Raw genomic sequence first — 57,671 nt, forward strand, 5'->3', positions numbered from 1 at the left:
AGCGAGATTTTCAGGCCATTCCCCTCGTCGCCGTCGCGCACCACTGCGGCATGCCGGAACGGGTCATCGGCGCCGTACGCATCTATCAGGCACAACCACGGCAGTGGTATGGCGGGCGCCTGTGCGTGGAGCAGGCCTACCGGCGCCAGGGCATGATCGGCAAGGCATTGGTCAACGAGGCCGTGGCGCGAGCCGTGGACCTGGGCTGCGAAACCTTCCTGGCCACGGTGCAACAGGCCAACGAAGCCTACTTTCACAACCTGCGCTGGCATACCCTGGAGCACATCGAGCTGCTCGGTCAGCCCCACTGCCTGATGCAGGCTCAACTGTCGCACTACCCCTTCATGCCCCGGCAGGTGGCCTTGCCGCCGCGCAAGGCGGTGGCTCATGGCTGATTCCTTGCAGGCCTTGCTGGTCGAACTGCAGAACACCCCTGCCATGCAGGCCAAACGGACCATCCAGGGCCCGGCACGAACCTTCGCCAGCCCGACGCCGGACCGCGATGCCCTGTATGCGCTACCCGGCGATGACACAGCGGCCCTGCGCTGCGGCGATCAGTACCAGCTACTGGCTATCGAAGGCATGCTGCCGGCGTTCGTCGAACAGGCCCCGTGGTTCGCCGGCTGGTCGGCGGTGATGGCCAACGTCAGTGACATCACCGCCATGGGCGGTCGGGCCACTGCTGTGGTGAACGCCTATTGGCACCATGACAGCGACGCGGCCGAGCAGGTCTTGCTGGGCATGCGCGCAGCGTGCGAGGCGTATGGTCTGCTGATGGTCGGCGGGCATACCAGCCAGGCTGCGGGAAATCCGGCGGCATTGGCGGTTGCCATAAGCGGCTGGGCGCGCAGCCTGCTGTCCACCCTGCATGTCGCGCCGGGCCAGACGCTGGCCATGGCTGTCAACCTGGACGGCCAATGGCACGCTGATGCGCCCTATTGGAAAGCGTTCGAAGGCGTCCCCGGCGAGCGCCTGCGCAGCCAACTGGAAGTCATTCCCAGGCTGGCCGAAGCTGGCCTGCTGCGCGCCGCCAAGGACATCAGCAATGCCGGCCTGCTGGGTACCCTGCTGATGCTGCTGGAGCCCACCGGCTGTGGTGCCGACGTGGATCTGGACGCGCTGCCGCGCCCGGCGGACGGCGATCTGTCGCGCTGGCTGCAAGCGTTCCCCAGCTACGGCTTCCTGCTGACCCTGGCAGACGCCGACATGGCCACCGTGCAAGCGGCCTTTGCCATCGAGGGTCTGCACTGCGCCTGCATCGGGCGTATCGACCACAGCGCTCGCGTGCAGGTTCGGCAGGCAGGGCGACACGCGCCCTTCTGGGACCTCGAACAAAACCCCTTCACCGGTTTCACCTACCCCCTCCAGGAGCACTGACATGCCCGCCGTGAACATTCGCCTGCGCTGGCCTGACGGCCAGGAAAGTACCGCGTACTCGCCCTCCACCTCCATTCAGGAGTATTTCGAAGCAGGCCACAGGTACGCCCTGGACGACTTCCTCGAGCGCGCCGAACGCGGCTTGAATGCAGCGTCCGAACGGGTCAAGCAGGTCAAGGGTTTCTATTGCAGCTCCGCCATGGACACCCTCGGCGGCTTGCGCATGCAGGCCCGCGCTTTCGCCCATCGAGACGCCCGGGTCGTGGTGATGGAGATGACGACCCAAGGCAGCGGCCATGTGAACTACGCCCGCTTCGGCGATCTTTGAACCTTCACCACGGGAGACCAGCGCATGACCCATTACAGCGCAATCGTGATCGGTGGCGGCCAGGCCGGACTTTCGGCCAGCTACTACCTGCAGCAGCACGACATCGATCATCTGGTACTGGAAAAACACAGCCTGACGCATACGTGGCGCAACCAACGCTGGGACAGCTTCTGCCTGGTCACCCCCAACTGGCAGTGCGCCCTTCCCGGCTACCCCTACACTGGCGACGACCCAAACGGTTTCATGAAGAAAGAGCAGATCGTTGCCTACCTTGATGGCTTCATCGCCAGCGTCAACGCCCCGGTACGCGAAGGCGTGGCGGTACAGAGACTGAGCCGGCGCAGCGAGGGGGGCTATACCCTGCAAACCAATGTCGGGCCGTTCACCGCCGACCAGGTCATTGTCGCCAGTGGCGGTTATCACACGCCGATCATTCCGCGCCTGGCCGAGCGCCTGCCCGCCCAGATCCATCAGTTGCACTCCGAACAGTACCGCAATGCTCAGAGCCTGCCCGACGGCGCCGTGCTGGTGGTCGGTTCCGGCCAGTCCGGCGCACAGATCGCCGAAGACCTGCATCTGGCCGGGCGCAAGGTGTATCTGGCGGTGGGCGAAGCGCCGCGCTGCGCGCGCTTCTATCGGGGCAAGGACGTGGTCGACTGGCTGGCCGAAATGGGCTACTACGACATCGGTGTGGACAGCCATCCGCTGCGCGAAGGCGTGCGCGACAACACCAATCACTACGTGACCGGCCGTGATGGCGGCCGGGATATCGACCTGCGCCGCTTCGCCCTCGAAGGTATGGAGCTGTTTGGTCGCCTGAACGAGTTGCAGGGCTCTCGGCTGATATTCTCCGCCAACCTGGCGACCAATCTCGATGCCGCCGACGCCGTCTACAACCGCATCAACGCCAGCATCGACAAATACATTGCCGAACAGGCCATCGACGCGCCAGCGGCCGAACCTTATGTACCGCTATGGCAGCCTGCGGCTGAACGCGAGACCCTGGACCTGGCCGGTAGCGAAATCACCAGCGTGGTGTGGTGCATCGGCTTCACCCCGGACTTCAGCTGGGTGGATGTGCCGGTATTCAACGGCCGCAGCTACCCCGGACACGTCCGCGGCGTCACCGCCCAGCCTGGCTTGTATTTTCTCGGCCTGCCCTGGTTGCATACGTGGGGATCGGGGCGGTTTTCCGGGGTTGCCCGTGATGCTCAGCACGTTGTGGCCGAAGTGGCGGCTATGAGCGCGTCACTTATGAGGTGACAGGCTGGGTTGGGGGATGGCTGGGTTGGGGGATGGCTGGTTTGGGGGATGGCTGGTTGGGGGATGGCTGGACGCGGCTTACGCTGCTGCTACCGATCGATGGGGGTGATGTTGGGTATCGAAAAAGGGAATTTCCTGTGGCTGTCGAGGATCAGCACTATAGCGACAGCCTATAACCACTGACAGGACGCCCTTATGAACATCAACCTGACCTTGTGCTGCATGATCGTGGTTTCGTTCGGCATCGCACTGAGCCATGTCTGAATACCGCTGACGCGCCTTCAGAGCTGCTCACCGAGCTGCTCGCGCAGGAACTCGATCAGCACCTGCACCGGCCTTGAGCTCTGCCGATGCTGCGGGTAGACCGCCGACAGCTCCAGAGGCTCGGTCGCGTACTCATCGAGCACGGTGTGCAGATGCCCGGCCGCCACGGCGGCACCGACGATGAACGAGGGCAGATACGTGATCCCCATGCCCGCAATGGCGGCTTCACGGAGCAGCTCGCCGTTGTTGGCTCGGATGCGCCCGGTGACACCAACGCTGATGGGCTTGCCCTTGGCCTGAAAACGCCACTGCACCTGGCGGGCGTGGCCATACGGTAGACAGTCGTGTTCGCCCAGCTGATCGGGATGGGTCGGTACGCCTCGAGCACTGAGGTAGGCCGGACTGGCACAGTACACACGGGGAATGCTGGCGATACGGCGCGCAATCAACGAAGAATCTTCCAGCACGCCGATACGCAGCACGACATCGAAGCCCTCACCCAACAGATCCACCGACCTGTCACTAAGATCGACCTCTACCGTGACCTCGGGATAGCGCTGCAGAAACAGCGGAATCAGGCTCCCCAGGTGCGCTACCGCGAAGGACAACGGCGCACTCAAACGCAGGGTACCCTTGGGCTGCGCGCCCTGACCGGCAATGCCTTGCTCGACTTGCTCGACCTCGGCCAGCAACCGCACCGCAGACTCATAGTAGCTCTGGCCCAACGCGGTGACGTCCAACCGCCGCGTCGACCGGTTGAGAAGCCGGGCACCCAGGCGGCTTTCCAGCTGCATCAAGCGCCGACTGATGTACTGCTTGGAGAGACCCAACTGCTCGGCCGCCGCCGTGAAGCTGCGCGACTCCATCACCTGCACGAACAGGCGCATGTCCTCGAAAGCGTTCATTGTCATTCCCTGGGAGACAGTCGGAGGTTTATAGCGGGTTGTTGCCGCGAAAGCATCCCTCAGGCGCTTCGATTCTCGACATAAGCTAAGAAACAAAGGGTATTTATATAGCCGTTTTTAGATCATTTAGGATGGAGAACCTCGGCATCATGGCCGCCTCTCTGCTGCGAAGGACCTTCCTGAATGACTCTACTCAAGCGTTTTTCTCAACCGCTGCTGGCGGCCGCCGTATTGCTCGCAGCGCTCGCCGGTTCTGCCCAAGCCGCCGACCAGCCAGGCGAAGTACGCCTCGATTACGCCTATTACTCCCCCACCAGCCTGGTTGTGCGGCACTTCGGCTGGCTGGAAAAAGCCTTGCCCGGCACCAAGGTCGATTGGGTATTGAGCCAAGGCAGCAACCGCTCGCTGGAGTACCTCAATGGGGGCAGCATCGACTTCGCCTCGACCGCCGGACTGGCCGCCGTGTTGAGCCGTGCCAATGGCAGTCCGATCAAGACCGTGTACATCGCCAGCCGCCCGGAGTGGACTGCCTTGGCGGTGCGCAAGGATTCTCCCATCAAGACCGTGGCCGATCTCAAGGGCAAGAAGATTGCCGCCACCAAGGGTACCGATCCGTTTCTGTTTACCCTGCGCAGCCTGCAACAGGCTGGTCTGACCAAGGATGATGTCGAGCTGGTGCACCTGCAGCATGCCGACGGCCGTATCGCGCTGGAGAAAGGCGACGTCGACGCCTGGGCCGGACTGGACCCACTGCTGGCCGCCAGCCAACTGCAGGCCGGATCGCAATTGCTGTATCGCAACATCGACTTCAACAGCTATGGCGTGATCAGCGTCACCGAGAAATTCGCCAAGGAGCACGCCGACACCGTGGAGCAGGTCATCAGGGTCTACGAGCAGGCACGCTCCTGGGCGCAGCAACACCCGGATGACCTGGCAGCCCTGCTGGCCAAGGAATCCGGCTTGCCACTGGACGTCGCCAAGCTGCAACTGTCACGCACCGATTTCTCTGACTCACAGCCAGGCCCCAAGCAGATCCAGGCACTGAAAGCCGCCGCGCCGATCCTCACCGCTGAGGGGCTGGTACGCAAAGGTGTCGACGTCAATGCGGTGGTCGACGCGCTCATCGAACCGCGCTTTGGCGCTCAGGTCATCGGGAAGAACTGAGAGCATGTCCGTTCCGGGTAAAACCTTGCCCCGCGCCCAGGCCGCCGTCACTCGGCACCGCTCGGGTGTGTGGCGATCGCGCGCAAAGGGCCTGGTGCTGCCTGCGTTGATCATCCTGCTGCTGGAATTCGTGGTGCGCATCGGCTGGATTCCCGCCTACCAGATGCCGGCGCCCAGCGAGGTTGCCGCCACCCTGTGGGACCTCGGCCGGGGCGCGCTCGGCAAACATGTGTTCGCCAGCCTGCTGCGGGTGCTGACCGGCTTCGTCATTGGCGCGTCACTGGCGCTGCTGTTCGCTGCCTGGGTAGGCCTGAGCCGCGAGGCCGAAGCTTATCTGGAACCCACCTTCGCCGGCCTGCGAGCCATTCCGAGCCTGGCCTGGGTGCCGCTGTTGCTGCTGTGGCTGGGCATCGATGAAACGTCCAAGGTGGTGTTGATCGCCATCGGCGCCTTTTTTCCGGTGTATGTGAACGGCGTGGCAGCGATACGCAACATCGACCGCAAATTGGTGGAAGTGGGCCAGATGTATCGCTTCAACTCACGGCGCTTGACCCTGCGCATCTTGCTGCCCGCTGCCCTGCCCGGCTTGTTCACCGGCCTGCGCAGTGGCCTGAGCATGGCGTGGATGTTTCTGGTGGCCGCCGAGCTGATCGCCGCCACCAAAGGACTGGGGTATCTGCTCAGCGACGGCCGCGAAACCTCGCGGCCCGACATCGTGCTCGCCGCCATTCTGGCCCTGGCGGTGCTGGGCAAAGTCACCGACGGATTGCTGGCCAAAGTGGAAAAACGCTGCGTCAGCTGGCGCGACGCCTACACCGGCCAGAGCTCGGGAGGTCAACCATGAGCAACACGCTGCTGGACATCCACGTCCGCCGCAAGATCTTTGCCGAGACGTTGGTGCTCAAGGACGTGCACCTGCAACTGCACGCCGGCGAAGTGGTCAGCCTGCTTGGCCCCAGCGGCTGCGGCAAAAGCACGCTGTTGCGCATCGCCGCCGGACTGGATCGCGACTACATTGGCGAAGTGAACACCTGCGGCGAGCAGCTGGCGTTCGTATTTCAAGAGCCGCGGTTGATGCCGTGGCTGAGCGTGGAGCGCAACATCGGCTTTCACGACGACAACCGCTATGACAAACCCTGGGCCACCCAACTGATCGAGGAAGTAGGCCTGGATGGCTTCGCCCAGGCCCTGCCCAAAGCGCTATCCGGCGGCATGGCGCAACGCGTGGCAATCGCCCGCGGCCTGTACTCGCGTCCGAGAGTGCTGCTGCTGGACGAGCCGTTCAGCGCGGTGGATGCATTCACGCGAATGAAGCTCCAGGACCTGCTGCTCGACCTCGCCCGGCGTCACCACATCGCCCTGCTGCTGGTCACTCACGACGTCGACGAAGCGCTGTACCTCAGCGACCGGGTACTGGTGATGGGCAACCGCCCCAGCAGCATCACCGAGGATATCGCCATCACCCTCCCCCACCCCCGCGACCGCCGCGATCCCGCCCTGGCGAGCTTCAAGGCCCAAGCGTTGACACAGTTGCAGCTGGCCCATGTGATCTGAACCCTCCCCCCTGTGGGAGCGGGTTCTACCCGCGATAGGCCCAGCAAAAGCACCCATCCCACAGCACACTTCAACATCGTGAAATCCCCCTGTGGGAGCGGGTTCTACCCGCGATGGGGCACCGACAGCAACATCACCCTACCCTGCATTACTGACGCCGGCGTGCTGCTGACCGCCCCACTATTTATATAGGCACTAAGGACGCTGAAGGATCGACATGATGGTGCCCTCATCACTATGGAGCACCATCATGCACGATCTATTGTTCTGCAAATTCCCGGCGACGCCGGACTTTGAAGCGTCCCGCCAAGCGGCGTTGTGCGAGAACCCCGCCAACGCCTTATCCTCACCGACCTCCGGGCGGCAGAAACGCGCATTGGGGCAATTCTCCAAATTCTGGAAACCAGGCCGCACACTGCGCATCGCCTTCATGAACGAACCGTCTGCCGATCATAAAAAGGCGGTCGAGACGATTGCCCGTCAGTGGCTGCGCTATGCCTACCTCAAGTTCGATTTCGTCGACGGCAAACAAGGTGAAATCCGTATTTTTACCGACATCGATTCCAATCATAGCCATGTCGGCACCGACGCACTGCTGGTCGATTCGCACGACGGGACCATGGCACTGGGCGCAAAGCCCGACGATCCGATGTTCGCCCGAACCGTCTTGCATGAGTTTGGCCACGTACTGGGGTTGCTGCATGAGCACCAGCACCCACAAGCAAACATCCCTTGGGACAAGCCCAAGGTCTACGCATACTTCGCAGCAAAAGGCGTCGATCAACAAACAGTGGATCTGAACCTGTTCGAAAAGACGGACAAAGCCATCGCCAAAGGCAATGCCTATGACCCGACATCGATCATGCACTACGCCGTGCTACAGGAGCAGACGATTGGCGACTGGGAAGTCGGATTCAATCAAAAACTGAGCAAGAAAGATCGTGCCTTTGCGCGCCGTATCTATCCTCGGCCCTCCCCGGCGGAGATGTAGGCAAGATTGCCTGGTTTCTCAGTCTTGAAGGACTAGCCCCGCTCAGGTGTAGCGCGTCGCCCACTCGGCCGCCCAGCACTTGGCTGGGCTGGCTCCCTGAGTTACAACGTTGCGTGGTCGCCAAACGCCAAAGTGATTTTTCGGAATCTGGCAGCATGAAAAAACCACGATGGATCAAGTCCATCTTCGAGCTTCATTCTGAAATCCCCAATAAGTTAAAGTGCAACAGTGGCAATCAAGCCTATGGCGCCAAGCACAAACCCAATAACCGCCCCCCGTTGTGGAAGCTCTCGCAGCATGGCGTAGATCACAATCGGCTCCAATATCAGTAGCAGCGTCAGTGATGCGACTGTCACAACCCAAATATTGCCTGTAGCTTGATACCCGAGCCAATAAGCCAAAACCAGGCTTATACCTGCCACACAAATCCAAGCCATCGGTTTGATAAACATCCCTGGGTTTTCCGAAACCTTGGCTGGCAGCTTGGCTGCGTACACTTCGCTATAAATGGTTAAGATCTCACCGAATACCATCAGGAGCAGCGCGAGCAGCATATAGTACTCTTTCTTCACACTGACCCCTTATGCAATATCTGCAGTATATCCTGAACAATCACTTGGCCCACCTCCTCACCTGAAAGCGAGAAATGAGGGCCGTCATGATCAAAGAGAAAAGTATTCTTATAAGATTCTCCCTCAAAGTTTGAGATCATATTCAGCACCGCTTCACATTCGTGCATCCTTCCAGAATGATCACGCCTTAGAAGCTTGATGGCATTTCCGAAGTGGACGGCCTCGTCAGCAATCAGGTTTTTAATCCAATATCGGAAACCTGGATGTCCAAGCCCCTCATAAAAGGTATCTTTCTTATAGGTTTTTACAGAGATGTATTCGTCATAAGCGAACTTCAACAATAATCTAAATTCATCTGACAAGATGTCATGCATGCCAGAAAAGTCCGCTGTACGGGGTTGCAATGCTTGGAGAAGGCTGAGCTCCGACATTCCGAAAACAAGACGACTCAACTCAAAAAAACCATCGGCATGATTTTTCTCATCTGCATACCAGAAATCCAAATACTGGACAAAGTAAGGTGAAAACTCCTGACGCCGCGAGTAGAGCAGATTATAGAGATTGATCGAGTCGTACTCGGAACAAAGGTCAGCCATGAAGAATTCCTTCAAAGAAGAATCAACCCCAACATTGCTCCATCCACTTCGCGCAATATCTTCAATGATAGAACGGGCACTCCAGTTTCTTTTTTTGAGGAAGCTTGTGACCATCATCTACATCACCTCTAATTTCCCGTCGTTCAACAGACGAATTTTTTTATTATCGCAGGAAGAATCGTGGATTTTATTTCTTCTTTGCTTATGGGGAAATCCGGAGCATTGTGATCTAGCACAAATGTCCCCGTATAACTTTCTTTTTCAAAATCCACCCTATAAATCTGATCGAGCATTCCTGACACTTCATGTAGTCTGTGAGGATACAGTTGCTTAGCTTTCTCAACAAAAGCGAAGAAATGCATAACCTCATCCCTTTTGGCTTTCCTTATCCAACTGGATAGTTTCGAACAAGCAAACTCGTCGTAAGTTTTAATACTTCGGTGATACACGTGAGTGGTAACAATCTCGTCATAAGCCAATGCAACCAACAATTTCAAAGGATCTGTTGCTATCGAATCGATGATACTGAAGTCCGGCTTTCTGAGCTCAGCGCTCAAGAGCACCTCATCGAATGAGATATTGCTAAAGGACGCGTAGATGATAGCAAATCCATGAGCATGATCAATTTCATCTCTAAGCCATGGATTTAATACATCGACCAACACTGCAAAGACATCAGCATGTCGTGATTCAAGATACCAATAAAGACGTCTAGCATCGTATTCAGTGATCATCGAATCAAAAAATACTTCTTTCCATGACGCTCTTGATTCTAATGAGAGCTTGCATTCCGGGAATACGAAATTTGACAGCAAATTGGCGGCATCTGGCGTGCCTCGCCTCGGTAGCTTTCCATGAATACTCATCCTTGACGCCCTCAAGTTAGCGTTGCTCAAGCACCCTAAAATTCTCGAACAGAAGTTGGTTCTGCGACTGAGTGGGCGCCCAATTAGTCTCTTGCGAAACGAGAGGCTCCCAGTATGCTTTCGCAAATTCGTATACTGCTTGCCAGTCCAGCTTTTCTGACTCGACGAGGCCTTCCGCCGGATGCGCTTGTGCCCATGCCATCCCAGCAAGAACGCTCGATACGACCTGCAGACTAGTAGCGTTATTGTATTTCGCCATTTTTCTTGCTTTTCCAATTGAAAGGTTAGACCCCAGCCAATAAGAACTGTAGATATCACTTATTAGAAAAACACCTAACTCATCGATACCGGAAACTACGCTACCCATCAGCACCTTTTTGGAAACCACTTCATTTCGGCCCTCTTTTCGAAGTAAACCTATCGACTTTACGGCCTGATCACATGGATGATATGCATAGTATACCGTAGGCCTATAGGCTGGATTTACATGATCCCCGATTGTTAAATATTCTGCGATGGACAAAGATTCGTTATGGGTAAGCAAATACGCTTGAAACTCAAGAGCGTTGGGCGACCAGCTTTTTACTAACACATCACATCCTTGCTCTTTCATCGCCACCGAATACCCATTTTTGGTGCTACCTCGGGGCGGGTTACCTTCATGGCTACCCCAACCCATTTCCGCCGGCTGGAGACACTCGGTAATTAGCCCGTCAACGGACCAGGTGCTCAAAAACTGGCCGACTGGGGATTTTTCAAAGGACACTTGGGTATCCCGCTCAGAGATTTGAATTACGCGCACCCCAAGCGCTTGGGCCAATATTGCCCACTCCTCATGCTTATGGGGTCTGAAGGTGACATCGTTGAGCATTGCCATATCGATCAGCGCTTTTTTCAAAAGCACGGAGATAAAGCCAGGGTTTGCGCCATGGGCAACGATAGCCGTTGCAAACCCTTGACCCATTTGGGCGGCCATTTCCTTCATCCTCTCACGCAAGGCAAAATTACTGGTTAGCGTAGCGCCCTCCTCAGCGTATCCCCAAGGCTCAATACAAGTATCCAGATAAAGCGCGCCATGCGATTGAGCAAGCCTAATGAGATCTACGCTGGAGACTGACACTGCTAGGTTTAGAAGAAAAGTTTGCTCACTCAGATGTGAAGATAGTATTGCCTCAAAATTATCTGCCGTCAGGGCCACTTCAATCACATTCACGCTGTACTCAACCGCCAGCGCTTCTTGACGGGCATCGACTATTTTCTCGAGGATAGTGATATCGCACGTATACTGACGCCTCAGAAGAGGCAGCAGCGCCTGAGCGATACTTCCAAACCCAACAATGACAATGTGCTCAATCAATTTCATTCGAGAAACCTCTTATTTTTTCAATAGACATTAGCACTGCTATAGCTAGCAACACGGCACTAGGTCGAAGAGACCTTAATAACGGATCTGCACGGTTTATGCACGTGGGGACTCGGCGCGATATTTTTAAAGAAAGATAACTACCAGCCAGACACACTCTGCCATTGAGATCTTGTTTGCATGAGATGCGTAGAGTAGGAGGCTGGGCCGACTTCGAAGGCGTTACACTGCATTTCCTTGCTCCTGCTTGTTGGATTTATTCTTTCGCAGAAGCAAGGGTAGTCCGCGCTACCCGCATTTCAAGGAAACTACCAACGCACTATACATAAACAGACACTGCCTACGTCGCCGGGTAATATTTCCTACTTTGAAGCGCTTCCGGCTGTGCTCTTCCATACAAATGAAGTGCCCAACCCATATGCCTGAGACCAAATGCGTGGCGGGCAGTTAATTTTTGGTAAGGGCCACGCATTCGGAGATCTGCGTAGTACGCGTTCACTTGAGCGGTAGCGTCACTACACACCCTCCCTCCGCACTGGCCCGCGCTGCATCCAGTGTCCGCACCGTCAACAACACCTGGTCCAGCGTCACTGGCGGCGGTGTGCCCGCCTCCAATGCTGCCTGCAATTGCAGGTAGTACTGCGGCCAACTGCCCTGTTCCGAGCGCACCTGATCGCGCTGATCTCCCTGCTGCAACCAACCCCAGTTACCCGGTTCCTCGACGCCCCAGCGCTCGCCTTCGCTGCTGGGCGAGCGACCGGCGAGCAAGGCTTCTTCCTGCGCATCCAGGCCATTGACGGTGTAAGTGCCCGCGGACCCGGTCACACGAAACCGGCGCGGCTCCGCCGCTTGCAGCTTGCTGCCGTGCAGGTGGCTGACCACGCCGTTGGCGTGGGTCAGGGCGACGAAGAAGCTGTGGTCCACTTCGGGCGCCTCAGGGCTGTAGGTCAGCTCACCATAGACGCGAAGCGCCGGACCGAACAATTGCAGCGCCTGGTCAACCATGTGGCTACCCAGGTCACGCAGCACCCCACCGCCGCTGGTGTTGCCCAGGGAATGGGGCGAGTAACGCTCGATACGTGATTCAAAATGACGTATGTCACCCAGGGTGCCGTCTTCGATCAGCTTGCGCACGGTGAGGAAATCCGAGTCCCAGCGACGATTCTGGTAAACGGTCAACGGCACGCCGCGCTGCTTCGCGGCTTCGATCAAGGCGCTGGCTTCATCGGCATCCACGGCGAACGGCTTGTCACTGACGACCGCGACGCCCTGTCCGATGGCTTCGCGGATGAGCTGGGAACGGCCTTCCAGCGGCGTTGAAATGACGACCAGGTCTACACCTGCCTCCACCAGTTGGCCAATGCTGTCGAAAGGTCTGACGCCGGGGTGATCCTTGGCCAGCTCTTCACGGCGAGAGGCAGAGCGCGTGACCACGCCGGTGAAGGTCGCGGCGGGCAGGCTTGCCAGCAGGGGGGCGTGGAAGTAGCGGCCGCCTTTGCCATATCCGACCAGTCCGATTCGCATGGTTGAAACTCCTTGGGTAGTGATGGCTTCCAGCCGCTGATGCCCAGCGAGCTGCGCTACAAGTGACAGGCTAGAGCAGTCCTGGGTTCGATTGCGTCTGATCTGCCGTGCGTGCAGGAGGAGCGGTGAATGCTCCCCTCTCAGCCGTCAGCAATCAGCAATCAGCAATCAGCAATCAGCGCTTGAGCTTGCGCTTGTTGCGGTACTGATCGATCACCACGGCCGCCACGATGATCAGCCCCTTGATGATGTCCTGAACATAGGCGTCCACCCCCACGAAGGTAAAGCCGCTGGCCATGACCCCCAGGATCAGCGCGCCGATCACCGTACCGCCGATACGGCCGACGCCACCCACCAGGCTGGTGCCACCGATCACGGCGGCAGCGATGGCGTCCAATTCATAGGACATCCCCATGCCTGCCTGCCCGGTGGCTGCCCGTGCCGAAGCCACCACCCCCGCCAAACCAGCCAGCAGACCGGCCAGGCTGTAGACGATCACCAGGTGGCGCTTCACATTGATCCCGGACGTGCGAGCAGCGGCCATATTGCCGCCAATGGCGTAGGTGTATTTGCCATAGCGGGTATAGCGCAGCGCGATGTGGAAAATCACCGCCACGGTCAGGAAAATGATCACGGGCATGGCCCCGCGGCCAATGGCGGTGTAGGAATCGGTGAGCATGCTGATCGGCTGCCCTTCGGTATAGAACCGCGCCAGCCCTCGCGCCGAAACCATCATGCCCAGCGTGGCAATGAACGGTGGAATACCGGCGACGGCGATGATGCTGCCATTGATCGCCCCTGCCAGCAAACCTACGCCGAGCCCGCAAAGAACCGGAATCCACACGGGAAGGTCGGTCAGCGAGGGAAACACGGCGCGGGCGAAATCGGAGCTTTGCGCCAGGCTTGCCGCTACCATCGCCGAGAGTGCGAGCACCGAGCCCGAAGACAGGTCGATGCCCGTGGTGATGATCACCTGGGTGACGCCGATGGCGATGATCCCGATGATCGAAACCTGCAGAATCATCAGAACCAGACGCTGGCTGTTCATCAAGAAGCTTTGCTCGCGAACTACCCAGCCCAGCACCTCGAACACCAAAGCGATGCCGATCAGCACCAACAGAATACTCAGCTCCGTCGGCAGGCGCCGACGGCCGCGAGCTGGCGTTGCCGCCGGTTTGTTTTGCAGAATCGCACTCATGGTCCAAGCCTCGTTGTTATTGTTCTCAATGCAGGGCCAGTCCGGAAGCGAGCTGCATGACTCGCTCCTGGGTCGCTTCACCCCGGGCAAGGGTGCCCATCAGTTCGCCTTCGTGCATCACCATCACCCGGTCACACAGGCCCAGTACCTCAGGCAGCTCCGAAGAAATCATGATCACGGCCATGCCCTCTTGGGCAAGGAAGGTGATCAGTCGATAGATCTCGGCTTTGGCACCGACGTCGATGCCCCGGGTGGGCTCATCGAGAATCAGCACGCGCGGCTTCGTCATCAACCAGCGCGCCAACAAGGCTTTCTGCTGGTTGCCTCCGGAAAGGGTATCGATGCACTGCTCGAGCGAGGGCGTCTTGACCCGCAGTTTCCTGCACATGTCTTCGCACAGGCCGCGAAGAGCCTTGTGGCGCACGAAGCCGCCGCCGCAGTAGTGAGGCAGCACAGCCATCCCATGTTTTCCAGCACCGAGAGGCAGCCAAACAGTCCCGTCAGCTTGCGGTCTTCGGTCAGCAGCGCAAAGCCCTTCTCTATAGCCATGTGTGGATCGGTCATATACAGCTGCTGTCCGTCCAGGCTCACCGTGCCGCTGCTGGCCGGCGTGATGCCGAACAGGGTTTCGGCCACATTGGTACGCCCCGAGCCCATCAGCCCCGCGACCCCCAGAATCTCTCCGGCATGCAAGTCGAACGACACGTTCTGGAATACGCCATCCAGCGTCAGGTCGCGCACTGCCAGCAGCAGTGGCCCAACCGGCTGTTCACGTTCGGGAAACAGGGTGCTGAGTTCCCGCCCCACCATCATCGAGATCAGCCTGTCACCGTCGAGCGCCCGCGCTTCGTGCAAACCTACGAAGACACCATCGCGGAACACCGCGACCTCATCGGCGATGGCGAAAACCTCCTGCATCTTGTGGGTGATGTAGATGATGCCCTTACCCTGAGCCTTGAGGTCCTGGATGATCGTGAACAACTGCTCCACTTCAGTCTCGGTGATCGCTGATGTGGGCTCATCCATGATCAGAATGTCCGAGTCGTAGGACACGGCCTTGGCGATCTCCACCATCTGCCGCTCGGCGATGCTCAGGTTGACGACCTGCTCATTGGGGTCCAGCGCAATGCCCAGGCGTTCGAGCAGCCGCGCGGTGCAGTGATGCATGGCGCGATGATCCACCAGCTGCAAACCATTGAGGGGCTCGCGACCGATCCAGATGTTTTCGGCAATGGTCATGTGCGGCATCAGGTTGAGTTCCTGATGGATCATGGCAATACCGGCCTGCAAGGCAGCCAGCGGTGTGGCAAAGACTACCGGCTCACCTCGCAGGCAGATCTGGCCGGCATCCGGTTGATAGATCCCGGCGATGATTTTCATCAGGGTCGATTTACCCGCGCCATTTTCCCCCATCAAGGCCAGCACCGATCCGGGGCGTACCCGCAGTTGCACGTCATCGAGGGCGATCACCCCCGGGAAGCCCTTGCTGATGTGGCTCATTTCGAGCAGATAGGGGCGGTCGTCGATCGTGGAAGTACGCATCTGTGGTTCTCCGTCAATAAGCTGAGCAGCCGGGCCCGCTCGCCACCGGCAGGATTCATAGGGAGAAACGCTGGGCAATTACCTGAAGTTCTCGACGTTGTCCGGGGTGATCAACTGAAAGGGAATGACCCGTCTTGGCTCGTAGGGCTGCTTGCTAGCCATCTTCACCGCCACATCCACGGCGCCATCGGCCTGCCCTTTGGCGTCCTGGAAAACCGAAGCGGCAAGTTCGCCCTTGCGGATCGCGTTCAACGCATCGGGCGTCCCGTCCACCCCCGCCACCCACACACTGCCGGGCTTCACGCCGGCCTGTTTGAGTGCCATCACCGCGCCAATGGCCATCTCGTCGTTGTTGGCTATCACCGCGTTGAACTGGCGACCCTGAGTGAGCCAATCGTTGACCAGCGTCATGCCGCGGTCACGCAGCCAGACGCCTGTCTGTTCCTGTACCACCTTGATGCCGGGGTAGTGGCCAAGAATTTCCTTGGCGCCTTTGGTACGGTTGGTGGTGGCGTTATTCGCCAGATCGCCCAGCAGGATGACGATATTGCCCTGCCCCGCCATCTTGTCGGCCAGATACTGCATTTGCAGCCGTCCCGCTTCCAGCTCATCCGACACCACCACTGCAACGCCCTTGGGCAACTGCGCATCCTCCGGCGCCCGATTGACGTAGACCAGGGGAATCCCTGCGCCGGTCACCGCCCGGGTGATCTGCTCCACGGCGGCGGTGTCGACGGCGGCAACGATGATGGCATCGACTTTCTGGCTGATGAACGATTCGACCTGGCTGAGCTGCCTGACCACATCGGCGCGGGCATCCTCGAACTGCAAGGTAACGCCGGCGGGGTCTGCCTTGGCTCTGGCCACCATGGACTCACGCAGGTAGGTCAGCCAGGCATCATCGAACTGAGCCATGGCCACCCCGATCTTGAGATCAGCCATGGCGGGGCCACTGGCAAGGAAGAAAGGCAAAACGAGCGCGGCGAGCAGACGAGAAGGTTTCATATGAAAAGTACCTGCTTTTGATTGTTGGTTTTATTGGATAGGCGGGTCAGCTTTCAGCTATCGACTGTAGAAACACGGTCGCTCGGGCAGCCCTACCGGCACCACCCCACCACTGCGCTGCGCGACGATGCAGGCGTCCGCCGCTACAGCGGCGGCATACCCGTCCCATGCCGAAGGTCCGGTAAGGGTCCCTGCCCGGACGCCGTCGATAAACGCCTGCAGCTCGACGTCGTAGGCCGCCATGAACCGCTCTTTCCAGTCCGTCAGGATGACGCTGGACACCTGGGCCGTACTGCGCAGCTGCACTTGCGGCGGCTCGGGCAGCCGCGCCGTACCGCTTTCGCCAACCACTTCGCACTGGATGTCGTACCCGTACTGGCAATTGACGAAAACCTCGACATCGATGCGCGTGCCGTTGAGCGTTTCGATCAGCACCACCTGTGGGTCGCGCAGATAGGGTTGGGCGTTACTGCTCTGGCGTGGAAATACAACCTGTACCGATTTGTAGTCGTCGGCCAGCAGCCAGCGCAGCACGTCCAACTCGTGAATCAACGTATCGGTAATGGCCATGTCGGTGGTGTAGTGCGCCGGCACCGACGGGTTGCGATGGGCGCAGTGAAGCATCAGCGGGGCGCCGATCCGGCCGCTGTCGATCACCGCCTTGAGCGCCTGGTAGCCTGGGTCGTAGGGGCGCATGAAACCCACCTGCACCAGGCGCTTGCCGTGGGCGATTTCCGCTTCGACGATGCGCCGACAACCGTCTGCGGATACCGCCAGCGGCTTCTCGCAAAACACCGGCTTGCCACTGGCGATGGCCGCCAATACGTAATCTTCGTGGCTCGGTCCCAATGAAGTCACGAGCACCGCCTGAACGTCCGCGGCCTCGATCAACGCCCAGCCGTCGCTATGGATCTGGGCATCGAGCCCTTGGGTGGCGACCACATCGGCGGCCTGCTCCGGGTTGATATCGCTGACCGCAACCACGGTGCAGCCCAGAAGCGCATGGGTACACCGTCGGATATGGTCGCGGCCGATGGCGCCGGTGCCTATGACGCCCAGTCGTAGCGGCGCGGCAGAAGGTGAAGGTATGGACATGGACAGCTCCTGGTGGGTGATGCTGACGAGCAGCGTGCTTCAATATCGGCGGGCCTTGGTCACGTTCAGCGCCACGGCACGTGCGGCGGCCCTGGTTCGCTCGCTGGTGGAAACCTGCGCCACACCCACCCGCCACCACGACAGATAGCCATGGAGCATGGTCTTGGGCAGTACCTTGATATCGATCAACGTCGAGACGGTTTGCCGCCGTACATCGGCCAGCGCCGCACGCAGTTGCTCAACGCTGGTCACGCGGTAGGTCTTGCAGCCGTAGGATGCCGCGTTCATGGCGAAGTCGACCGGCACCAGGCCGCCATCGAGCAGGCCGCTGCCCGGGTCGCGAAAACGCAATTCGGTGCCGAAACTGTCCATCCCATGGCCCATCTGCAAGTTGTTGATGCAACCGAAGGCCATGTTGTCCAGCAACACCACATTGATCTTGCGCCGCTCCTGAACCGCCGTTACCAGCTCCGAATGCAGCATCATGTAGGAGCCGTCGCCTACCAGCGCATACACCTCCCGGGCAGGCTCGGCAAGCTTGACCCCCAGCGCCGCGTTGACCTCGTAGCCCATGCAGGAGTAACCATATTCGACGTGGTAGGTGTTGGCCTCGCGGCATTGCCAACTGCGCTGCAGATCGCCCGGCAGACTCCCCGCGGCGGCAACGATGATGGCGTCACGCGGCAGGCTATCGTTGAGTACCGCCAGCACCTGACTCTGGGTCAGGCACGAGCCGGTCAGTTCGACGAACTCGCGCAGGACTGCTGGATCCGTGTGGTCGTCGATCTCGGGTACGAACTCGGTGCCGCCATATTCAACCTGACCGAGGCGCACCAACTCCGTGGCAAGCTCGGCCTTGGCCTGGGCAATCCGCCCGCCCCAGGCGCTGCGGTAGCCGGCCAGCGCGTGCTGCTCGCCGAGTGCGACCAGGCTTGCCTGGGCGTCCGCTAGCATCTGGACGCCATCGAGCTTCAAGACGTCGGCAGAATTGATGTTCAGATTCAGAAACTGTGCGCGGGGATGCTGGAACAACCACTTCGACGAGGTGGTGAAATCGCTGTAGCGCGTGCCTATGCCAATGATCAGATCAGCTTCCTTGGCCAATTGATTCGCCGCCAGACAGCCGGTTTCGCCTATGCCGCCAACGTTGAGCGGATGATCGCAAGTGATTGCGCTTTTGCCAGCCTGGGTTTCTGCCACGGGGATGCCGAAACGTTCGGCGAACGCCTGCAGTTCGAGGTTGGCGGACGAGTACCTGACCCCACCGCCACAGATGATCAGCGGTGTGCGCTTGCCCAGCAGCAGTCGGCTGGCGTCAGCCAGCATATTTTGCGTGGGCTGCCGGCGGTCGATGCGATGCACCCGTCGGGCCAGAAAACTGTTGGGATAATCGTAGGCCTCCGCCTGCACGTCCTGGGGCAAGGCCAGTGTCACGGCACCGGTTTCGGCAGGGTCGGTCAGTACGCGCATGGCGTGCAGCGCCGCGCTCATGAGTTGCTCGGGACGGTTGATGCGATCCCAGTATTTACTGACCGCAGCAAAGGCGTCGTTGGTGCTGATGCTCAGATCATGGAACTGCTCGATCTGTTGCAACACCGGATCGGGTTGCCTGCTGGCGTAGACGTCGCCGGGCAGCAGCAGCAATGGAATGCGGTTGGCAGTAGCGGTGGCCGCTGCGGTCACCATGTTCGCCGCGCCAGGCCCCACGGATGACGTGCAGGCGTAGATCTTGCGCCGCAGATGTTGTTTGGCGAAACCGATGGCGGCATGGGCCATGCCTTGCTCGTTGCGCCCCTGATGCACCAGCAGTTCGCCGCTGTCCTGTTGCAGCGCCTGTCCCAGCCCCAGCACGTTGCCATGACCGAACACGGTAAACACACCGGCGACGAATTTGCTCTGTACGCCATCCACCTCGACGTACTGGTTGTCCAGAAACTTGACCAGGGCTTGAGCCATGGTCAGGCGGGTAATGGTCATGCGCGGTTCCTCGGCAGGATCGAGTGATGCGTTGAGTCGGCGGCGCCTTCCCGGCGGCTGGTCACCGTCTGAAAGATGATGGCGCTATGCATCGAGTAACCATGCATGCCGCGGGTCGTTATGGAATTGCCAGACGCGCCGGGGCCCGGCCATGACATTCAGGTAATAGGACTCGTAGCCATAGGGCGCGCACACCGGGTGGTAGCCCCTGGGTACCATCACCAGATCGCCGTTTTCCACCGCCATCGCTTCATCGAGGCTGCGGTCGTCGGTGTACACACGCTGGAACACGAATCCCTGGGGCGGATTGATCCGGTGGTAATAGGTTTCCTCCAACAGGCTCTGATGCGGCAGGTCGTCGGTATCGTGCTTGTGCGGCGGATAGCTGGAGGAGTGCCCCGGCGGCGTGCGCACTTCGACCACCAGCAGCGAATGGGCATCTCCGGTGTCCGGCAGGATGTCGCACACATAACGTGTGTTGGCGCCCTTGCCCCGAACACTGCGCCGCATGCTGGCGGGGTCGATCAGCCGCGCTGGCCAGCCTGCGTCACGGCTGCCAGGAGCCGAACACACCGCAATCTGCAGGTTGCTCAGGGCACTGACCCGGACCTGGGTATCGGGCGGTAGATAGACGGCGTAGGGCGACCTGTCTTCGAACACGCAGTCCCGGCGGCCGACATTGCCCCAGCCGATTGCACCTTGCCCTGGCGCATACCTTCCAGATCGAGCCTGCCGGCGAGCACCACCACACACAACTCATGGTCGCCTGCGCTCAGCGCCAGGCTTTCGCCCAGGCTCAACCGATAGGCCGCAAAGCCGACATACTGAAGACACCCTTCGGGCAACTGCACCTGGACCTGGCCCTGTGGACAGCCTTTGATCAACAGGCTCATGCCCGGCTCCTTTCTTCGAGCAACCGTCGCAGCGTCTCGTAACCCTTCTGCGCATAGGCATAGCTCGGGGCCACGGCGGGGTCCTGTTCGGCCTCCACCACCAGCCAACCCTTGTAGTCACGGGCCAGCAACGCGTCGAGCAAGGCGGCGAAGTCGATGTCGCCATCGCCCGGCACCGTGAATGTGCCGTTGACGATGCAGTCGGGGAAGCTCCAGCGTTCATTGCGGGCCATCTGCACCACTGGCGCGCGAACGTCCTTGAAGTGCACGTGGCAGATTCGCTCGACGTGTGTGCGCAGCATCTGCAGAGGATCGCCACCGCCCATGTAGCAGTGTCCTGAGTCAAACAGCAGGCCTACCTCCACCCCCGTCAGGGTCATCAGCCGGTCGATGTCCTCTGGCGATTGCACATAGGCGCCCATGTGCGGGTGGTACGCCAGGCGCACACCTTGAGACAGGGTGAACCGGGCCAGTTCGTCGAGCTTGTGGGCATAGGCCTGCCAGTCCTGCGCGCCGGCGAACCTGGGCCGCTCGGCCAACGCGACGGCCTGTCCCTGGATCGAATCGGCCGTCTCGCCGTATACCAGCACCTTGGCGCCATTGCTGCTCAGTAACTGCACATGGCTGGCAATCGCGTCGATCTCTTCGGCCACTGATCGATGCGCCAGCAAGCCCGAGTACCAACCGGACACCAACGCCAGGTCATGTGCACCCAGTACGTCGCTGACGCCCTGGGCCGTGCGGGGGAACTTGCCGTTGAGCTCGAAACCTTCGTAGCCGATCGCTTTGCCCTCACTCAAGGCCGTTTCCAGCGAGGTTTCACCCCCGAGCGCGGGCAGATCATCATTGCTCCAGGAGATAGGGTTGATGCCGATTCGGATAGCGGACATGACGGTACCTTTATTGTTGTAGGCGTACTCAGGCGTCGCTGAGCCGGCGTCACTGCGCTCGGGCAGTGCACCAGGCGTGGATCAGGGCGTCGAAGGTGCCGCGCACCCGTTCGATCAAGGTGGCGTCGTCGATCTGCCCGGTCAGCCATGCATGAGCGGGTTCCTGAAAAATCGTCCGACCCACGGCAAAGCCTCGACAGCTTCTGCTGCGACGCGCATGGAGAAAACCTTGGGCCAGTACCTCCACGGGCGCATTGAGCCCCAGCAACACCACGCCATGACACCAGGGGTCGCGCTCTTCTATAAGGGCATCGATGTGCTGCCACTCGCCTGCGGTGGGCGCTTCGATCTTCCACCAGGCCGGGTAGATGCCCAGGTTGTACAACCGCTTGAGCGCACGATAGAGAACGTCCGGATGCGCACCGCAGAGGTCACTGGGGGGAATGATCTCCAGCAGCAGTTCGTGGCCGCTGACCAGCGATGCGTCATACACCGCGCGAATCTGCGCCTCCTGTTCGAGCCGCAGCATGGGTTCGTCGTCAGGGTGATAGTGCACCAGGCACTTGATGATCTGCTCCTTGGGCCAGGCGATCAGGCTGGTACCGACGGAGCGACCGTGTTCGAAAGTCAGGGGCCGCGATCCCTGCCGTTCTACCGGGCGCGCCACCCACCATCCACGTCCGGTGGCGGCATCGAGAGCGTCCTGGCCGAAGCGCTGATCGACCAGCACGCCAACGTCAGCCACCACCCCTCGGTCGGCCAGGCCGGCCTGCACGTGCTCCACTGCCTTCACGAACAACTGCTTGAGCTCGCTGATCCGCTGTACATCGACGCCGCCTTGTCGTGCCAGATCGAAGAACTGGCTGCGATGATCGAAGGCGAAGATGAACAACTGACGCCAGTGTCGGCGTGGCACGCTGACTCGATGAAGTCGCTGCACGGTGTCGTCCAGGTCGGGACGTGCGATAGGGACCGGGCGGCTGAACAGATAGTCGAGCTCGGCAGCGGTTGGCATGGCCGGCGCGCAAGCATGACGCGACACTACCAACGCCCCGCAGGCATTGCCCAGTTGGCAGCAGCGCTCATCGCTGGCATCGCGCAACCAGCCGCTGAGGTAGCCGGACAGGAACGCATCACCCGCCCCCAGTACATTGAGTACCTGCACACGAAGACCGGGATGAATGATCGCGTCTCCCAGTCGCGCCGGCACGGCCCCGCTGATGACCGTGCATCCTAGAGCCCCCAGCTTTACCACCAGGGTTGCCGCGCTGAGGCTGCGCACGGTGCGCAACGCGGTGACCAGATCCTCACTGCCTCCGGCAAGCAGAAACTCTTCTTCGGTGCCCACGATCAGGTCGAAGTGCGACAGGATGCCTTGCACGTGCTGGCTGACGCGCTGGTCGGCGACAAACCGAGTGGCACCGTCGGCCTTGCCGGTCAGCCCCCACAGCACCGGACGATAGTCGATATCGAGCACCCGCTGCACGCCGTACCGCTCGGCGTATTCCAGCGCCCGAAGGCTCGCGCCGTGAACACCCTCGGTAGAGAAATGCGTGCCGGTGATCAACAGTGCCTTGCTGGAAGCAATGAGGTGCTCGTGTACATCCTCGGCACACAGCGCCATGTCGGCGCAATTTTCCCGGTAGAACACCAGCGGAAAGGTTTCGCGATCCTCCATGCCCAGCAACACCATGGCGGTGAGGCGCTCGCGGTCGACGGCGACAGCGCTGACATCGCAGCCCTCGCGGGCCAGCGACTCCCTGAGGAAGCGTCCCATGTGGTCATCGCCCACCCGGCTCAGCATGGCGGACTTGAGGCCCAATCGAGCCGTGCCGAAAGCGATGTTGGCCGAGGAGCCGCCCAGCGACTTGGCAAAGCTGCTGACATCCTCCAGGCGGGCGCCTATCTGTTGGGCATAGAGGTCAACGCCCAGCCGCCCCAGGCACACCAAATCGTATTGTCGCCCACTGGCGAAACGACTCCGGCTCATATTGGCTCCTGTTGTTTTTATAAGCCTGCACGGGCCTTCTGAAAGAAAGCGCCATTCGTGCCGTGACTCTAGGACGGCAAAGCCCAATAATCAATTTTATTTCCATGATCTATCATTTCAGAATATTTTTATCGTTCGAGCCATGTCGTTTGCCGCCACCGCACCGTATGTGTCGCGGTTTTTTTCTGACAAGCGCTGTAACATGCCAGCCACCTGATGAAGTCGAGCGCCTGCGCGTGCACGCGCTGCCCCGACCCTGCCATAAGGATTGCCCATGCCCCGCTCCGAGCCGCCGGCGGCCGCCACTTCCCATCCCGAGAACAGCGAACCGGGTGCCTCGACGGCAATTGCTCCGGCGCAAACTGCCGAACAACTGTTGCAGCAGATCACTCGGGACTACGATGACCTGCCTCGCCAACTCAAGCGGATCGCCAGCTACATGACGCAGCAGAGCGAACGCATCATGGTTGATCGGATCAGCGACATTGCGCGCGAGTGTGAAGTGCAGCCTTCAGCCATCGTGCGCTTTTCGCAACGCCTGGGTTTCAGCGGCTTCAGTGAAATGCAGGCGTTGTTTCGCCAGGCCTATACGCAGAAAGCCAGCCCTGTACAGAATTACCAGCAACGCATTCGCCATCTGATCGACAGCAAGTCCAGGAGCACCCGCAGCGTCGATCTGGCCCGCGAGTGCGTCAGTGCGACCTTGTCCGGCATCGAGCGGCTGGAACGGGAGCTTGACGGTGACGCGTTCGAAACGGCTACCGAGCTGGTCGCCAACGCCGAAAACATCTACGTGGTAGGCGTTCGACGATCCTTCGCGGTCGCCGACTATCTGGTGTACAACCTGCAACACACCAACAAGCGCATTCATCTGGTGTCAGGGCTGGGCGGCAGCTATCGCGAGCAGATGCGCAGCGTGCGTGCCGATGACCTGGTGATTGCCATCAGCTTCACGCCCTATGGCAAGGAAACCCAGCACTGCCTGCGCATCGCCCAGTTGCATCAGGCCAAGACGCTGGTCATCACTGATAGCAACCTGTCCCCCCTGGCCAAGCGCGCCGACAGCGTGTTGCTGGTGAACGAGGGCAGCTCGTTCGCATTCCGTTCCCTGAGCGCCACGCTGTGCCTCTGTCAGGCGCTGTTCATTGCCGTCGCGTATCGGTTGGAACTGAAGGTGGACGAGATTCACGAGCAACCGGGCTTCGAAGACTGAAGCCCGGTGCCGTCCGCCCTCACTTCACGGGCATGATCAGTAGTCGACCCACACGCCACCGGCATCCGCCGATTCGACACAGCGCTGCACCCAGCGCACACCTTGCACGCCGGCCTCTATGTCGGGATAGGGCAAGGGCGGGGCCAGACCCCGGTCTGCGGCGTCCATGGCCAGCGCGAAGCGCAGATACATATTCGACCAGGCGTCGAACAGGCCCTCGCAATGCCCCGGCCCCACCCGATCGTCCACCAATGCTTCGGGATGCAGATAGGCCATGCCTCGCTCCAGCACCTGGGCGGGCTTGCCTTGCACCTCGACACTCAGCTGGTTGGGCCGCTCGTCCCACCACTCGAGACTGGCCTGCGAGCCGATCACCCGAATTTTCTGACCGTGCATGCCGCCAGCATTCACAGCACTGGTCCAGAGCATGCCCATGGCCCCGCCGGCATACTCCATGAGCGTGTAGGCGTTATCTTCCAAGGGCGCACGGCTTTTGACGAAGCTTTGGCGGCTGCACAGCAATCGCTTGATTTTCAGCTTTGGCAACATGACCTCGCTGATATGGAGCGGGTGAGTGGCCAGATCGCCCAACACATAGCTGGGCCCGGCGACGTTGGGGTCAACGCGCCACTTCGCCGCTTCGCTTTGGGCTTCCACGGCAGCGCTGTGAAAACCATGAGCGAACTGCATGTGCACCATGCGGATATCACCCAGCTCACCCGCGGCGATCATCGCCCGCGCCTGCTCGATCATCTGATGCCCTGCGTAGCCGTACGCCAGGCCCACCACCCGCCGACGCTCCCTGGCCAGATCACGCAAGTGATGGGCCTGCTGCACGGTGAAGCACAGCGGCTTCTCGCACACCACGTGAAGGCCGGCCTCCAACGCCGCCTTGGTGATCGCGAAATGGGTGCCGTTGGGGGTGGCCACGGTGACCGCCTGAATGCCGTCGGCCCGCCGAGCTTCCTGCTCGAACAAGCTCAGGTAGTCGGGGTAGCAGCGATCCGGGTCGACGCCCAGCTGAGCGCCGAACGTGCGACCGCGCTGAGTGTCGAGGTCGAACGCACCGGCGACCAAGGCGAAGCAGTGGTCCCGGAGTGCGGCCGAGCGGTGACTGTAGCCAATCTGGCTGAGGCTGCCGCCCCCAACCATGGCCCAGCGGATGGGGTGAGCGAGAAGCTTGCTGCCATTGATCATGATGTTGTCCTTGTTAGTGATCAGGGGCGGTAACGATAGCAGCAGCGTGGAGCGGTGGCGTTGGGTCCCCTATCGTACACAGCGCAACACCTCGGCTATACTGCGCGCCCTTTCTGCCCCACAGCATTCCCGGAGTCACCATGTCCGATCGCCCAGCCGTCCCCGACCACGTTTCGCCCGACGAGCTGGGCGCCGATGACGCGGTGAAAATTCCGGCGTTCAGCTTCCCGTTCAAGCCCGCCGCCTTCGCAGCAGCCAAGAAGCAAGGCGCGCAGTACCCGGGTGCTGGCAAGTCCAACCATGACAAGACGCCAGGCCGTGCGCCGAACGGCACCCGTCGGTCCATGGGCAAGCGCTGATTCCGGCCGACGTCGCAATCCGGCCGGGCGGCCGGCGGCAGCCGCTCTAGAAAGCCACTGACAGCAGCACCCACGGCTGGTCATAATGCCCGCACCTTTCCTGTCGGAGCCTTATGCCGTGGCCGTGACGCAAGCCATCCTGCCGATTTTCCTGCTGATCATCGTCGGTTACCTGCTGAGTCGACGCGGGGCGCTGACCGCGGAGAACAACAAGGCTCTGGGCAATCTGGCCTTCAAACTGTTCATGCCCATGGTGCTGTTCACCGGTATGGCCAAGGCGCCGCTGCACGATGGCCTGAACATGACCGTTCTGGTCGCGTATTTCGTTCCGGCGTTGGCGGTGTTCGCGTTGGTCAACCTGGTGATCCATCGCTATGCCGGGCATCCCACGCCATTCGGGCTTACGGCCGCGTTCGGCAACAATGCGCTGATGGGCATTCCCCTGGTGGGTGGCTTGTTCGGTAGCAGCGGGCTGGTGCTGCTGTTCACCGTGCTCGCGGTGCACAGCCTGCTGCTGTTCAGTTTCCAAAGCCTCTATAACAGCCTGGCCGGCAGCGAGCCGTTCAATGCCCGAACCCTCACCGGCAGCCTGGCCAACCCGATGATCATCGGCCTGCTGCTGGGCGTGCTGCTGAACCTGTCCGAACTGAGCCTGCCGGGCTGGGCCGATCACTTCACCACCTGGCTGGCCCAGGCAGCACTGCCCTGCGCATTGATCGTGCTGGGTGCCAACCTGGCCGGTTACCGACTGCGGCCTAGCCCGGAAGCCATCGGTATCGCCCTGGCCAAGCTGATTGCCCTGCCTGCCCTGGTACTGCTGGCCTGCATGACCCTGGGGGTCACTGGCGTCGCCCGCGGCGTGCTCGTGCTGATGGCGGCCAACCCCTGCGGTGTCAACGTGCTGGGCTTTTCGCGAACGCTGGAGGACAGCCAGAAAACCAGTTCGGCGATCTGCCTGTCGACGCTGCTGTCGGCGCTGACCCTGCCTTTGTGGATGTGGATCAACCTGCAACTGGCCTAGGCAGCAGGCATCCTGAGCATGGGGTATGATCCAGCTGTCTTCAGCCGTGCAAGCGTACCCTTCGGATGCCCGCGACACCCCCTACCCTGCAAACTCTCGCCGCCCTGCCCTGCGTGCTGGCCGGCCCCATGCTGCGTCGTCAGGAACCGCAACGCCTGGTGCTTTGGCTGGTAGGCTCGCGCCCGTTGCCGCTGACGCTGCACCTGAGCGGGGAACAGCTGCCAGCCATCGAACTGACGCTGGACGAGCAGCAATGCCAGGTCATCGCCATCGGCCGCGAAGCCTTCGTGCATCTGATCGATGTTCACCTCGACACCGCGTTGCCTCGGGATACCCGTATCGACTATGACCTGCGGATCGACCACCAGCGCGGCATAGCCGACTGGGCCCCGCATCTGCTGTATGGGGACAAGCAGCGGCCGGATTTCGTGATCTGCTCGCGCATCGAACAGATGCTGCACGGTTCTTGCCGCAAGCCGCACCACCGTGCCGAGGAAGGTCTGTTGTGTGCCGACCGTCTGCTGGCCGCAGACGGCAGTGCCGCGCAGCGCCCGGCCCTGTTGATGATGAGCGGCGATCAGGTGTACGCCGACGATGTTGCCGGGCCGATGCTACGGGCCATCCACGCGCTCATCGAGCGCCTGGGCTTGTTTCATGAACACCTGGACGGCGCGGTGGTGGACGACAGCGCGGCGCTCTACGGACACGCGGCGAGCTATTACCATCGCGCCGATCTGCTGCCGGCGCTGCAAAGCAACGACACCCTGCGTGAGCGGTTCTTCGGCGGCAAGAAAAAGCCGATTTTCACCAGCAGTTCTGCCGACAACCATCTGGTTACCTTTGCCGAAGTCATGGCCATGTACCTGCTGGTCTGGTCGCCGACCCCTTGGACGTTGATCAACCCTCAAGCACCGCGATTGAGCGCCGACGAGCAACGGCGCTATGCGGCCGAGCAGTTCCATCTGGACACCTTCGTCGAGAGCCTGAATGGCGTGGCCAGGGTATTCGCACACCTGCCGTGCCTGATGATCTTCGACGATCACGACATCACCGACGACTGGAACCTGTCCGCCAAGTGGGAAGAGACTGCCTATGGCCACCCCTTCTCCAAGCGCATCATCGGCAACGCCCTGCTGGCCTATCTGTTGTGCCAGGGCTGGGGCAACAACCCGGATGCGTTCGGCGCCGTGCTGGAGCCATTCAAGGCACTTACAACGCCAGCGGCGGACCACCTGGACAGCGCCGCGCAGGACACGCTGATCGGCGATCTGCTCAGCTTCCAGCAGTGGCAATACGTCCTGCCGACCGAGCCTGCGCTGGTGGTACTCGACACCCGCACCCGACGCTGGCGCAGTGAATACAACCTGCATCAGCCTTCCGGGCTGCTGGACTGGGAAGCGCTGAGCGAACTTCAGCAAGAGCTCATCGACCACCCCGCCGCGATTGTCGTGTCACCGGCGCCGGTGTTCGGCGTCAAGTTGATCGAGACAGTGCAGAAGGTGTTCAGCTGGTGCGGCTTTCCGCTGTTGGTGGATGCCGAAAACTGGATGGCCCATCGCGGTGCCGCGCAAGTGATCCTCAATATCTTTCGCCACTCGCGTACGCCGGGCAACTACGTGATCCTGTCCGGGGACGTCCACTACTCGTTCGTGTATGAGGCGTTCATTCGCCATCGCCAGGGCGGCCCGCGCATCTGGCAAGTGACCAGCAGCGGTATCAAGAACGAGTTTCCGCGAAGGCTGCTGGACTGGTTCGACCGTCTGAATCGTTGGCTGTACGCGCCACGCTCACCGCTGAACTGGCTGACCAAGCGCCGGCGCATGCGAGTGGTTCCGCACATTCCTGAGCACAGCAAAGTCGGCGAGCGGCTGTGGAATTCTTCTGGGTTGGGCCTGGTAACGTTCGACGCCCAGGGTCGGCCATCACACATCTACCAGCTCAATGCCGACGGCCAAGAAGCTACGCGCTTCGTCGAGCCCGAACAGTCGCCACGATAACAGTGCCGCGATTCAGGGCGCCGCTGTGATGGCTGTGGAGACAAGGTGCGGCTTGGCAGCGGCTTTGCGATCTTCCCTGACGACCAGCTGCGGGCCCTTGGCACAGCGAAATTTCAAGCCTTTGCGCGGCGTCAACGCCGCCAGTTCCTGCACGCATTCTTCCTGGGTCGCATACACGTCCGGCCTGCGCTCCTGCACGCAGCCTTCCATCCCGCTGCAAATCGTCATTACCACGAAGTAGACACTCATCATGCCGACAGCTCCTTGTAATCGGTACGGGGACCCGGCGCGCACAGTCGCACTCGTCGCAAGACGCGGGCAGCACCAGGCACGTTAATCAGGGCACGCTAACTGGGGGTGGAACACTGGATGGGATGAGCGAAACGGTCGCTTTGCCGTGGCAGCAGGAGCGATTCTGCATGGGTGTCCGCACTGTAACAACGGCCCTAGGCCACCATCCGTCGGATTGGCGTCACATGCCGTTTCACTTCTGATAACTGGATGTAAGCCATTGTTTCTTATGTATTTTTAATAATGACGCCAGATTTTCGAACAGTGCGCACGATACAGTCTGAACGACCGCTATTTGACGACCTACGCCAAATATTTGGCTGCTTAACCGGGTGAGAACGGGGCCGAACAGCATCGGCCCCCAGCCCACTCAGAGAATGGGCTTGCCCCCCGTCACTGGATACCTCGATCCCGAGATGTAGCTGCTCTCATCCGAGGCCAGCAGCACGTAGATCGGCGCCACTTCCACAGGCTGACCGGGACGACCGAGCGGGGTCTCCTCGCCAAAGCTTTTGACGTCTTCAGGCGGCATGGTTGCCACGATCAGCGGCGTCCAGATCGGCCCTGGTGCCACACTGTTCACCCGGATACCGCGCTCACCCAACATCTGCGCCAAGCCACCGGTGAAGTTGGCAATGGCACCCTTGGTGGTCGCGTACGGCAGCAGCGTCGGCTTGGGCATGTCCGAATTCACCGAACTGGTGTTGATGATCGAGCTGCCAGCGGCCATGAACGGTAGCGCCGCCTTGCAGATGCGAAAGATCGCGGTGATGTTGATGTCGAACGTCTTGACCCATTCCTCGTCGGAGATTTCCTCCAAAGATTTATGGCTCATCTGAAAGGCGGCGTTGTTGACCAACACATCGATACGGCCAAAACGCTCGGCAGTCTTGCTGACGATGGCTGAGCAATGCTCGCGGTCGGCCAGGTCTCCGGGCAGAAGCAGGCACTGGCGCCCCGCCTCTTCGACCCAGCGTGCGGTTTCCTGAGCATCATCGTGTTCATCGAGGTATGAAATCGCCACATCGGCGCCCTCCCGGGCAAACGCGATGGCGACGGCCCGACCGATGCCACTGTCGCCGCCGGTGATCAAGGCAATCTTGTTGCTCAGCCGACCGGAGCCCTTGTAGCTGGTTTCGCCACAATCGGGGAGTGGCGACATCTTGCTCTGCTGACCGGGCACCGGCTGCTGCTGTGGCTCGAACGGCGGGGTGGGATAATTGGCCATGTCTTCCTCCTGGCGATATGGGCGGGGTTGCCCTGTTGGAAGTCGACTGGTTCAAAGCGGAATAAGTTTGATCTGATTGTTTCCGAGGGATTTGCAGTGGGGGGCCTCTCACCACGCCATGACCGAACAACATCCAGAGGAATCTCTCCGCGCCCCCTCTGTCACACCTATGGACACAGTTACACAACTCACCCGAAAGCCAGAGAGGCATCTATGAGCAACGTTGAACTGGAGAAAGAAGTACTGACCCGCCTGTTGCACGCCCACCCGGCGGGACTGGGCAAGGAAATCCTCGACAACTATCGCGGCGAAAAGGTGGTGGCCGGCATCATCAAGACCCTGCAGGAGAAAGGCCTTGTGCAAGGCCATCCGGTGTCGGTCGAGGACCATGAGCCCACCGTCGAATTCCCCATCAAGCTCAGCAGCGCTGGCGTCGAGGCGGCGAAAAAAGCCGAGGCGTGATCTTCGCCCTGCTCACATCCCGCTCTCTGTAGCCTTGGCGAAGATCAGGTGCAGATAGCGGCTGATGGGGTCGCCGTGAGCGTAGGCATTTTCCAGGCACTCCTGGGCTCGCCCCAGATGAACTCGAAGCCGACGCCGCACTTCAGCCTCGCCGCACAATGCAACGAAGGTTGATTTGCCGTCATCCTTGCCTTGATCCTTAGCGCTGTCGGGGCTGTGGTCCTGCAGGTCGTCGTAGAGCTGAAAGGCTTGCCCCAGCTCCATGGCGAAATTCTGCAGCACCGGGCGCACGAATTCCGGCGCTCCGCTGATTAGATACGCCATGTCCATGATGGCGCTGAACAGCACTCCGGTTTTCAGGTTGTTGGTGGCCGCGATCTCATCCGCCGTGCGCGGATGCAAGCCCTCTCGCAAATCCTGCAGTTGCCCGCAGGCCAGACCATGAACGCCAATCGCGTTGGCCATGATTGCTACCAATTGCGTACGCACCTGGGGCAGAACGCCTTGGATGGTTGCCACGACACCAAACGCGCGGGACAGCAACGACACCGCCGCAAGAATCGCGACGTCTTCGCCAAAGGCCAGGTGGGTCGTCACGTTGCCACGGCGCATCTGCGCATTGTCCATGCACGGCATGTCGTCGAGCACCAGAGAGGCCGCGTGGATCATCTCCACCGCGCAGCCCAGATCGAGCGCTGCCTGCTCGTCCCCACCCAGGCCGTTGGATGCCAGCATCAACAGGATGGGGCGCATGCGTTTGCCCGGCGCCAGTGCGCCATGGCGCATGGCAGTCGCGACCAGGTCCCGTTCATGGCTGGCCGCCGGCAACAAAGCGTCCAGGCGTGATTCCACCGTGGCGCGCATCTGCGTGAGCTGCTGTGTAAAGCCACTGTCGATTATCACGGACGAGTGTACTGTCATTGTTCCCTCTTTTATTTAAGGTCCCGCAGCAGCCGGAGGGTATTGGCGTTCGAGCATTCACAACGACAAATAATTCCAACCCTCGACCGGATCGATGCGGCAAGACCAGGTCCTGAAGGAACCACTGATTACCGCAGTTGCCTGAGCATGTGAATATGTACACACGTTATGCGAATATCCGCACAGGGTACAAGCCTCTACTTTCAGACAGACCGCACCGAGCAGCAAATGATTCCTGGCTAAGGAGCTGGCATGAACCACAGCGAGTTGAGTCAACGCAAGGATGACCATCTGGATATCGTTCTGGACCCGCACAAGGCGGGCACTCGCGCCAACGCTGGGTGGGACGCCTTCACCTTCGAGCATTGTGCACTGCCCGAACTGAAATTGGCCGACATCGACCTGAGCAGCTCGCTGTTGGGTATAGCCCTGCAAGCGCCCCTGCTGATCAGCTCCATGACCGGCGGCGCCTACCGGGCGGTCGCCATCAACCGGCACCTGGCCGAAGCAGCGCAGGCCCTGGGCATCGCCATGGGCGTCGGTTCGCAACGGGTCAGCCTGCAAACAGGCAACGATCAGGGCCTGACTCGCGAGCTGCGGCGCATCGCCCCGGACATACCGCTGCTGGCCAACATCGGCGGCGCGCAACTGCTGGAGGTTCAAGGGCTGGACCTGGCCCGTCGTGCCGTAGACACCATTGAAGCCGACGGTCTGATCATTCATCTCAATCCGCTGCAGGAGGCGGTGCAGGCAGGCGGTGATCGCGACTGGCGCGGCGTGCTGGAGCACATCGCCCAGGCCACGGCGCTGCTGGGGGTGCCGGTGATCGTCAAGGAGGTCGGCGCCGGCCTGTCGGCCAGCGTCGCCTCGGCGCTGGTCGAAGCCGGTGTGCAGGTCATCGATATTGCCGGAGCCGGAGGTACCAGTTGGGCCGCAGTGGAGGGCGAACGCGCCGCCAGCCCTGCCGACCGCGCGGTGGCGATGGCGTTCGCCGGCTGGGGAATTCCCACCGCCCACTGCCTGCAAAGCGTGCGCGCGGCGCTGCCCCAGGTTCGCCTGATTGCGTCTGGCGGGGTACGTGATGGTGTCGATGCGGCCAAAGCCATTCGCCTGGGGGCCGACCTGGTGGGGCAAGCCGCCAGCGTACTGCGTGGTGCTACCTTGTCCACCGACGCTGTGGTCGAACATTTCGAAGTCATCATTCGCCAGTTGCGCATCGCCTGTTTCTGCACCGGCTCAGCCAGCCTTGCCGCCCTGCGCCGCGCCCCGTTGCTGGAAACGAGCCTGGCGCCGGTGGCGGGTCGATGAGTCATTTCGGTGTCGTCGCTCCACCTTATTACAGTCATTTCCAGGCATTGCAGGCCCTAGCCGGGCAATTGCTGGAGCGAGGTCATCGGGTCACCTTCTTTCATCAGGCCGACGCAGCTCGCTGGCTGTCCGACCCTCGCATAGGCTTCTGCCCCGTAGGCCTTGCCACGCACCCTGCCGGCAGCTTGCAGCGCACGCTGCGCCGGGCGGCTCACCCGACCAGCCCATGGGGGCTGCGCCAGATCATCGTCGAGCTGGGCACCACCACGGCGATGCTCTGCGCCCAGCTGCCCCAGGCGCTGGCGGCCCACGGCGTGGACGCGCTGATCTGCGATCAGATGGAGGCTGCAGGTGGGCTGGTAGGCGAAAGCCTGGGTTTGCCGTTCGTTTCGGTCGCCTGTGCCTTGCCGATCAACCGCGAGCCCGGCCTGCCGTTGCCGGTCATGCCGTTCGCCTACGGGACCGAAGCGCGGCAGCTGCAGATGTACCAGGGCAGCACTCGGGTCTACGACTGGCTGATGGGACCTTTGGGCCAGCAAATCCATAAAGCCTGTCAGACCCTCGGCATTGCGCCACGGGATGCCTTGCATGACTGCCTGTCCCCCCTGGCACAGATCAGCCAGACCGTGACCAGCTTCGATTTCCCTCGCCGTGCCCTGCCCCCGCACTTCCATGCTGTCGGGCCGTTGCGCGTACCTGAGGCCGCCGCCCAGGGAGCGTGGCCCATCGACCCCACGCGGGCTTTTGTGTTTGCCAGCCTGGGCACACTGCAAGGTGAACGCATGGCAATGTTCCAGCGCATCGCCCAGGCTTGCCAGCGTCTCGATACGCAGTTGCTGATTGCCCACTGCGGGCATCTGAACAGTGCGCAGGAGCGACGCCTGGTGGCACGCGGCGCCAGCTGGGTCACTGACTTCGCGCCCCAACAGTGGGCCATCGAGCGAGCCGACGCGGTGGTCACCCACGGTGGCCTGAACACCGTGCTGGACGCCATTGCCCACCGCACGCCGATGCTGGTCATGCCCATTGCCTTCGATCAGCCCGGCGTGGCCGCACGGGTCAGCTACCGCCGCGTCGGCGTGCACCTGTCGCGCCATGCCCGTGCAGGCCGCATTGGCGAATCACTCAAAGGACTGCTCACCATGCCGATGCCCGGCTTCGAACCCATGACCGCCGAGCTGCAACGCTGCGGCGGCGCAGCCACGGCTGCGGCGATCGTCGAGCAAGCCGTGGCCGCACGGCGCCCGGTGATGGCGGGAGCCTGCCTATGAATCATGACCTGATCCTGGCCGGTGGCGGCCTGGCCAACGGCCTGATTGCCTGGCGGCTGCGCCAGCTGCGGCCCGACCTGGACGTCCTGTGCCTGGAACAACAGCCGCAGCTGGGCGGCAACCATACCTGGTCGTTTCACGACGGCGACCTGACAGCTGCGCAGCACCACTGGATCGAGCCGCTGGTGGTCAAACGCTGGCCGAGCTATCAGGTGCATTTTCCACAGCGCTCCCGGGTCCTGCACAGCGGCTATGCAAGCATCACCAGCGAACGCTTTGCCGAGGTCATCGGCCACGACCTGGGCCCCGCACTGCGCACCGGACAGAAAATCACGGAGCTGGGTCCGGAGCACGTACGACTGGCCAGCGGCGAGTACCTCAGCGCTCGCGCGGTCATCGATGGCCGCGGCGCCCAAGTCAGCCCCCACATGCGTCTTGGCCGCCAGGCCTTCCTTGGCCAATTGCTGCGGCTGCAACGTCCCCATGGCCTGTTGGCGCCGATCATCATGGATGCGCGGGTCAATCAGGGGGAAGGCTATCGCTTTGTCTATGTCCTGCCGTTTTCCGCCGATACCGTACTGGTAGAGGACACCCACTATGTCGATCAGGTCAGCCTGAGCACCGAGCAGCTGCGCGAACACATCGCGCAATACGTGCAATGGCAGGGCTGGCAGGTCGCTGAGTGTCTGCGCGAAGAACAAGGCGTGTTGCCCATTACCTTGGCGGGCGACTTCGACGCCTACTGGAACGCCGCCTTCGACCAACCCATGTCCGGGCTGCGCGCCGGCCTGTTCCATTGCACCACAGGCTACTCGCTGCCTTATGCAGTGCGTCTGGCCGAATGGTTCGCCGCCCAACCGCAGCAATCAGCCGCGGCGCTGCATCAGGGCCTTCGCCAACACGCCCAGGAACAGTGGCGCCAGCAGCGCTTCTATCGGCTGCTCAACCGTATGCTCTTCCTCGCCGGGCAGCCAGACAACCGCTGGCAGGTCATGCAGCGCTTCTATGGCCTGTCCGAACCCCTGATCGAGCGCTTCTATGCCGGTACCAGCCATGCTGCCGACAAAGCCCGCATCCTGATGGGCAAACCGCCGGTACCGCTGGGCGAAGCCCTGCGCGCTGCCCTCCAATATTCGCCCCAGCCAGACGAGAACCGCTCATGAGCCACAACAAAACCGCCATCGTGATCGGTGCGGGATTCGGCGGCCTGGCCTTGGCCATCCGCCTGCAGGCAGCGGGCATCCGCACCACCCTGCTGGAAAAGCGTGATCAACCCGGCGGTCGCGCCTACGTGTACCGCGACCAGGGCTTTACCTTCGACGCGGGGCCTACGGTGATCACCGACCCGAGCGCGATCGAAGAACTGTTCACCTTGAGCGGCAAGAAGCTGGCCGACTACGTCGAGATGCTGCCGGTGGCTCCGTTCTATCGACTGTGCTGGGAAGACGGCACGCAGTTCGACTACGCCAACGACCAGGCCAGCCTCGACCGCCAGATCCATGCCTTGAACCCCAACGACGTGGCGGGCTACCAACGCTTTCTGGCGTATTCCAAGGCCGTATTCGAGGAAGGCTACCTGAAGCTGGGCGCCGTGCCGTTCCTGTCGTTTCGCGACATGCTCCAGGCCGGCCCGCAACTGGCGCGGTTGCAAGCCTGGCGCAGCGTCTACTCGATGGTTTCGCGCTTCATCGAGCACGACAAGCTACGCCAGGCGTTCTCTTTTCACTCGCTGCTGGTCGGCGGCAACCCCTTCGCTACCTCATCGATCTACACCCTGATCCATGCCCTGGAGCGCCAGTGGGGGGTGTGGTTTCCCAAGGGGGGGACCGGTGCCTTGGTGCAAGGCATGGTCAAGCTGTTCCAGGATCTGGGCGGCACGTTGGAACTCAACGCCGACATCGCCGCCATCGACGTCGACAACGGCTGCGCCACTGCGGTACGGGCCAAGGACGGCCGCCGCTGGCAGGCCGATTGTGTCGCCTCCAATGCCGACGTGGTGCACACCTACACCGATCTGCTGGGCGCGCATCCTCGCGGACAGCAGGAAGGCAAGCGGCTCAAGAGCAAGCGTTTCAGCAATTCACTGTTCGTGATTCATTTTGGCCTGAAGCGACCGCAGCCGCAGTTGCAACACCACACCGTCTGCTTCGGTCAACGCTATCGCGGCCTGATCGACGAGATTTTCAAAGGCCCCGGTCTGGCAGAGGATTTTTCGCTCTACCTGCACGCACCCTGCGTCACCGACCCCAGCCTGGCACCCCCAGGCTGCTCCAGCCATTACGTGCTGTCGCCAGTTCCCCACCTGGGCAACGCTGAAATCGACTGGGCCGTGGAGGGCCCGCGCTACCGAGACCGCATTTTCGCCTATCTTGAGCAGCACTACATGCCGGGGCTGCGGGAAGATCTGGTGACCAGCCGCATCTTCACGCCCCACGACTTTCGAGATGAGCTCAACGCTCATCTGGGCTCGGCGTTCTCGCTGGAACCGGTGTTGCAGCAAAGCGCCTGGTTTCGGCCGCACAACCGCGACGCGCAGTTGGGCAACGTTTACCTGGTGGGCGCTGGAACCCACCCCGGCGCTGGCGTACCCGGGGTGATCGGCTCCGCCAAGGCCACGGCGCGCCTGATGCTGGAGGATCTGGGAGCATGACCACCGCTACGCCTGAAGACAGTGCGCTGATCGACCACGCCAGCCAGAGCATCGCGGTCGGCTCGAAGAGCTTTGCCGCGGCCTCGAAACTGTTCGACGAGCCTACCCGCCGCAGCGCGGTGATGCTCTACGCCTGGTGTCGACACTGCGACGACGTGATCGACGGCCAGCAGGCCGGCCACGATGCCGTACCGATCAGCCCGGCCGAGGCTCGCGTGCGTTTGGCGCGCCTGCAGGTCCAGACCCGGGCGGTGTATGCCGGCGCTGTGCTGACCGAGCCGGCATTCGCGGCGCTGCGCCAGGTGGTGCGCAAGCACCACATTCCCGAACGCCACGCCCAGGAGCATCTGGACGGTTTTGCAATGGACGTGGTCGAGCGCCATTACGCCAGCGTCGAGGACACCTTGAGCTACTGCTATCACGTAGCGGGGGTGGTCGGCCTGATGATGGCCAGGGTCATGGGGGCGCAGGATGAGCGGACCCTGGACCGCGCTTGCGATTTGGGTCTGGCGTTTCAGCTGAGCAATATTGCCCGGGATATCGTCGAGGATGCCAAGGTCGGGCGCTGTTACCTGCCCGCGCAGTGGCTGGCCGAAATGAACATCGACCCGCAGCACCTGACCGATCCGATCTATCGCCCGGCACTGGCGGTACTGGCCAAACGGTTGGTGGACATGGCTGAACCTTACTACCGCAGCGCCCATGCCGGCCTGCCCGCCCTGCCCTGGCGTTCGGCCTGGGCGGTGGCCACGGCGGCTGCGGTGTACCGGCAGATTGGCGTCCAGGTGGTCGCTGCGGGGCCGCAAGCCTGGGACGGGCGGGTGTCGACCTCCAAGGTGCAAAAGCTTGGCGCGGCCCTGACCGGGCTGTGGCAGGCCGTTACTCGGCGTTGGCGGCGCTGGCCCGATCGGCCGACGGGCTTGTGGCAGCGCCCTCATCGGCCTTGCGCAGCGGCCCCTGATGCAAGTCGCGCAATTGAGCCCGCAGGCGAGCGGTAGAAGGCGCATAAAGGAAACCGAACGACACGCAGCGCTCCTTGCCCTCCACCGCGTGGTGCATCAGATGAGCCTGGTACAACCGTTTCAGATAGCCGCTGCGTGGCACGAGTTTGAGCGGCCAGCGCCGGTGCACCAGACCATCGTGAACGATGAAGTACAGCAGGCCGTAACCGGTCATGCCGGCGCCGATCCATTCCAGGGGATGGGCGCCCTGCGTGCCGGCGGCAATCAGAATGATCGCCAACACGGCGAACACCAACGCATACAGGTCGTTCTTTTCGAACCAGCCGTTGCGGGGCTCGTGGTGCGAGCGATGCCAGCCCCAGCCCCACCCATGCATCAGGTATTTATGGGCCAGGTAGGCCACCCCTTCCATGGCGGCCAGGGTAACGAAGAAGATCAGGGCATTGACGATCACGGCTATTCTCGGATCCATTCATGTAAAGGCATTCATGTAAACGCATTCATGTAAAGGAACGCATGTGCGGCCCTGAGGATAACCCGCGGGCCCAGGCCTGACCATTCCACCCATCTGCTGCGAATCGACCGCATCCTCAGCGCAAGCTCCAGGACACGCCCGCATACACCCCCAGACCATCGCCAGGGGTCGAACGGGCGGCGTCGAGGCCCTGATCGTCGTAGCCGGGGGTAACGGTACTGGCGTAACGCTCATTGGTCAGATTGCGCACATCCAGCCAGGTTTGCCACGATTCGCTGGGCGCGGCGTACCCCAAGGTCGCGCCGAACAGCGTATAGGGCGCGGCATCGTAGGAGTTGGCATAGTCCACCGCCACCTTGGAGGCGTGCTGCACGTTGATACCGGTATAGACGCCACTGGGGTGGCTATAGCGCAGTTCAGCCTGGTAATAGTGCACCGGAATACCCGGCAGCGGATTGGAACCGAAGCGTTGATCGTCCTCATAGTGGAAGTCGCTGAAGGTGTACGCCTGGCGCAGTGCCAGCTTGCCTCGCGCGCCGCCGTCCCACAGTGGGCTGTCCAACGCCAACTCTACCCCCTGGTGAATGGTTGGGCTGGCATTGCTTTCGCCAATGACCTGGGAAGTGGTGGCCGTAGCCGCCTGGGTTTCGACGCTGAGCAGCTCGTGGCGGACCTGGGAGTAGTACCACGCCAGATCCCACTGGCCGAACCAGGCTTGCCCACGCCCGCCCAGTTCCAGGGTGGTCGCGGTCTGGTTCTGAAGCTTCACACCGGCACGTTGCAAGCCTGTCGCGGCACCACTACCCGCCGGAAAATACAGGTTCGAACCCCAGATCATCGACCACGGGTGCGGCGGCTCTACCGAACGGCTGAGGTTACCGAACACCTGAAGATCGGCCCGATAGTCATAGCGCAACCCCAGCCGCGGGGCGTAGTCCCAATCGTGCAGGCTGGTGCGATCGCTGTTGACCGGGTAGGTCACTTCGGTCTGCCGGCGGGTATAGATGGCGGCCAGACCGGTAGTCAGCCACAGATCGGGCATCAGCTCCAATTCGTTGCTCAGATGCAGCACATTGTCCGAGCCCAGATAGCTGTAATCCCGCGTTCGGGTACCCACCGGGTAACCGGCGGTATTGCCCACCGGCGTACGTACATGTTCCGACACACCGCTGTTGGGCAGCGCCGTGGTACTGCGAAAACCCACTGTAGTCTTGCTCTGATGGCCGAACAGCAAGTCGTCACGACTGTAATCCAGAGTGGCGCTGACATCGGTGTAGGCTACCTTCATGCGATTGGTACCCTCGCGCAGGTCCATGGGGTAATCGTGATACACCAGGCCGGCGACCACCTTGGAGCTGTCATCCAGATGCCAGGTGGTCTTGTTGGCAATCCAGGTACTGCCCGGCTGCAGCCGCTTGGAATCGCGAGCAACGTTGACTGCACTGGCAGCACGGGGATCATGGCTGATCTGGTAGCGGGTGAGCCGACCCGGCGTGTCGTTGTCGGTTTCGCGGTAGCGAAAGTAGAAACGCGTTTCCAGTTCGGGGCTGAACCGATAACCGAAATTTGCTGCAACGCCCTGGCTGCTGCCGGCGCTGTGGTCCTGATAGCCGTCGTATCTAGAGTCGGTAAGCGAGACATAGTAGTCGGCATCGCCCAGCACTTGTCCTGAGCTGATCTGGCGCTTGGTATAGCCGTGGCTGCCGGCTTCATAGCGCAGCTGCAAGCGCGGCGCGTCGTAGCCGGTGTGGGTGATGTAATCGATCGCACCGCCCAACGCCAACGACCCACGATCGAATCCGTTGGCGCCGCGCAGCACTTCGACCCGGCTCAACCACAACGGCTCGAGCAATTCGTAAGGCGTACCGCCCGGGCCGGTCAGTGGCAAGCCGTCGAACATCTGGTAGATCCCGGACGCATGGGCACCCGGTCCGCGGTTGATGCCCGAGCCGCGAATGGATATCTTCGCCCCCTCATTGTTCGCGGCCTTGGCGTATATCCCAGCCTGGTACCTGAACAGGTCCTCATTGCCAGAGATACGCCCCGACGCCACTTCCGCCATATCCACCAGGTTGCTGGCGCCCGGGATCGTGTGCAACGCGTCCTGCGCGGCCTGGATCTCGCTGTAGTCTTCCCCGCTGACCTCCACCGACGGCAACTGCATGACCTGCACCTCGGCGGCCTGAGCCGAACCCACCATCACCCCGACGCCGAGCAGCGACCAGGCAAGCCGGCGAGAATGGGAAATCGGCCCAGCGCAACGGGGCACAGGCAAAGTGAGTGGACGCTGTTGCGGCATGTACGGTGATCCTTGAACGCTAAATAGGCACGGACGCGGCTCACCCCACGGCCGGGGGCCGAAAGGTGATGGTGTCGGAGAGGGATGGACGCTCGCCGCGGGCGTGCGAGCACATCAGCAGGCGCAGATTACGTCTGGCTGCAAAGAGTCTTCAGGTAGGTCTGACCTTTGGCCGTCAGGGCCAGGCGCGTCTTGCCTTCAGGCGTTACCCGAGTGATCACGTAACCCACCAGCATCAACGCGCGCAGCGCAAAGCCGTCATCACTGCCGAAGGCCTGCCAGTCGGCAGCCTCTATCAGGGTCAACAAGCGCTTGTAGTTGACTTGGTCTTCAGTCATCAATGGCCAGGCCTCGATTGCATCGGTTGGGGCGCAAATAGCTTACTCATAAATGGCCCCTGGCGTCTCCCTGCGCCAGGGCATCCGAACTCCGTCGGCGGCAGATCGTCGCACCAACCGATAATAATTGGACCTTTTTCTTCGCCATGGGCTCCATCTTGAGTCAACGCTGGAGATCACCATGGCAAACCCCACTCTGTTCATCATCGATTACCGACTTCACGGCGCCGAGAAGTCGTTCATCATCCGTCTACCCCAGCTCAACGCGGCCGATGCATGGCATTGGGCAAGCTGCGATGCCGGTGTGGGGATCATCCCCAAATTCGGTCGCGAGAAGATAAAGAAAGTCGGCAAGGCTGAAGCCGAGCAATATGGCATATCCGAGGTACGCTGGAGAGCCTCCGGACAGCCTGCAACGGCACCTGTAGGCGCTCAGACGCAGTTTTGAGGGGAACATCTGCATGGCGACCTAGTCCCATGCACATGATAAATCGGACCGAAGAACCTATTGCTTTGCCGACCGTTCTCCTGGTGGAGGACGACTGGGTCATCAGGGTATTGATACACGACATCCTTGAAAACGAAGCCTTCCACGTCGTGGCGTTCGAAACAGCCGACGAGGCCTGGACGTACCTGCACCAGCAGGCAGGCAACGTCGATCTGATCTTTTCGGATATTCACATGCCTGGGTCTCTGGACGGCATCGATCTGGCCAACCTGGCGTACCGGCGCTGGCCCCACATACCCATGATCCTGTCTTCCGCCGTGCGCGGGCAGCAGCGACTGGATTCAGGGTGTGTGCCCATCTTCGTGCCCAAGCCCTGGCACTCTCGCGAAATCGGCATGGTGTGTCGCAGGGCGCTGGCCGATCGCAAGGCCCAGCGTAGAGCCGCTGCCCAGGTGTCGGACCCGACCTTCTCTCTCAAAGACTGACCGGCCCGTCGGGCCGGTCGGTGCTCATCGGCTTATTTCGCCAGATCGGCTTTCAAGCGTTGGCCAGCATAGGCTTGTGCCTGCTCAGCCTTTTCAACCACTGCCGCGGTCCCGAAGAACTCGTGGGTCACGCCCGGGTAGACCTTGCGCTCGACACTCACCCCCGCCTTGCGCAGCGCTTGCTCCAACTGCGCGCCATCGTCACGCAATGGATCGATCTCGGCATTGATGACCGTCACAGGTGGCAGCCCTTGCAGATTGGCGTGGACCAGGTCGATCCGCGGGTCCTTGGCATCCGCCGGACTGGAGGTAACCTGCGCAATGAACCACAACATCATTGGTCGGTTGAGCGGCATGGCATCGGCGTACTTGAGGTACGACTCGGTATCGGTGTTGGATTGTGCCACCGGATAAACCGACAGCACGTGCTTGGGCGCCGTCAGGCCAGCCTTGTGCGCAGCGACAGCCGTCGCCACGGCCAGATTGCCCCCCGCGCTTTCCCCCGCCAACGCCAGGCGCTTGGGGTCGCCGTTGAGGGTGGCCGCGTTGCTCGCCAGCCAACGGTAGGCCGCCAGCGCATCATCGTGTGCAGCGGGGAATTTGTTTTCCGGAGCCCGGCGATAATCGACCGAAACCACTACAGCGTTGGCTTGTTTAGCCAGGCCGCGTGCACCGCCGTCGTATACCTTGCGATCGGCAAACACCCAGCCACCGCCATGGAAATACAACACGACCGGAAACGGCCCACTGCCCTCTGGGGTGTAGACAGTTGCCGGCATGGCGCCGCCAGCGCCCGGTACGGTGGTTTCTCGGGACGTTACGCCCGGCACCAGGGCGGTGGGCGTGCTGTCGCGCTTCTGGTCGGCAAGGACGCCCTTGACCGCATCTGCCATGGTGGGCTGCAACCGCGCTTCGGCCGGGGTGATCTTCTCCACGGCCTTGGCATCGAAGCTGGCGAATTTGTTCAGCACCGTTTGCATGTCCGACTCAGTGCGGAACAGGCTTTTCGTACCGCTGACCGCCAGCTCTGACACTGAACGCTTTTCGGGGTCACGAGCACAGCCTTGCAATGCCACCGCGACACCGATGACCGACATTGCGACAAGCCATTTGCGATGGTTCTTTATCATTCTTGTTTCCTCAGCGATTGATTGACGTGGCCGACCTATTGGCGTGCTCACCAAATATCAGTCAGGACCTGCGCATCCATCGTTCAAGGAATGTTCAGCGACGCGGGACGAACGGTAGAGCGACTTCCCGCATGCTCACCGGCGGCACGTCGCTGATCGACTCAGGTGAACTACCAGAGCAGGGCTCCGTCATCTGCATGCAGGCGCTTGAAGACAGATGCCTTTGAGCGCCCCTGTAGGAGCGGCCATACGTCGCGAATCAGCCCACGCAACAACAAAGGCATATAAAGACCATGCGAGCACTTACCTACCACGGCGCCCATGACGTCAAAGTCGACACCGTCCCGGACCCTACCCTGCAGGAATCCGACGACATCATTCTGAGAGTCACCGCGACCGCCATCTGCGGTTCGGACCTGCACCTGTACCGCGGCAAGATCCCTTCCACCGAACATGGCGACATCTTCGGCCATGAGTTCATGGGCATCGTCGAGGAGGTCGGCAGCGACGTGACGGCAGTGAGTCGCGGCGATCGTGTCGTGATTCCGTTCGTGATCGCCTGCGGCAGCTGCTTCTTCTGCAATCATGATCTGTTCGCCGCCTGCGAGACCACCAACACCGGGCGCGGGGCGATCCTCAACAAGAAAGCGATCCCGCCTGGGGCAGCGCTGTTCGGCTTCAGCCATTTGTATGGCGGCATTCCAGGTGGACAGGCGGAGTATGTGCGCGTGCCGAAGGCCAATACCGGGCCTTTCAAAGTGCCTGGCACCCTGGCTGACGAGAAGGTGCTGTTTCTCTCGGACATCCTTCCCACTGCTTACCAGGCAGTGAAGAACACCGAGATCGGCAGCGGCTCCAGCATTGCCATCTATGGTGCAGGTCCGGTCGGCCTGCTGTGCGCCGCCGTGGCACGAATGCTGGGCGCGGAGCGGATCTTCATGGTCGACCACCATCCCTACCGACTGGCTTACGCGCAGCAGACATACGGGGTCATACCGATCAACTTTGACGAAGACGACGATCCCGCCGATACCATCATCCGCCAGACACCCGGCATGCGCGGCGTAGACGGTGTGGTGGATGCGGTAGGCTTCGAAGCCAAAGGCAGCACCACCGAGACCATTCTGGCAACGCTGAAGTTGGAGGGCAGTAGCGGCAAGGCGCTGCGCCAGTGCATCGCCGCAGTACGGCGCGGCGGCGTGGTCAGCGTACCGGGTGTCTACGCCGGTTTCATCCACGGGTTCATGTTCGGCGACGCTTTCGACAAAGGCCTGACCTTCCGCATGGGCCAGACCCACGTTCAGCGCTACTTGCCAGAACTGCTCGAATGCATCGAGGGAGGAAAGATTTCTCCGGAGGCCATCATCACCCACCGGATGTCGCTGGAACAGGCGGCAGAAGGCTACAAGATATTCGACAAGAAGGAGGAGGACTGCCGCAAGGTCATTCTTACACCGGGCAAGGGCCACATCGAGGCACCGGCCACGGACATGATTGGGGGTATTCCGGCGCTGTAAACCCTCGCGCTCAACCCAGAGGCGAAACAGGTGCAGGCGGATAAAGGATGTGTCCCCGGCAGGAATCGAACCTGCATCTGAGCCTTAGGAGGGCCCCGTTCTATCCGTTGAACTACAAGGACATAGAGTGAGCGTACAAACCGCGCGCATTCTGATGGACAGCAAACACCGGACGGGCCACATGGACGTGGGCCGGCGGTGACGGACGGCGTGCATGTTAACGACCATGTAAGCGTTTGTCATGCTGTCAGTGGTTTTTTTGGCTTAGCGCCGTGCCAATTTTCTGTAACCGCGTGGCCGTCTGTCGTCTGACGTTACACAGGCCCTGTACGCCGCTGTTTTAAAGCTATCATGCATTTTGCAACGCGGTTTTTCCAAGCCATTGCATAATGCATGCACTGCTGACCTAAATTCGCAGCTAAACCACTGATTTTAAAGGTTTTTATTGCCATATTCAGGTTGGCACGGCGCCTGCTGTATAGAACCCTATGAACAGCGGTCATACAGACCTCCACCGCGCGGAGACAGCACGATGAATAGCGCCCTCTATGTCTTGAATGCTCTGGCTTTAGTCGCTCTGGTGTCGTTCCAGTTCCAGTCAAAAGCGGAAGATCCCGCGCTCATTCACGTTCACGCCGATCAGATGATGCCCCCGCCCATGGCGCGTGTGGCCAATATGACCAGCATCAACCCAGTCATCGCTGCACAAAGCGCCAGCGAGCCTGTTGCCCAGTACCGCACCGAACGCTATACATTCTAAGAGGCTGCCCATGTCCAGATCCGCCGTGACTTTCCTGCTGTTCGCCCTGTGTAGCTGGATTGGCGTCATGATGATGCCGGTCGCGGATCTGCTCGACACCACACTCAAGTTCGTTGGCGCCATTAGCCTGATCCTGTTCGTGCTGGCTCTTATCAAAGGCCGCAAGATCAAGTTCGACCCTCTGCTGCGCTGATGCGGCGAGGCGCTTACCTCGGTCAACCCGACCTTTTCCTGCCCCGATTCCCGGCAACGGCAGCGCTCAAGCCCCGCATTTCGTCAGCCGCTCAAATGAGTGCTAGCAAATGGCCCGGATGTCACTATGCTCACATTCAGGGTAGCTCGCACGTTGCTGTGCGCAGTGTGCACAAAACGGGTTAGAGCACCTCTCGAAGTCACTGGCAAGCCCGTGTGATTGCGAACGATTTTTACCAACCAGCGCACATTTCTGCTATTGAGTACTGGCTAATCGCAATTATTGGGATCACTATTTGTCACAGAATTGACGTCAATGATATGTCGTATTCAGGCATCATTGCCGCCGCTCTCAGCAAGCCAGGAACAAACTGCTGATTGGCGTGTCCTAACGGACATCCCGCGGCCTACTTCGAGAACCGCTCCCCCTGAACTTATCGGTCAACTATATGCGCCCATTGAAACAGGCTGTTTACTCCAGCCGCACGGCTGACAAATTTGTAGTACGTCTTCCCGACGGGATGCGTGAGCAGATTGCTGAGGTGGCCCGCAACCATCACCGAAGCATGAACTCCGAAATCATCGCACGCCTGGAACAGAGCCTGATCCAGGAAGGTGCCTTGGGTGAAGAGTTGAGCATGAAGATGGACAGTCCTGAACTGTCACTGCATGAGCGCGAGCTGCTCCAGCGTTTCCGCCAGTTGTCGCACCGCCAACAGAATGCGTTGGTCTCGCTGATCGCTCACGACGTAGAGGCTGCCGCCGAAGCTTCATGAACCGTCAGCCACAAAAAAGCCAGCTATCAAGCTGGCTTTTTTGTGGCTGACGGCTATGTACCGCCCTCCCCCTTTGACGATCAGCGCGTGATCACGCGATGGCCTCGCCACGGGTGCCCATCACTCTGTCGACCACTACGGCAACCGCAAGCACGGCCACCGACGGCACAAGCCAGGCCAGCCCTTGCTCACTCAGCGGCAGATGGGCGAACTGCGCAGGCAACCACTCGGCCAAGCCGGCGCCCTTGAGTGCATCCAACAATCCGAACAGCAGTGACACCAGCATGACCGGCGCCAGAATACGGCCCTGGGAATACCAGAACCCTGCACAGAAGCTCAGGGCTACCAACACGATGCAAGGCGGGTAGATAGCGACCAGCACCGGAATCGAGAATGCGATCAGTTTGGTCAGCCCCAGGTTTGATACCAACAGCGAAAACAACGCCAGCAGCACTACCAGTGTCTTGTAGGACAGAGGCAGAACCTTGCTGAAGTATTCGGCGCACGCACAGGTCAAGCCAACGGCAGTCACCAGGCACGCCAGGGATATCAGTACAGCCAGGAAGCCGCTGCCCAATCCACCGAAAGTGTGCTGTACGTATGCATGCAGCACCGCTGCGCCGTTGGACGCCCCCGCAGCGACCGCGTGGCTGCCCGAGCCGAGGCGGAACAGGCTGACGTAGACCAGCGCCAGGCCTACGCCGGCGATGAGGCCAGCGATGATCGCATAGCGTGTGATCAGTCGCGGCGATTCAACGCCCCGCGAGCGAATGGCATTGACGATGACGATGCCGAAGACCAGCGCCCCCAAGGTGTCCATGGTCAGATAACCGTTGATGAAACCCTGAGAGAACGGTGCGGCTACGTATTCTGGAACTGCATCACCGCTCGGGCCAACAGGCAACGCGAAGGCGGCGATACCCAGTACCGCCAATGCGATGATTTTCAGCGGCGCCAGGAATCGGCCCACGGTGTCGAGCAAACGGCCGGGGTACAGCGAAATGAAAAACACCAACAGGAAATACACAGCGCTGTAGATGAACAGTGCCAACGGGCTCTCGCCGGTCAGCGGTGCCAGGCCTACTTCGAAAGAAACCGTCGCCGTGCGAGGGGTTGCGAACAGCGGCCCCACGGCCAGATAGCACACCGCGGCCAGCAAGCCACCGGCGATCTTGCCGATCGGGCTGCTCAGCGCATCCATCGAACCACCCACCTTGGCCAGCGCAACGACTGTCACCACGGGCAAGCCTACAGCGGTGATCAGGAAGCCCAGCGCGGCCATCCATACGTGGGGCCCGGCTTGCAGTCCCACGAAGGGAGGAAAGATGATATTGCCAGCGCCCACGAACAGAGCGAATGTCATGAAACCAAGCGCCAGGATGTCCTGGCCTTTAAGCACTTTCATTGGAAGAGAACCACATCAATAGATCGGAATTGAGAGAGGTTTTCCCCATGGGTGAGGGAAAGACGGTGAGCCGGATGGGGGCGCAACCGTGTCTGCGTGACGCTGGCCTTGTGGGCGCGCTGGCAAAATGGCGGGTAGAGTAGCGAAATTGTGCAAATTTCGCACTGTTGCAGTGCGAAGTGTCCGCTGAGTGCACCTGGGTGTCGCATCGGTGCAATTCTCAGCGGAAACGTTACAGCTTTATCCTGGGAAGCTCTGCGTGGCAGAGCCCGGGATCACAGCGCCATGTCGGCCGCTGGGTTGCTTTCAGCTTTCGGCGCGGCTTGGCCTTCGATCGGGTTGGCAGCGGCGGCTGCCTGATCGATAACCGGTGGTGCCACTGCCAGTTGCAGAATCTTGGCGGTGTAGTTCCACTCTTTCTGCACAGCTTCAGGCGAGTTGTTCAGCGCAGTGCCATAGCTTGGCACGATCTGACGCAGCTTGGCCTGCCACTCCGGGGTTGCGACCTTGTCTTTGAACGCCTTTTCCAGCACGTTGATCATGATCGGAGCAGCAGTCGAGGCACCAGGCGATGCACCCAGCAGACCAGCAATGCTGCTGTCCTTGGACACAACGATTTCGGTACCCAGCTTCAGCACGCCGCCCTTCTCTTCATCACGCTTGATGATCTGCACGCGCTGACCGGCTTGCCACAGGCGCCAGTCTTCTTTCTTGGCGTTGGGGAAGTACTGCTTCAGCGCTTCGTAGCGGTCATCATCAGACAGCATGACCTGGCCTGCGAGGTACTCGATCAGTGGGTACTGTTCGATACCGACCTTGGTCATCGGCCAGACGTTGTGCAGGTTGGTGCTGGTCAGCAGGTCCAGGTACGAGCCGTTCTTCAGGAACTTGGTCGAGAAGGTGGCGAATGGGCCAAACAGAACCACGCGCTTGCCGTCCAGGACACGGGTGTCCAGGTGCGGTACGGACATGGGCGGTGCACCGGTGGATGCGATACCGTAGGCCTTGGCCATGTGCTGCATGGCGACGCTCGGGTTCTCGGTCACCAGGAACGAACCACCTACCGGGAAGCCACCGTATTCCTTGGCTTCAGGAATACCGGAGTCTTGCAGCAGGTGCAGGGCCGCACCGCCTGCGCCGATGAACACGAACTTGGCGTCGGTTTCGGTCTTGGTGCCGTCTTTCAGGTTCTTGTAGGTGACACGCCAGGTGCCGTCGTCGTTACGCGAGATGTCTTGCACTTCGCTGGACAACTGCAGGTCGAAGCCTTTCTGGCCTTTGAGGTGGCCAACGTACTGGCGAGTGATCTCGCCGAAGTTCATGTCGGTACCCAGCGGGCTCCAGGTGACGGCCAGCTTCTGATTGGGGTCGCGGCCCTCCATCATCAGCGGGACCCACTTCTTGATCTGCTCGTGATCTTCGGAGAACTGCATGCCAGCGAACAACGGGCTCGCCTTCAGCGCTTCATAGCGCTTCTTGAGGAACTGGATGTTGTTGTCGCCCCACACGAAGCTCATGTGTGGAGTGGAGTTGATGAACGAGCGTGGGTTCTTCAGAACGCCGGCAGTCACCTGGTGAGCCCAGAACTGGCGGGAGATCTGGAACGCTTCGTTGATCTCGATCGCCTTGGCGATCTGGACCTTGCCGTCCTTGTCTTCCGGGGTGTAGTTCAACTCGGCCAGGGCGGAGTGACCGGTACCGGCGTTGTTCCAGCCGTTGGAGCTTTCTTCGGCAACAGCGTCCAGACGCTCGACCATTTCCATGGACCAGCTCGGCTCCAGCTCGTTGAGCAGGACGCCCAGAGTGGCGCTCATGACACCGCCGCCAACCAGCAGCACATCGACTTTTTTCGCTTCGGCTGCTTGTGCCGACGCCATCCCGATGGACAGAGCCAGACCCAGCAGAGCCGTGTTCGCTTTCTTCAACATTCAGAATTTCCTAGGATAGAACGCCATCCGCCCGTCGTCCCTGTTCTTGAATGTCCCTGGCTCACGGGATGCAGCAAGGCACGCCAGCGTGTCGGACTTTCAGGAGAACGGGCGGGTGGACATACAAGGCCGGTAGCACGAACTCGACCTCACTTTCATGTCTCTCCTGCGGCTGACTTCTTGTTGAATATTGTCTTCAGCTACTTGAGTGACACTGAATCTTCGGGTCGCCCGAGGCGCCCCTACTGCAAGACTCAACTCGCTCGATACAACACACCAGCAGCGTCGTGTTGAACCGGAGAACCGATTCAGCCGACTGCGACAATCTGGCGGGTCGACATAGTACATGAGGGTCGCTATTGCAACCATCCCAAAGTCACATAAAGGCAGGCGCGGGATGCAACAATCGACGAATAACGCTGTCGCGATCAAATCGCGGACAAACAAAAGCCACCCGAAGGTGGCTTTTGCAACTGCAGCGTTCAGGCAAGCTGTGCTTACTTGACTGCCCAGCCAGTCAGCTCGGCCAGGGCCTTGCCGATGTCTGCCAGCGAACGCACGGTTTTCACGCCAGCGTCCTGCAGGGCCGCAAACTTCTCGTCTGCAGTGCCTTTGCCGCCGGAGATGATTGCACCTGCGTGGCCCATGCGCTTGCCCGGAGGAGCAGTCACACCAGCGATGTAGGACACAACCGGCTTGGTCACGTGAGCCTTGATGTAGGCCGCAGCCTCTTCTTCAGCCGAACCGCCGATTTCGCCGATCATGACGATCGCCTCAGTCTTCGGATCTTCCTGGAACAGCTTCAGGATATCGATGAAGTTGGAACCCGGGATCGGGTCACCACCGATGCCGACGCAGGTCGACTGACCGAAACCGGCGTCAGTGGTCTGCTTGACGGCTTCATAGGTCAGGGTGCCGGAACGCGACACGATACCGACTTTGCCTGGCAAGTGAATGTGACCTGGCATGATGCCGATCTTGCATTCGCCTGGAGTGATCACGCCTGGGCAGTTAGGGCCGATCAGGGTAACACCCAGCTCGTCGCACTTGACCTTGGCTTCCAGCATGTCGATGGTCGGGATGCCTTCGGTGATGCAGACGATCAGCTTGATGCCGCCGAACGCTGCTTCAAGGATGGAATCCTTGCAGAAAGGAGCAGGTACGTAGATGACCGAAGCGGTAGCGCCGGTGGTTTCTACAGCTTCTTTCACGGTGTTGAACACAGGCAGGTTCAGGTGAGTGGTACCACCCTTGCCTGGGGTCACGCCGCCAACCATCTTGGTGCCGTAGGCGATGGCTTGTTCGGAGTGGAAAGTACCCTGCGAGCCGGTGAAGCCCTGGCAGATGACCTTGGTGTCTTTATTGATCAGGACGCTCATTACTTGCCCTCCGCAGCTTTGACAACTTGTTGAGCAGCGTCGGTCAGGCTGGTGGCAGCGATGATGTTCAGACCGCTTTCCGCCAGTACTTTAGCGCCCAGTTCAGCGTTGTTACCTTCAAGGCGTACAACCACCGGGATTTTCACGCCGACTTCCTTCACTGCGCCAATGATGCCTTCGGCAATCATGTCGCAACGAACGATGCCGCCGAAGATGTTGACCAGTACGGCCGCGACGTTGGTGTCGGACAGAATGATCTTGAAGGCTTCGGTCACGCGTTCTTTGGTAGCACCGCCGCCTACGTCGAGGAAGTTGGCTGGCTTGCCGCCATGCAGGTTGACGATGTCCATGGTACCCATGGCCAGGCCAGCACCGTTGACCATGCAACCGATGTTGCCTTCCAGCGCTACGTAGTTCAGTTCGAACTTGGCAGCGTGTGCTTCACGTGGGTCATCTTGCGATGGGTCGTGGAAGCCCTTCAGCTTTGGCTGACGGTACATGGCGTTGGCGTCGATGTTGATCTTGGCGTCCAGGCAGTGCAGGTCGCCGTCGGCCTTGATCACCAGCGGGTTGACTTCCAGCAGGGCCAGGTCGTGGTCCTGGAACAGCTTTGCCAGACCCACGAAGATCTTGGCGAACTGAGCAACCTGCTTGCCTTCCAGACCCAGCTGGAAAGCCAGCTCGCGGCCTTGGAACGGCTGTGCGCCGACCAACGGATCGATGGTGGACTTGAGGATCTTCTCGGGAGTGTCGTGAGCGATCTTCTCGATGTCCACGCCACCTTCGGTGGAGGCCATGAACACGATGCGACGGCTGGAGCGGTCCACTACGGCGCCCAGATACAGCTCTTTGGCGATATCGGTGCAGGACTCGACCAGGATCTTGGTGACAGGCTGACCGTTGGCGTCAGTCTGGTAAGTCACCAGACGCTTGCCCAGCCATTGCTGAGCGAAAGCCTTGGCGTCTTCCTTGCTGCGAACCAGCTTTACACCACCAGCTTTACCGCGGCCACCGGCGTGGACCTGGGCCTTGACGACCCACTCGCTGCCACCGATCTTGTCGCACGCTTCTGCGGCTTCTTCGGGGGTGTCTACCGCGTAACCTTTGGATACTGGCAGGCCGTATTCAGCGAACAGCTGCTTACCCTGATACTCGTGAAGATTCATGCTTATTACCGTCTTCGTTAGGTACTGCGCTTTTCGGCGCTGCGCTTCAAGGTTGAAGTGCCGCGCCACCTGTGACTGCTACTCGCCGGTTGACCGGCGAGGTGAGTCCGACGGACGTTCCGCGGTGAGCCTTGCACGCAAGACTCACGACGGGCAGGCCGCCGTGGTTTCTTATTGTTTAACGCTTCTTGCGGTTGGCGATGTGAATGGCGCCGCCATTCACGGCCAATGCCGCTTCGTGCAGGGCTTCCGACAGCGTCGGGTGCGAGAAGACCATCATGCCCAGGTCTTCGGCACTGGTACCGAATTCCATGGCGATAGCGCCCTGCTGAACCAGTTCTGCGGCGCTAGGGCCGATTACGTGCACACCCAGTACACGGTCGGTCTTGGCGTCGGCGATGACCTTGACGAAACCGCCGGTATCGTTGGCAGCCATGGCGCGGCCGCTGGCAGCGAACGGGAAGGTACCGACGTTGACTTCAACGCCTTCGGCCTTCAGCGACTGCTCGGTCTTGCCGACCCATGCGATTTCCGGGTGAGTGTAGATGACCGACGGGATCAGGTCGTAGTTCATCACGGCCTTGTGGCCCTTGATGCGCTCGACCACCATGATGCCCTCTTCCGAAGCCTTGTGGGCCAGCATCATGCCGCGCACCACATCACCGATGGCGTAGACGCCCGGAACGCTGGTGGCACAGTAGTCGTCGACGAAGATGAAGCCGCGCTCGTCGATGTCCACGCCGCTGTCCGAAGCCAGCAGGTCGGTGGTCACAGGGCGACGGCCCACGGCAACGATCAGCTTGTCGAAGGTGATCGACTGCTCGCCGTTGGCGTCGGTGTACTTGACCACGACTTCGTCACCCTGCACTTCGGAACCGGTGACGCGAGCGCCCAGCTTGATGTCCAGGCCCTGCTTGGTCAGGGTTTTCAGCGCTTCCTTGGACACAGCGGTGTCCGCTGCCATCAGGAAGGTGTCGAGGGCTTCGAGTACGGTGACTTCCGCGCCCAGGCGCGACCATACCGAACCCAGTTCCAGGCCGATCACACCGGCGCCGATGACGCCGAGACGCTTGGGCACTTGCTGGAATTCCAGCGCGCCGGTGGAGTCGACGATGACTTTCTGGTCGACCGGAGCCGGCGGAATGTCGATCGGGCGCGAGCCGGAAGCCAGGATCACGTTGTCGGCTTCGACGATTTCAACGCCGTTCGGACCGGTGACTTCGACTTTCTTGCCAGCCAGCAGCTTGCCATGGCCTTGCAGTACGGTCACGCCGTTGGCCTTGAACAGGGTCGAAACGCCGGAGGTCAGGTTCTTGACGATGTTGGCCTTGCGGCCGACCATCGCTGGAACGTCCATGGTCACGCCGGCATGGTTGATACCGTGGATGGCAAAACCGTCCTGCGCTTCGTGGAATTTCCAGGAGCTGTCGAGCAGCGCCTTGGAGGGAATGCAACCGACGTTCAGGCAGGTACCGCCCAGGGCCAACTTGCCCTCGCCGTCCTGGTACTTCTCGATGCAGGCAGTCTTGAGGCCCAGTTGTGCGGCCTTGATGGCAGCGACGTAGCCACCAGGGCCCGCGCCAATCACTACCACGTCGAATTTCTGAGTCATAAAACGATTCCTTTTAGCGGCATGCTTGAAGCCGCAGGCGGCAGATACAGGATCAAGCTGCGTGGGCTCGATGTCTGTGCTCTGGCGCCTGCGGCTGCCTTATCAGATGTCCAGCAGCAGACGCGCCGGATCTTCCAGCAGGTTCTTGATGGTCACCAGGAAAGTCACGGCTTCTTTGCCGTCGATCAAGCGGTGGTCGTAGGACAGTGCCAGGTACATCATCGGCCGGATGACCACCTGACCATTGACCGCCATCGGGCGCTGCAGAATGTTGTGCATGCCCAGGATGGCCGCTTGCGGCGGGTTGACGATCGGCGTCGACATCATCGAACCGAAGGTACCACCGTTGGTGATCGTGAAGGTACCCCCGGTCATTTCGTCCATGGACAGTTTACCGTCACGAGCCTTCTTGCCGAAGGTGGCGATGCCGCCCTCGATTTCAGCCAGGCTCATGGATTCGGCGTTGCGCAGGACTGGAACCACCAGGCCGCGATCGCTGGAAACCGCGACACCGACGTCGGCGTAGCCGTGGTAGACGATGTCCGAACCGTCGATCGAAGCGTTGACTGCCGGGAAGCGCTTCAGCGCTTCGGTGGCAGCCTTGACGAAGAACGACATGAAGCCCAGGCGGACGCCGTTGTGCGACTTCTCGAACAGGTCCTTGTACTTGGAGCGCAAGGCCATGACTTCGGTCATGTCGACTTCGTTGAACGTGGTCAGCATGGCCATGTTCGACTGGGCTTCGACCAGACGCTCGGCAACCTTGGCACGCAGGCGGGTCATCGGTACGCGCTTCTCGGTACGGTCGCCCGGTGCGGTGACTACAGGTGCGGCAGCAGCAGGTGCGGCAGGCTTGGCAGCAGGCGCCGATTTCTTGGCCTCGATGGCGGCAACCACGTCTTCCTTGGTCACGCGACCGTCTTTGCCGGTGCCCTTGACGCTGTTCAGATTGATGCCGTTTTCTTCGGCCAGCTTGCGTGCAGCCGGAGCGCCGATGGCGTCTTCGTCCGAGGCGGCCGGTGCAGCGGCAGGTGCGGCGGCCGGAGCCTCTGCGGGGGCAGCGGCAGCAGCGGCAGGTGCAGCGGCGCCGGCGCCGCCTGCTTCGATGGAGCCCAGCACTTCGTCGGACAGAACGGTGTCGCCTTCGTTCTTGACGATCGCACCCAGCACGCCATCAGCGGTGGCCAGTACTTCCAGAACCACTTTGTCGGTCTCGATGTCGACGATCAGGTCGTCGCGCTTGACCGCGTCGCCTGGCTGTTTGTGCCAGGTGGCAACGGTGCCGTCGGCGACCGATTCCGGGAAGGTAGGGGCTTTGATCTCGATAGCCATTATCAGTAATTCCTTAAATTCGGTTTCAAGTGCGCGTTGGCATTAAACGGTGAAGGCATCTTGCAGCAGTTTTGCTTGCTGCTCGGCGTGCATCGAAGCGTAACCGCAAGCGGGTGCAGCGGATGCGTCACGGCCGGCATACTCGAGGACCAGAGTCTTCTTGTGATTGCCCATGCTGCGGCGCAAGTGGTGCTGGCTGCTGTACCAGGCGCCCTGGTTCATGGGCTCTTCCTGACACCAGGCCACATGTTCCAGATTGGTGTAGGGCGCGATCGCTTCCATCAGGTCATCTTCAGGGAACGGGTACAGCTGCTCGATACGCACGATGGCAATATCTTCGCGGCCTTCGGCGCGGCGCTTTTCCAGCAGGTCGTAATAGACCTTGCCGCTGCACAGCACCAGACGCGTCACCTTGGCGGCATCGAGAGTGTCGATTTCCGGAATGACGGTCTGGAACGAACCTTCGGCCAGATCTTCCAGAGTCGAGACGGCCAGCTTGTGGCGCAGCAGCGACTTGGGCGTGAGCACGATCAACGGCTTGCGCAACGGACGGATCACCTGACGACGCAACAGATGGTAGATCTGCGCTGGGGTCGTTGGCACGCACACCTGAATGTTGTGCTCGGCGCACAGTTGCAGGTAGCGCTCCAGACGTGCCGAAGAGTGCTCTGGCCCCTGCCCTTCATAACCGTGTGGCAGCAGCATGGTCAGACCGCACAGACGGCCCCACTTGTGCTCGCCGCTGGTGATGAACTGGTCGACCACAACCTGAGCGCCGTTGGCGAAGTCGCCGAACTGGGCTTCCCAGATCACCAGCGCGTTGGGCGAGGTGGTGGAATAGCCGTATTCGAATGCCAACACGGCCTCTTCCGACAGGAACGAGTCGTACAGGTCAAAGCGTGGCTGGCCGTTGTACAGGTTCTGCAGCGGGATATAAGTCGCGGCGTCCTTCTGGTTGTGCAACACCGCGTGACGGTGCGAGAAGGTGCCTCGGCCGATGTCCTGGCCGGTCATGCGGATTGGATGACCTTCGAACGCCAGCGTCGCGTACGCCATGGTTTCGGCGTAGCCCCAGTTGATCGGCAAGCCACCGGCCTGCATCTTCTGGCGGTCCTCGTAGATCTTCGAGACCTGACGCTGAACCACGAAGCCTTCCGGAATTTCCAGCAGCTTGGCGGACAGTTCCTGCAAGGTCTTGAGATCGAAGCGCGTGTCGTGACGAGCGGTCCAGGCATGGCCCAGATACGGACGCCAGTCGACGAACAATTCCTTGTTCGGCTCCTTGACCAGGCTTTTCACCACGTGCAGGCCGTTGTCCAGAGCGTTGCGGTATTCGTCGATCTGCGACTGCACGCTGCCTTCGTCCAGTGCACCGGCCTTGATCAGGCTTTCGGCGTACAGCTCGCGGGTGGTGCGTTGCTTGGCGATCTGCTGGTACATCAACGGCTGGGTGCCACTTGGCTCGTCGGCCTCGTTGTGGCCACGGCGGCGGTAGCAGACCAGGTCGATGACGATGTCACGCTTGAACTGCATGCGATAGTCGATGGCCAGCTGGGTGACGAACACCACGGCCTCCGGATCATCACCGTTGACGTGCAGGATCGGCGCCTGAATCATCTTCGCCACGTCGGTCGCGTACTCGGTGGAGCGCGCGTCGTACGGGTTGCTGATGGTGAAACCCACCTGGTTGTTGATGACGATGTGCACCGTGCCGCCGGTCTTGAAACCGCGGGTCTGGGACATCTGGAAGGTTTCCATGACCACGCCCTGACCTGCGAATGCAGCGTCACCGTGGATGGAGATCGGCAGCACCTTGTCGCCGGCCGCGTCGTTGCGGCGATCCTGACGGGCACGAACCGAACCTTCGACCACCGGAGAAACGATCTCCAGGTGGGATGGGTTGAACGCCATGGCCAGGTGAACTTCGCCACCGGTGGTCATCACGTTGGACGAGAAGCCCTGGTGATACTTCACGTCGCCGGAGCCCAGCTCGACCTTCTTCTTGCCTTCGAACTCGTCGAACAATTCGCGCGGGTTCTTGCCGAAGGTGTTGACCAGCACGTTCAAACGGCCACGGTGGGCCATGCCGATGACGATTTCCTTGGTACCGTACGAGCCGGACCGCTGGATCATCTCGTCGAGCATCGGAATCAGGCTCTCGCCACCTTCCAGACCGAAGCGCTTGGTGCCTG

51 protein-coding genes, 1 tRNA gene and 2 pseudogenes (1 of these 54 running past the window's edge) are annotated in these 57,671 nt (G+C 60.8%); 24 read left to right on the forward strand and 30 right to left on the reverse strand.

Annotated elements, in window-relative coordinates; genetic code table 11:
• From B3397_RS05520 to B3397_RS05535, 4 genes are all read left to right on the forward strand, one after another.
• A partial coding sequence (locus B3397_RS05520) for an MSMEG_0567/Sll0786 family nitrogen starvation N-acetyltransferase (protein ID WP_296248010.1) occupies positions 1–395 on the forward strand: 395 nt, incomplete at its 5' end.
• The gene (locus B3397_RS05525) at positions 388–1,377 is read left to right on the forward strand and encodes a sll0787 family AIR synthase-like protein (RefSeq protein ID WP_296248011.1); all 990 of its coding nucleotides are present in this window, start codon (positions 388–390) and stop codon (positions 1,375–1,377) included. The genes B3397_RS05520 and B3397_RS05525, both read left to right, overlap by 8 nt.
• 1 nt (position 1,378) lies before the next feature.
• The gene (locus tag B3397_RS05530; protein ID WP_296248013.1) at positions 1,379–1,705 is read left to right on the forward strand and encodes an MSMEG_0570 family nitrogen starvation response protein; all 327 of its coding nucleotides are present in this window, start codon (positions 1,379–1,381) and stop codon (positions 1,703–1,705) included.
• 24 nt (positions 1,706–1,729) lie between these two features.
• On the forward strand, positions 1,730–2,968 hold the full coding sequence (locus tag B3397_RS05535; protein WP_296248015.1) for an MSMEG_0569 family flavin-dependent oxidoreductase: 1,239 nt from the start codon (positions 1,730–1,732) through the stop codon (positions 2,966–2,968).
• 281 nt (positions 2,969–3,249) lie between these two features.
• Here the strand turns inward: B3397_RS05535 and B3397_RS05540 are convergent, their stop codons facing one another.
• The gene (locus tag B3397_RS05540) at positions 3,250–4,137 is read right to left on the reverse strand and encodes a LysR family transcriptional regulator (RefSeq protein ID WP_296248017.1); all 888 of its coding nucleotides are present in this window, start codon (positions 4,135–4,137) and stop codon (positions 3,250–3,252) included.
• Between the two features lie 183 nt (positions 4,138–4,320).
• Between B3397_RS05540 and B3397_RS05545 the strand changes: the two genes are divergently transcribed.
• The 4 genes from B3397_RS05545 to B3397_RS05560 all read left to right on the forward strand — a co-directional run bounded on the left by B3397_RS05545 (position 4,321) and on the right by B3397_RS05560 (position 7,846).
• Entirely contained in the window at positions 4,321–5,301 is a 981-nt protein-coding gene (locus B3397_RS05545; protein ID WP_296248019.1) for an aliphatic sulfonate ABC transporter substrate-binding protein, read from the forward strand.
• A 4-nt stretch (positions 5,302–5,305) separates the two neighbouring features.
• Positions 5,306–6,145 carry an ABC transporter permease gene (locus B3397_RS05550; protein ID WP_296248021.1) on the forward strand — a complete coding sequence of 280 codons (840 nt, stop codon included), beginning with the start codon at positions 5,306–5,308 and terminating at the stop codon, positions 6,143–6,145.
• A complete protein-coding gene (locus B3397_RS05555) occupies positions 6,142–6,855 on the forward strand; it encodes an ABC transporter ATP-binding protein (protein ID WP_296248023.1) in 714 nt (237 codons plus the stop codon). The genes B3397_RS05550 and B3397_RS05555 overlap by 4 nt, the downstream gene beginning before the upstream one ends.
• A gap of 250 nt (positions 6,856–7,105) precedes the next feature.
• On the forward strand, positions 7,106–7,846 hold the full coding sequence (locus B3397_RS05560) for a M12 family metallopeptidase (protein WP_296248025.1): 741 nt from the start codon (positions 7,106–7,108) through the stop codon (positions 7,844–7,846).
• Positions 7,847–8,061: 215 nt separating this feature from the next.
• On the opposite strand, the gene B3397_RS05565 is transcribed toward B3397_RS05560, so the two are convergent.
• From B3397_RS05565 to B3397_RS05625, 13 genes and pseudogenes are all read right to left on the reverse strand, one after another.
• The gene (locus B3397_RS05565) at positions 8,062–8,400 is read right to left on the reverse strand and encodes a hypothetical protein (RefSeq protein ID WP_296248026.1); all 339 of its coding nucleotides are present in this window, start codon (positions 8,398–8,400) and stop codon (positions 8,062–8,064) included.
• Positions 8,401–8,414: 14 nt separating this feature from the next.
• Entirely contained in the window at positions 8,415–9,131 is a 717-nt protein-coding gene (locus tag B3397_RS05570) for a hypothetical protein (protein WP_296248028.1), read from the reverse strand.
• A gap of 26 nt (positions 9,132–9,157) precedes the next feature.
• Positions 9,158–9,880: a hypothetical protein gene (locus B3397_RS05575; RefSeq protein ID WP_296248030.1), complete on the reverse strand. Its 723-nt coding sequence runs from the start codon at positions 9,878–9,880 to the stop codon at positions 9,158–9,160.
• A 16-nt stretch (positions 9,881–9,896) separates the two neighbouring features.
• Complete coding sequence (locus B3397_RS05580; RefSeq protein ID WP_296248032.1) at positions 9,897–11,243, reverse strand: saccharopine dehydrogenase NADP-binding domain-containing protein; 1,347 nt, start codon at positions 11,241–11,243, stop codon at positions 9,897–9,899.
• 495 nt (positions 11,244–11,738) lie between these two features.
• Complete coding sequence (locus tag B3397_RS05585; RefSeq protein ID WP_296248034.1) at positions 11,739–12,767, reverse strand: Gfo/Idh/MocA family protein; 1,029 nt, start codon at positions 12,765–12,767, stop codon at positions 11,739–11,741.
• Between the two features lie 175 nt (positions 12,768–12,942).
• The gene (locus tag B3397_RS05590; protein ID WP_296248037.1) at positions 12,943–13,965 is read right to left on the reverse strand and encodes an ABC transporter permease; all 1,023 of its coding nucleotides are present in this window, start codon (positions 13,963–13,965) and stop codon (positions 12,943–12,945) included.
• A 25-nt stretch (positions 13,966–13,990) separates the two neighbouring features.
• Positions 13,991–15,507 (reverse strand): annotated as a pseudogene (locus tag B3397_RS05595) (sugar ABC transporter ATP-binding protein).
• 78 nt (positions 15,508–15,585) lie between these two features.
• Positions 15,586–16,512, reverse strand: a complete 927-nt coding sequence (locus tag B3397_RS05600) for a sugar ABC transporter substrate-binding protein (protein WP_296248039.1) — start codon at positions 16,510–16,512, stop codon at positions 15,586–15,588.
• Positions 16,513–16,569: 57 nt separating this feature from the next.
• On the reverse strand, positions 16,570–17,607 hold the full coding sequence (locus B3397_RS05605) for a Gfo/Idh/MocA family protein (RefSeq protein ID WP_296248041.1): 1,038 nt from the start codon (positions 17,605–17,607) through the stop codon (positions 16,570–16,572).
• Between the two features lie 39 nt (positions 17,608–17,646).
• Complete coding sequence (gene iolD, locus B3397_RS05610; RefSeq protein ID WP_296248043.1) at positions 17,647–19,584, reverse strand: 3D-(3,5/4)-trihydroxycyclohexane-1,2-dione acylhydrolase (decyclizing); 1,938 nt, start codon at positions 19,582–19,584, stop codon at positions 17,647–17,649.
• 84 nt (positions 19,585–19,668) lie between these two features.
• A pseudogene (gene iolB / locus B3397_RS05615) lies at positions 19,669–20,477 on the reverse strand (5-deoxy-glucuronate isomerase).
• Entirely contained in the window at positions 20,474–21,367 is an 894-nt protein-coding gene (gene iolE, locus B3397_RS05620; RefSeq protein WP_296248045.1) for a myo-inosose-2 dehydratase, read from the reverse strand. Before iolE ends, iolB begins: the two are co-directional and overlap by 4 nt.
• A gap of 49 nt (positions 21,368–21,416) precedes the next feature.
• Complete coding sequence (locus B3397_RS05625; protein ID WP_296248047.1) at positions 21,417–23,357, reverse strand: bifunctional 5-dehydro-2-deoxygluconokinase/5-dehydro-2-deoxyphosphogluconate aldolase; 1,941 nt, start codon at positions 23,355–23,357, stop codon at positions 21,417–21,419.
• A 274-nt stretch (positions 23,358–23,631) separates the two neighbouring features.
• Between B3397_RS05625 and B3397_RS05630 the strand changes: the two genes are divergently transcribed.
• On the forward strand, positions 23,632–24,570 hold the full coding sequence (locus B3397_RS05630) for a MurR/RpiR family transcriptional regulator (protein ID WP_296248049.1): 939 nt from the start codon (positions 23,632–23,634) through the stop codon (positions 24,568–24,570).
• Between the two features lie 36 nt (positions 24,571–24,606).
• Here the strand turns inward: B3397_RS05630 and B3397_RS05635 are convergent, their stop codons facing one another.
• Complete coding sequence (locus B3397_RS05635; RefSeq protein ID WP_296248050.1) at positions 24,607–25,767, reverse strand: Gfo/Idh/MocA family protein; 1,161 nt, start codon at positions 25,765–25,767, stop codon at positions 24,607–24,609.
• A gap of 140 nt (positions 25,768–25,907) precedes the next feature.
• Here B3397_RS05635 and B3397_RS05640 point away from each other — a divergent pair, with 140 nt between their 5' ends.
• The 3 genes from B3397_RS05640 (at position 25,908) to B3397_RS05650 (ending at position 29,144) form a co-directional block, all read left to right on the forward strand.
• The gene (locus tag B3397_RS05640; protein WP_296248051.1) at positions 25,908–26,126 is read left to right on the forward strand and encodes a hypothetical protein; all 219 of its coding nucleotides are present in this window, start codon (positions 25,908–25,910) and stop codon (positions 26,124–26,126) included.
• Positions 26,127–26,244: 118 nt separating this feature from the next.
• Positions 26,245–27,147, forward strand: a complete 903-nt coding sequence (locus B3397_RS05645; protein ID WP_296248141.1) for an AEC family transporter — start codon at positions 26,245–26,247, stop codon at positions 27,145–27,147.
• Between the two features lie 65 nt (positions 27,148–27,212).
• Positions 27,213–29,144: an alkaline phosphatase D family protein gene (locus B3397_RS05650; protein WP_296248052.1), complete on the forward strand. Its 1,932-nt coding sequence runs from the start codon at positions 27,213–27,215 to the stop codon at positions 29,142–29,144.
• Between the two features lie 12 nt (positions 29,145–29,156).
• On the opposite strand, the gene B3397_RS05655 is transcribed toward B3397_RS05650, so the two are convergent.
• Together B3397_RS05655 and B3397_RS05660 are read right to left on the reverse strand one after the other, a co-directional pair.
• Entirely contained in the window at positions 29,157–29,396 is a 240-nt protein-coding gene (locus B3397_RS05655) for a hypothetical protein (RefSeq protein ID WP_296248054.1), read from the reverse strand.
• A gap of 409 nt (positions 29,397–29,805) precedes the next feature.
• Positions 29,806–30,663: an SDR family oxidoreductase gene (locus tag B3397_RS05660; RefSeq protein ID WP_296248056.1), complete on the reverse strand. Its 858-nt coding sequence runs from the start codon at positions 30,661–30,663 to the stop codon at positions 29,806–29,808.
• A 213-nt stretch (positions 30,664–30,876) separates the two neighbouring features.
• Between B3397_RS05660 and B3397_RS05665 the strand changes: the two genes are divergently transcribed.
• Positions 30,877–31,125, forward strand: coding sequence for a hypothetical protein (locus B3397_RS05665; RefSeq protein WP_296248058.1), 249 nt, complete (start codon positions 30,877–30,879; stop codon positions 31,123–31,125).
• A gap of 12 nt (positions 31,126–31,137) precedes the next feature.
• Here the strand turns inward: B3397_RS05665 and B3397_RS05670 are convergent, their stop codons facing one another.
• Positions 31,138–32,046: a polyprenyl synthetase family protein gene (locus B3397_RS05670; protein ID WP_296248059.1), complete on the reverse strand. Its 909-nt coding sequence runs from the start codon at positions 32,044–32,046 to the stop codon at positions 31,138–31,140.
• A 252-nt stretch (positions 32,047–32,298) separates the two neighbouring features.
• Here B3397_RS05670 and fni point away from each other — a divergent pair, with 252 nt between their 5' ends.
• From fni to B3397_RS05695, 5 genes are read left to right on the forward strand one after another with little or no spacing between them, the layout of a single operon-like run.
• Entirely contained in the window at positions 32,299–33,354 is a 1,056-nt protein-coding gene (fni, locus tag B3397_RS05675) for a type 2 isopentenyl-diphosphate Delta-isomerase (RefSeq protein WP_296248061.1), read from the forward strand.
• Complete coding sequence (locus B3397_RS05680; RefSeq protein WP_296248063.1) at positions 33,351–34,625, forward strand: glycosyltransferase; 1,275 nt, start codon at positions 33,351–33,353, stop codon at positions 34,623–34,625. The genes fni and B3397_RS05680 overlap by 4 nt, the downstream gene beginning before the upstream one ends.
• A complete protein-coding gene (crtY, locus tag B3397_RS05685; RefSeq protein WP_296248064.1) occupies positions 34,622–35,788 on the forward strand; it encodes a lycopene beta-cyclase CrtY in 1,167 nt (388 codons plus the stop codon). The genes B3397_RS05680 and crtY overlap by 4 nt, the downstream gene beginning before the upstream one ends.
• On the forward strand, positions 35,785–37,275 hold the full coding sequence (locus B3397_RS05690) for a phytoene desaturase (RefSeq protein WP_296248066.1): 1,491 nt from the start codon (positions 35,785–35,787) through the stop codon (positions 37,273–37,275). The genes crtY and B3397_RS05690 overlap by 4 nt, the downstream gene beginning before the upstream one ends.
• Entirely contained in the window at positions 37,272–38,273 is a 1,002-nt protein-coding gene (locus tag B3397_RS05695) for a phytoene/squalene synthase family protein (protein ID WP_296248067.1), read from the forward strand. The genes B3397_RS05690 and B3397_RS05695 overlap by 4 nt, the downstream gene beginning before the upstream one ends.
• Here the strand turns inward: B3397_RS05695 and B3397_RS05700 are convergent.
• The 3 genes from B3397_RS05700 to B3397_RS05710 form a co-directional block, all read right to left on the reverse strand.
• On the reverse strand, positions 38,155–38,709 hold the full coding sequence (locus tag B3397_RS05700; protein WP_414704347.1) for a sterol desaturase family protein: 555 nt from the start codon (positions 38,707–38,709) through the stop codon (positions 38,155–38,157). The genes B3397_RS05695 and B3397_RS05700 overlap by 119 nt on opposite strands.
• A gap of 118 nt (positions 38,710–38,827) precedes the next feature.
• The gene (locus B3397_RS05705; RefSeq protein WP_296248145.1) at positions 38,828–40,912 is read right to left on the reverse strand and encodes a TonB-dependent receptor family protein; all 2,085 of its coding nucleotides are present in this window, start codon (positions 40,910–40,912) and stop codon (positions 38,828–38,830) included.
• Between the two features lie 227 nt (positions 40,913–41,139).
• Positions 41,140–41,349 (reverse strand): hypothetical protein, encoded by a 210-nt coding sequence (locus tag B3397_RS05710; RefSeq protein WP_296248069.1) that lies wholly within the window; start codon positions 41,347–41,349, stop codon positions 41,140–41,142.
• 181 nt (positions 41,350–41,530) lie between these two features.
• On the opposite strand from B3397_RS05710, the gene B3397_RS05715 reads away from it, so the two are divergent.
• Together B3397_RS05715 and B3397_RS05720 are read left to right on the forward strand one after the other, a co-directional pair.
• Positions 41,531–41,797, forward strand: a complete 267-nt coding sequence (locus B3397_RS05715) for a DUF6555 family protein (RefSeq protein ID WP_296248071.1) — start codon at positions 41,531–41,533, stop codon at positions 41,795–41,797.
• 65 nt (positions 41,798–41,862) lie between these two features.
• Positions 41,863–42,282, forward strand: a complete 420-nt coding sequence (locus B3397_RS05720) for a response regulator (RefSeq protein WP_296248073.1) — start codon at positions 41,863–41,865, stop codon at positions 42,280–42,282.
• Positions 42,283–42,314: 32 nt separating this feature from the next.
• On the opposite strand, the gene B3397_RS05725 is transcribed toward B3397_RS05720, so the two are convergent.
• On the reverse strand, positions 42,315–43,412 hold the full coding sequence (locus B3397_RS05725) for an alpha/beta hydrolase (protein WP_296248075.1): 1,098 nt from the start codon (positions 43,410–43,412) through the stop codon (positions 42,315–42,317).
• Between the two features lie 293 nt (positions 43,413–43,705).
• Here B3397_RS05725 and B3397_RS05730 point away from each other — a divergent pair, with 293 nt between their 5' ends.
• Complete coding sequence (locus tag B3397_RS05730; protein ID WP_296248077.1) at positions 43,706–44,929, forward strand: zinc-dependent alcohol dehydrogenase; 1,224 nt, start codon at positions 43,706–43,708, stop codon at positions 44,927–44,929.
• Between the two features lie 50 nt (positions 44,930–44,979).
• Here the strand turns inward: B3397_RS05730 and B3397_RS05735 are convergent.
• A tRNA-Arg gene (locus tag B3397_RS05735) sits at positions 44,980–45,051 on the reverse strand.
• Positions 45,052–45,461: 410 nt separating this feature from the next.
• Here B3397_RS05735 and B3397_RS05740 point away from each other — a divergent pair.
• From B3397_RS05740 to B3397_RS05750, 3 genes are all read left to right on the forward strand, one after another.
• Positions 45,462–45,689: a hypothetical protein gene (locus B3397_RS05740; RefSeq protein WP_296248079.1), complete on the forward strand. Its 228-nt coding sequence runs from the start codon at positions 45,462–45,464 to the stop codon at positions 45,687–45,689.
• A 10-nt stretch (positions 45,690–45,699) separates the two neighbouring features.
• Positions 45,700–45,882 (forward strand): PA3371 family protein, encoded by a 183-nt coding sequence (locus B3397_RS05745; protein ID WP_296248081.1) that lies wholly within the window; start codon positions 45,700–45,702, stop codon positions 45,880–45,882.
• Between the two features lie 448 nt (positions 45,883–46,330).
• Entirely contained in the window at positions 46,331–46,657 is a 327-nt protein-coding gene (locus tag B3397_RS05750) for an Arc family DNA-binding protein (protein WP_043190613.1), read from the forward strand.
• A 91-nt stretch (positions 46,658–46,748) separates the two neighbouring features.
• On the opposite strand, the gene brnQ is transcribed toward B3397_RS05750, so the two are convergent.
• The 7 genes from brnQ to B3397_RS05785 all read right to left on the reverse strand — a co-directional run.
• Positions 46,749–48,062 carry a branched-chain amino acid transport system II carrier protein gene (gene brnQ, locus B3397_RS05755; protein WP_296248086.1) on the reverse strand — a complete coding sequence of 438 codons (1,314 nt, stop codon included), beginning with the start codon at positions 48,060–48,062 and terminating at the stop codon, positions 46,749–46,751.
• 275 nt (positions 48,063–48,337) lie between these two features.
• Positions 48,338–49,990, reverse strand: a complete 1,653-nt coding sequence (gene mqo, locus B3397_RS05760; RefSeq protein WP_296248088.1) for a malate dehydrogenase (quinone) — start codon at positions 49,988–49,990, stop codon at positions 48,338–48,340.
• Positions 49,991–50,487: 497 nt separating this feature from the next.
• Positions 50,488–51,369, reverse strand: coding sequence for a succinate--CoA ligase subunit alpha (gene sucD / locus B3397_RS05765; RefSeq protein ID WP_296248090.1), 882 nt, complete (start codon positions 51,367–51,369; stop codon positions 50,488–50,490).
• The gene (sucC, locus tag B3397_RS05770) at positions 51,369–52,535 is read right to left on the reverse strand and encodes an ADP-forming succinate--CoA ligase subunit beta (RefSeq protein ID WP_049859858.1); all 1,167 of its coding nucleotides are present in this window, start codon (positions 52,533–52,535) and stop codon (positions 51,369–51,371) included. Before sucC ends, sucD begins: the two co-directional genes overlap by 1 nt.
• Positions 52,536–52,713: 178 nt before the next feature.
• Positions 52,714–54,147, reverse strand: coding sequence for a dihydrolipoyl dehydrogenase (gene lpdA, locus B3397_RS05775; RefSeq protein ID WP_296248094.1), 1,434 nt, complete (start codon positions 54,145–54,147; stop codon positions 52,714–52,716).
• Between the two features lie 102 nt (positions 54,148–54,249).
• Entirely contained in the window at positions 54,250–55,479 is a 1,230-nt protein-coding gene (gene odhB, locus B3397_RS05780) for a 2-oxoglutarate dehydrogenase complex dihydrolipoyllysine-residue succinyltransferase (RefSeq protein ID WP_296248096.1), read from the reverse strand.
• A gap of 42 nt (positions 55,480–55,521) precedes the next feature.
• On the reverse strand, positions 55,522–57,671 hold the 3' portion of the coding sequence (locus B3397_RS05785) for a 2-oxoglutarate dehydrogenase E1 component (protein ID WP_296248098.1). Its footprint extends 682 nt past the window's final position; only the last 2,150 of its 2,832 coding nucleotides appear in the window; the start codon falls outside the window, past its right edge; it ends in the stop codon at positions 55,522–55,524.

This window comes from Pseudomonas sp. UBA4194 (assembly GCF_002379585.1).
Lineage (GTDB): Bacteria > Pseudomonadota > Gammaproteobacteria > Pseudomonadales > Pseudomonadaceae > Aquipseudomonas.

Coding starts and splice junctions, on each gene's coding strand:
- B3397_RS05525 (WP_296248011.1), top strand. CDS start 388: ATGGCTGATTCCTTGCAGGCCTTGCTGGTCGAACTGCAGAACACCCCT.
- B3397_RS05530 (WP_296248013.1), top strand. CDS start 1,379: ATGCCCGCCGTGAACATTCGCCTGCGCTGGCCTGACGGCCAGGAAAGT.
- B3397_RS05535 (WP_296248015.1), top strand. CDS start 1,730: ATGACCCATTACAGCGCAATCGTGATCGGTGGCGGCCAGGCCGGACTT.
- B3397_RS05540 (WP_296248017.1), bottom strand. CDS start 4,137: ATGAACGCTTTCGAGGACATGCGCCTGTTCGTGCAGGTGATGGAGTCG.
- B3397_RS05545 (WP_296248019.1), top strand. CDS start 4,321: ATGACTCTACTCAAGCGTTTTTCTCAACCGCTGCTGGCGGCCGCCGTA.
- B3397_RS05550 (WP_296248021.1), top strand. CDS start 5,306: ATGTCCGTTCCGGGTAAAACCTTGCCCCGCGCCCAGGCCGCCGTCACT.
- B3397_RS05555 (WP_296248023.1), top strand. CDS start 6,142: ATGAGCAACACGCTGCTGGACATCCACGTCCGCCGCAAGATCTTTGCC.
- B3397_RS05560 (WP_296248025.1), top strand. CDS start 7,106: ATGCACGATCTATTGTTCTGCAAATTCCCGGCGACGCCGGACTTTGAA.
- B3397_RS05565 (WP_296248026.1), bottom strand. CDS start 8,400: ATGCTGCTCGCGCTGCTCCTGATGGTATTCGGTGAGATCTTAACCATT.
- B3397_RS05570 (WP_296248028.1), bottom strand. CDS start 9,131: ATGATGGTCACAAGCTTCCTCAAAAAAAGAAACTGGAGTGCCCGTTCT.
- B3397_RS05575 (WP_296248030.1), bottom strand. CDS start 9,880: ATGAGTATTCATGGAAAGCTACCGAGGCGAGGCACGCCAGATGCCGCC.
- B3397_RS05580 (WP_296248032.1), bottom strand. CDS start 11,243: ATGAAATTGATTGAGCACATTGTCATTGTTGGGTTTGGAAGTATCGCT.
- B3397_RS05585 (WP_296248034.1), bottom strand. CDS start 12,767: ATGCGAATCGGACTGGTCGGATATGGCAAAGGCGGCCGCTACTTCCAC.
- B3397_RS05590 (WP_296248037.1), bottom strand. CDS start 13,965: ATGAGTGCGATTCTGCAAAACAAACCGGCGGCAACGCCAGCTCGCGGC.
- B3397_RS05600 (WP_296248039.1), bottom strand. CDS start 16,512: ATGAAACCTTCTCGTCTGCTCGCCGCGCTCGTTTTGCCTTTCTTCCTT.
- B3397_RS05605 (WP_296248041.1), bottom strand. CDS start 17,607: ATGTCCATACCTTCACCTTCTGCCGCGCCGCTACGACTGGGCGTCATA.
- iolD (WP_296248043.1), bottom strand. CDS start 19,584: ATGACCATTACCCGCCTGACCATGGCTCAAGCCCTGGTCAAGTTTCTG.
- iolE (WP_296248045.1), bottom strand. CDS start 21,367: ATGTCCGCTATCCGAATCGGCATCAACCCTATCTCCTGGAGCAATGAT.
- B3397_RS05625 (WP_296248047.1), bottom strand. CDS start 23,357: ATGAGCCGGAGTCGTTTCGCCAGTGGGCGACAATACGATTTGGTGTGC.
- B3397_RS05630 (WP_296248049.1), top strand. CDS start 23,632: ATGCCCCGCTCCGAGCCGCCGGCGGCCGCCACTTCCCATCCCGAGAAC.
- B3397_RS05635 (WP_296248050.1), bottom strand. CDS start 25,767: ATGATCAATGGCAGCAAGCTTCTCGCTCACCCCATCCGCTGGGCCATG.
- B3397_RS05640 (WP_296248051.1), top strand. CDS start 25,908: ATGTCCGATCGCCCAGCCGTCCCCGACCACGTTTCGCCCGACGAGCTG.
- B3397_RS05650 (WP_296248052.1), top strand. CDS start 27,213: ATGCCCGCGACACCCCCTACCCTGCAAACTCTCGCCGCCCTGCCCTGC.
- B3397_RS05655 (WP_296248054.1), bottom strand. CDS start 29,396: ATGATGAGTGTCTACTTCGTGGTAATGACGATTTGCAGCGGGATGGAA.
- B3397_RS05660 (WP_296248056.1), bottom strand. CDS start 30,663: ATGGCCAATTATCCCACCCCGCCGTTCGAGCCACAGCAGCAGCCGGTG.
- B3397_RS05665 (WP_296248058.1), top strand. CDS start 30,877: ATGAGCAACGTTGAACTGGAGAAAGAAGTACTGACCCGCCTGTTGCAC.
- B3397_RS05670 (WP_296248059.1), bottom strand. CDS start 32,046: ATGACAGTACACTCGTCCGTGATAATCGACAGTGGCTTTACACAGCAG.
- fni (WP_296248061.1), top strand. CDS start 32,299: ATGAACCACAGCGAGTTGAGTCAACGCAAGGATGACCATCTGGATATC.
- B3397_RS05680 (WP_296248063.1), top strand. CDS start 33,351: ATGAGTCATTTCGGTGTCGTCGCTCCACCTTATTACAGTCATTTCCAG.
- crtY (WP_296248064.1), top strand. CDS start 34,622: ATGAATCATGACCTGATCCTGGCCGGTGGCGGCCTGGCCAACGGCCTG.
- B3397_RS05690 (WP_296248066.1), top strand. CDS start 35,785: ATGAGCCACAACAAAACCGCCATCGTGATCGGTGCGGGATTCGGCGGC.
- B3397_RS05695 (WP_296248067.1), top strand. CDS start 37,272: ATGACCACCGCTACGCCTGAAGACAGTGCGCTGATCGACCACGCCAGC.
- B3397_RS05700 (WP_414704347.1), bottom strand. CDS start 38,709: ATGGATCCGAGAATAGCCGTGATCGTCAATGCCCTGATCTTCTTCGTT.
- B3397_RS05705 (WP_296248145.1), bottom strand. CDS start 40,912: ATGGTGGGTTCGGCTCAGGCCGCCGAGGTGCAGGTCATGCAGTTGCCG.
- B3397_RS05710 (WP_296248069.1), bottom strand. CDS start 41,349: ATGACTGAAGACCAAGTCAACTACAAGCGCTTGTTGACCCTGATAGAG.
- B3397_RS05715 (WP_296248071.1), top strand. CDS start 41,531: ATGGCAAACCCCACTCTGTTCATCATCGATTACCGACTTCACGGCGCC.
- B3397_RS05725 (WP_296248075.1), bottom strand. CDS start 43,412: ATGATAAAGAACCATCGCAAATGGCTTGTCGCAATGTCGGTCATCGGT.
- B3397_RS05730 (WP_296248077.1), top strand. CDS start 43,706: ATGCGAGCACTTACCTACCACGGCGCCCATGACGTCAAAGTCGACACC.
- B3397_RS05740 (WP_296248079.1), top strand. CDS start 45,462: ATGAATAGCGCCCTCTATGTCTTGAATGCTCTGGCTTTAGTCGCTCTG.
- B3397_RS05745 (WP_296248081.1), top strand. CDS start 45,700: ATGTCCAGATCCGCCGTGACTTTCCTGCTGTTCGCCCTGTGTAGCTGG.
- B3397_RS05750 (WP_043190613.1), top strand. CDS start 46,331: ATGCGCCCATTGAAACAGGCTGTTTACTCCAGCCGCACGGCTGACAAA.
- brnQ (WP_296248086.1), bottom strand. CDS start 48,062: ATGAAAGTGCTTAAAGGCCAGGACATCCTGGCGCTTGGTTTCATGACA.
- mqo (WP_296248088.1), bottom strand. CDS start 49,990: ATGTTGAAGAAAGCGAACACGGCTCTGCTGGGTCTGGCTCTGTCCATC.
- sucD (WP_296248090.1), bottom strand. CDS start 51,369: ATGAGCGTCCTGATCAATAAAGACACCAAGGTCATCTGCCAGGGCTTC.
- sucC (WP_049859858.1), bottom strand. CDS start 52,535: ATGAATCTTCACGAGTATCAGGGTAAGCAGCTGTTCGCTGAATACGGC.
- lpdA (WP_296248094.1), bottom strand. CDS start 54,147: ATGACTCAGAAATTCGACGTGGTAGTGATTGGCGCGGGCCCTGGTGGC.
- odhB (WP_296248096.1), bottom strand. CDS start 55,479: ATGGCTATCGAGATCAAAGCCCCTACCTTCCCGGAATCGGTCGCCGAC.